General features: G+C 63.9%; 47 protein-coding genes (2 of these 47 running past the window's edge). 21 read left to right on the top strand and 26 right to left on the bottom strand.

The genetic code is table 11. The features are described from left to right. Positions 1-1,130, top strand: partial view of a DUF262 domain-containing protein gene (locus ACIPZ8_RS22875; RefSeq protein WP_400727913.1) — the 3' portion only. The gene continues 829 nt to the left of window position 1, outside the view; only the last 1,130 of its 1,959 coding nucleotides appear in the window; the start codon falls outside the window, past its left edge; the stop codon is at positions 1,128-1,130. A gap of 215 nt (positions 1,131-1,345) precedes the next feature. Continuing rightward, positions 1,346-2,602, top strand: a complete 1,257-nt coding sequence (locus ACIPZ8_RS22880) for a hypothetical protein (protein WP_400727916.1) — start codon at positions 1,346-1,348, stop codon at positions 2,600-2,602. 498 nt (positions 2,603-3,100) lie between these two features. Here ACIPZ8_RS22880 and ACIPZ8_RS22885 read toward each other — a convergent pair whose 3' ends face one another. Then, positions 3,101-4,015, bottom strand: a complete 915-nt coding sequence (locus ACIPZ8_RS22885; RefSeq protein ID WP_110634855.1) for a LysR family transcriptional regulator — start codon at positions 4,013-4,015, stop codon at positions 3,101-3,103. Positions 4,016-4,221: 206 nt separating this feature from the next. On the opposite strand from ACIPZ8_RS22885, the gene ACIPZ8_RS22890 reads away from it, so the two are divergent. The 6 genes from ACIPZ8_RS22890 to pgm all read left to right on the top strand — a co-directional run bounded on the left by ACIPZ8_RS22890 (position 4,222) and on the right by pgm (position 14,076). Beyond that, positions 4,222-5,244 carry a zinc-dependent alcohol dehydrogenase family protein gene (locus ACIPZ8_RS22890; protein ID WP_400727919.1) on the top strand — a complete coding sequence of 341 codons (1,023 nt, stop codon included), beginning with the start codon at positions 4,222-4,224 and terminating at the stop codon, positions 5,242-5,244. Between the two features lie 431 nt (positions 5,245-5,675). Then, on the top strand, positions 5,676-7,049 hold the full coding sequence (locus tag ACIPZ8_RS22895) for a hypothetical protein (protein WP_400727922.1): 1,374 nt from the start codon (positions 5,676-5,678) through the stop codon (positions 7,047-7,049). Then, positions 7,049-8,359: a GntR family transcriptional regulator gene (locus tag ACIPZ8_RS22900; protein WP_400728118.1), complete on the top strand. Its 1,311-nt coding sequence runs from the start codon at positions 7,049-7,051 to the stop codon at positions 8,357-8,359. Before ACIPZ8_RS22895 ends, ACIPZ8_RS22900 begins: the two co-directional genes overlap by 1 nt. An 85-nt stretch (positions 8,360-8,444) precedes the next feature. Beyond that, positions 8,445-10,094, top strand: a complete 1,650-nt coding sequence (locus ACIPZ8_RS22905) for a VRR-NUC domain-containing protein (protein WP_400727924.1) — start codon at positions 8,445-8,447, stop codon at positions 10,092-10,094. Further along, positions 10,091-12,352, top strand: a complete 2,262-nt coding sequence (locus tag ACIPZ8_RS22910; protein ID WP_400727926.1) for an ATP-dependent DNA helicase — start codon at positions 10,091-10,093, stop codon at positions 12,350-12,352. The genes ACIPZ8_RS22905 and ACIPZ8_RS22910 overlap by 4 nt, the downstream gene beginning before the upstream one ends. 86 nt (positions 12,353-12,438) lie before the next feature. Continuing rightward, positions 12,439-14,076 (top strand): phosphoglucomutase (alpha-D-glucose-1,6-bisphosphate-dependent), encoded by a 1,638-nt coding sequence (pgm, locus tag ACIPZ8_RS22915; RefSeq protein WP_400727927.1) that lies wholly within the window; start codon positions 12,439-12,441, stop codon positions 14,074-14,076. A gap of 37 nt (positions 14,077-14,113) precedes the next feature. Here the strand turns inward: pgm and ACIPZ8_RS22920 are convergent, their stop codons facing one another. Next, entirely contained in the window at positions 14,114-14,812 is a 699-nt protein-coding gene (locus ACIPZ8_RS22920) for a pirin family protein (RefSeq protein ID WP_294332330.1), read from the bottom strand. 175 nt (positions 14,813-14,987) lie between these two features. On the opposite strand from ACIPZ8_RS22920, the gene ACIPZ8_RS22925 reads away from it, so the two are divergent. After that, positions 14,988-17,432, top strand: a complete 2,445-nt coding sequence (locus tag ACIPZ8_RS22925; protein WP_400727930.1) for a UvrD-helicase domain-containing protein — start codon at positions 14,988-14,990, stop codon at positions 17,430-17,432. A 7-nt stretch (positions 17,433-17,439) separates the two neighbouring features. On the opposite strand, the gene ACIPZ8_RS22930 is transcribed toward ACIPZ8_RS22925, so the two are convergent. Next, a complete protein-coding gene (locus ACIPZ8_RS22930) occupies positions 17,440-22,167 on the bottom strand; it encodes a dermonecrotic toxin domain-containing protein (RefSeq protein ID WP_400727933.1) in 4,728 nt (1,575 codons plus the stop codon). 195 nt (positions 22,168-22,362) lie between these two features. Here ACIPZ8_RS22930 and ACIPZ8_RS22935 point away from each other — a divergent pair, with 195 nt between their 5' ends. The 4 genes from ACIPZ8_RS22935 to ACIPZ8_RS22950 all read left to right on the top strand — a co-directional run bounded on the left by ACIPZ8_RS22935 (position 22,363) and on the right by ACIPZ8_RS22950 (position 26,422). Beyond that, positions 22,363-23,289, top strand: a complete 927-nt coding sequence (locus ACIPZ8_RS22935; RefSeq protein WP_400727936.1) for an alpha/beta fold hydrolase — start codon at positions 22,363-22,365, stop codon at positions 23,287-23,289. 74 nt (positions 23,290-23,363) lie between these two features. Beyond that, a complete protein-coding gene (locus ACIPZ8_RS22940; protein WP_400727939.1) occupies positions 23,364-23,783 on the top strand; it encodes a VOC family protein in 420 nt (139 codons plus the stop codon). After that, entirely contained in the window at positions 23,780-24,559 is a 780-nt protein-coding gene (locus ACIPZ8_RS22945) for an alpha/beta fold hydrolase (RefSeq protein WP_400727942.1), read from the top strand. Before ACIPZ8_RS22940 ends, ACIPZ8_RS22945 begins: the two co-directional genes overlap by 4 nt. 189 nt (positions 24,560-24,748) lie before the next feature. After that, positions 24,749-26,422, top strand: a complete 1,674-nt coding sequence (locus ACIPZ8_RS22950; RefSeq protein WP_400727944.1) for an MFS transporter — start codon at positions 24,749-24,751, stop codon at positions 26,420-26,422. A 55-nt stretch (positions 26,423-26,477) separates the two neighbouring features. Here the strand turns inward: ACIPZ8_RS22950 and ACIPZ8_RS22955 are convergent, their stop codons facing one another. Further along, positions 26,478-27,047, bottom strand: coding sequence for a hypothetical protein (locus tag ACIPZ8_RS22955; RefSeq protein WP_110634891.1), 570 nt, complete (start codon positions 27,045-27,047; stop codon positions 26,478-26,480). A 75-nt stretch (positions 27,048-27,122) separates the two neighbouring features. Next, positions 27,123-27,509, bottom strand: coding sequence for a VOC family protein (locus ACIPZ8_RS22960; protein ID WP_400727947.1), 387 nt, complete (start codon positions 27,507-27,509; stop codon positions 27,123-27,125). 225 nt (positions 27,510-27,734) lie between these two features. Here ACIPZ8_RS22960 and ACIPZ8_RS22965 point away from each other — a divergent pair, with 225 nt between their 5' ends. After that, a complete protein-coding gene (locus ACIPZ8_RS22965) occupies positions 27,735-28,640 on the top strand; it encodes a LysR family transcriptional regulator (protein WP_085677657.1) in 906 nt (301 codons plus the stop codon). 127 nt (positions 28,641-28,767) lie between these two features. Here ACIPZ8_RS22965 and ACIPZ8_RS22970 read toward each other — a convergent pair whose 3' ends face one another. Together ACIPZ8_RS22970 and ACIPZ8_RS22975 are read right to left on the bottom strand one after the other, a co-directional pair. Then, the gene (locus ACIPZ8_RS22970) at positions 28,768-29,184 is read right to left on the bottom strand and encodes a RidA family protein (protein ID WP_014590706.1); all 417 of its coding nucleotides are present in this window, start codon (positions 29,182-29,184) and stop codon (positions 28,768-28,770) included. Then, the gene (locus ACIPZ8_RS22975) at positions 29,184-30,500 is read right to left on the bottom strand and encodes a flavin-containing monooxygenase (RefSeq protein ID WP_400727951.1); all 1,317 of its coding nucleotides are present in this window, start codon (positions 30,498-30,500) and stop codon (positions 29,184-29,186) included. The genes ACIPZ8_RS22970 and ACIPZ8_RS22975 overlap by 1 nt, the downstream gene beginning before the upstream one ends. A 293-nt stretch (positions 30,501-30,793) precedes the next feature. Here ACIPZ8_RS22975 and ACIPZ8_RS22980 point away from each other — a divergent pair, with 293 nt between their 5' ends. Both ACIPZ8_RS22980 and argE read left to right on the top strand, forming a co-directional pair. Then, positions 30,794-31,471, top strand: a complete 678-nt coding sequence (locus ACIPZ8_RS22980; RefSeq protein WP_103447616.1) for a DUF1028 domain-containing protein — start codon at positions 30,794-30,796, stop codon at positions 31,469-31,471. Beyond that, positions 31,464-32,624 carry an acetylornithine deacetylase gene (gene argE, locus ACIPZ8_RS22985; RefSeq protein ID WP_400727954.1) on the top strand — a complete coding sequence of 387 codons (1,161 nt, stop codon included), beginning with the start codon at positions 31,464-31,466 and terminating at the stop codon, positions 32,622-32,624. The genes ACIPZ8_RS22980 and argE overlap by 8 nt, the downstream gene beginning before the upstream one ends. Before the next feature lie 103 nt (positions 32,625-32,727). On the opposite strand, the gene ACIPZ8_RS22990 is transcribed toward argE, so the two are convergent. The 3 genes from ACIPZ8_RS22990 to ACIPZ8_RS23000 all read right to left on the bottom strand — a co-directional run bounded on the left by ACIPZ8_RS22990 (position 32,728) and on the right by ACIPZ8_RS23000 (position 37,114). Then, complete coding sequence (locus ACIPZ8_RS22990; protein ID WP_400727957.1) at positions 32,728-33,996, bottom strand: carbohydrate porin; 1,269 nt, start codon at positions 33,994-33,996, stop codon at positions 32,728-32,730. Between the two features lie 128 nt (positions 33,997-34,124). After that, entirely contained in the window at positions 34,125-36,542 is a 2,418-nt protein-coding gene (locus tag ACIPZ8_RS22995; RefSeq protein ID WP_400727960.1) for a glucose/quinate/shikimate family membrane-bound PQQ-dependent dehydrogenase, read from the bottom strand. Positions 36,543-36,760: 218 nt separating this feature from the next. After that, positions 36,761-37,114: a cupin gene (locus ACIPZ8_RS23000; protein ID WP_400727963.1), complete on the bottom strand. Its 354-nt coding sequence runs from the start codon at positions 37,112-37,114 to the stop codon at positions 36,761-36,763. A gap of 118 nt (positions 37,115-37,232) precedes the next feature. On the opposite strand from ACIPZ8_RS23000, the gene ACIPZ8_RS23005 reads away from it, so the two are divergent. Together ACIPZ8_RS23005 and ACIPZ8_RS23010 are read left to right on the top strand one after the other, a co-directional pair. Beyond that, on the top strand, positions 37,233-38,132 hold the full coding sequence (locus ACIPZ8_RS23005; protein ID WP_400727966.1) for a LysR family transcriptional regulator: 900 nt from the start codon (positions 37,233-37,235) through the stop codon (positions 38,130-38,132). A gap of 113 nt (positions 38,133-38,245) precedes the next feature. Then, positions 38,246-39,445 carry an MFS transporter gene (locus ACIPZ8_RS23010; protein ID WP_400727969.1) on the top strand — a complete coding sequence of 400 codons (1,200 nt, stop codon included), beginning with the start codon at positions 38,246-38,248 and terminating at the stop codon, positions 39,443-39,445. Positions 39,446-39,449: 4 nt separating this feature from the next. On the opposite strand, the gene ACIPZ8_RS23015 is transcribed toward ACIPZ8_RS23010, so the two are convergent. Then, positions 39,450-40,061: a LysE family translocator gene (locus tag ACIPZ8_RS23015; RefSeq protein ID WP_400727972.1), complete on the bottom strand. Its 612-nt coding sequence runs from the start codon at positions 40,059-40,061 to the stop codon at positions 39,450-39,452. 102 nt (positions 40,062-40,163) lie between these two features. Between ACIPZ8_RS23015 and ACIPZ8_RS23020 the strand changes: the two genes are divergently transcribed. Then, positions 40,164-41,174, top strand: a complete 1,011-nt coding sequence (locus tag ACIPZ8_RS23020) for a GlxA family transcriptional regulator (RefSeq protein WP_400727974.1) — start codon at positions 40,164-40,166, stop codon at positions 41,172-41,174. Here ACIPZ8_RS23020 and ACIPZ8_RS23025 read toward each other — a convergent pair. The 4 genes from ACIPZ8_RS23025 to ACIPZ8_RS23040 all read right to left on the bottom strand — a co-directional run bounded on the left by ACIPZ8_RS23025 (position 41,141) and on the right by ACIPZ8_RS23040 (position 44,698). Continuing rightward, entirely contained in the window at positions 41,141-41,992 is an 852-nt protein-coding gene (locus ACIPZ8_RS23025) for a CAP domain-containing protein (protein WP_400727977.1), read from the bottom strand. The genes ACIPZ8_RS23020 and ACIPZ8_RS23025 overlap by 34 nt on opposite strands. A 166-nt stretch (positions 41,993-42,158) precedes the next feature. Then, the gene (locus tag ACIPZ8_RS23030; protein WP_400727980.1) at positions 42,159-42,770 is read right to left on the bottom strand and encodes a cell wall hydrolase; all 612 of its coding nucleotides are present in this window, start codon (positions 42,768-42,770) and stop codon (positions 42,159-42,161) included. Positions 42,771-42,818: 48 nt separating this feature from the next. Beyond that, complete coding sequence (locus tag ACIPZ8_RS23035; protein ID WP_400727983.1) at positions 42,819-43,736, bottom strand: AEC family transporter; 918 nt, start codon at positions 43,734-43,736, stop codon at positions 42,819-42,821. A gap of 98 nt (positions 43,737-43,834) precedes the next feature. After that, a complete protein-coding gene (locus ACIPZ8_RS23040) occupies positions 43,835-44,698 on the bottom strand; it encodes a LysR family transcriptional regulator (protein ID WP_400727985.1) in 864 nt (287 codons plus the stop codon). Between the two features lie 127 nt (positions 44,699-44,825). On the opposite strand from ACIPZ8_RS23040, the gene sodC reads away from it, so the two are divergent. Then, on the top strand, positions 44,826-45,341 hold the full coding sequence (gene sodC / locus ACIPZ8_RS23045) for a superoxide dismutase [Cu-Zn] SodC (RefSeq protein WP_400727987.1): 516 nt from the start codon (positions 44,826-44,828) through the stop codon (positions 45,339-45,341). Between the two features lie 77 nt (positions 45,342-45,418). On the opposite strand, the gene ACIPZ8_RS23050 is transcribed toward sodC, so the two are convergent. From ACIPZ8_RS23050 to ACIPZ8_RS23070, 5 genes are all read right to left on the bottom strand, one after another. Next, positions 45,419-46,339 (bottom strand): LysR substrate-binding domain-containing protein, encoded by a 921-nt coding sequence (locus ACIPZ8_RS23050; RefSeq protein ID WP_400727990.1) that lies wholly within the window; start codon positions 46,337-46,339, stop codon positions 45,419-45,421. A gap of 82 nt (positions 46,340-46,421) precedes the next feature. Then, positions 46,422-47,021 carry an START domain-containing protein gene (locus ACIPZ8_RS23055; RefSeq protein WP_400727992.1) on the bottom strand — a complete coding sequence of 200 codons (600 nt, stop codon included), beginning with the start codon at positions 47,019-47,021 and terminating at the stop codon, positions 46,422-46,424. 89 nt (positions 47,022-47,110) lie between these two features. Beyond that, the gene (locus ACIPZ8_RS23060) at positions 47,111-47,947 is read right to left on the bottom strand and encodes a bifunctional allantoicase/(S)-ureidoglycine aminohydrolase (RefSeq protein ID WP_027918838.1); all 837 of its coding nucleotides are present in this window, start codon (positions 47,945-47,947) and stop codon (positions 47,111-47,113) included. Between the two features lie 132 nt (positions 47,948-48,079). Then, a complete protein-coding gene (locus ACIPZ8_RS23065; protein ID WP_400727995.1) occupies positions 48,080-49,444 on the bottom strand; it encodes an LLM class flavin-dependent oxidoreductase in 1,365 nt (454 codons plus the stop codon). Between the two features lie 16 nt (positions 49,445-49,460). Further along, entirely contained in the window at positions 49,461-50,432 is a 972-nt protein-coding gene (locus ACIPZ8_RS23070) for an aliphatic sulfonate ABC transporter substrate-binding protein (RefSeq protein ID WP_400727998.1), read from the bottom strand. A gap of 192 nt (positions 50,433-50,624) precedes the next feature. Here ACIPZ8_RS23070 and ACIPZ8_RS23075 point away from each other — a divergent pair, with 192 nt between their 5' ends. Continuing rightward, entirely contained in the window at positions 50,625-51,503 is an 879-nt protein-coding gene (locus ACIPZ8_RS23075) for a hypothetical protein (protein ID WP_400728000.1), read from the top strand. Here ACIPZ8_RS23075 and ACIPZ8_RS23080 read toward each other — a convergent pair. From ACIPZ8_RS23080 to ACIPZ8_RS23105, 6 genes are all read right to left on the bottom strand, one after another. After that, complete coding sequence (locus ACIPZ8_RS23080; RefSeq protein WP_400728003.1) at positions 51,500-52,384, bottom strand: DMT family transporter; 885 nt, start codon at positions 52,382-52,384, stop codon at positions 51,500-51,502. The genes ACIPZ8_RS23075 and ACIPZ8_RS23080 overlap by 4 nt on opposite strands. A gap of 119 nt (positions 52,385-52,503) precedes the next feature. Further along, the gene (locus tag ACIPZ8_RS23085; RefSeq protein ID WP_400728006.1) at positions 52,504-53,166 is read right to left on the bottom strand and encodes a class I SAM-dependent methyltransferase; all 663 of its coding nucleotides are present in this window, start codon (positions 53,164-53,166) and stop codon (positions 52,504-52,506) included. 27 nt (positions 53,167-53,193) lie between these two features. Then, entirely contained in the window at positions 53,194-54,015 is an 822-nt protein-coding gene (locus ACIPZ8_RS23090; protein WP_400728009.1) for a phosphatase PAP2 family protein, read from the bottom strand. 2 nt (positions 54,016-54,017) lie between these two features. Further along, a complete protein-coding gene (locus ACIPZ8_RS23095) occupies positions 54,018-54,695 on the bottom strand; it encodes a histidine phosphatase family protein (RefSeq protein ID WP_400728012.1) in 678 nt (225 codons plus the stop codon). Positions 54,696-54,852: 157 nt separating this feature from the next. Next, positions 54,853-56,058, bottom strand: a complete 1,206-nt coding sequence (locus ACIPZ8_RS23100) for an MFS transporter (RefSeq protein ID WP_400728015.1) — start codon at positions 56,056-56,058, stop codon at positions 54,853-54,855. A gap of 73 nt (positions 56,059-56,131) precedes the next feature. Continuing rightward, positions 56,132-56,530 carry the end of a heme-dependent oxidative N-demethylase family protein gene (locus ACIPZ8_RS23105; protein WP_400728018.1) on the bottom strand. It continues 648 nt past the right edge of the window, so 399 of the gene's 1,047 nt are visible here — the last part of the coding sequence; its start codon lies off the right edge, out of view; the stop codon is at positions 56,132-56,134.

The raw sequence follows: 56,530 nt of genomic DNA on the forward strand, positions 1-56,530 counted from the left end.
ACCTGCTGAACCACGCCTTCGATATCTTCTCCCTGAATCGTCCTGCTGCCGGTTACACCAGAGGCCGGTCTATCGACGAAATCTCGTCGATGAGAACCCTGGCCGAGCAGGTGGACGAAACCGAGGACAAGGATGAGGCGCGCTATCAATCAATCGTCAGTTTTGGCCTGTTGCTGATGCACGCCTACCGGATCTACCGCCACGCACAGGGGTATAGAGACATCGGTTCTCGTGTAAACGACGGTAATCTTAACGCCTGCTTCTCGCGTTTTGCTGAAACTGCCAGCGCAGCGCAAGCCAAGGCATTCATGGAGTGTCTGTGGAGCGTGCGCTTCCAGTTCGACCGTTGGGTGGTCAAGTGGGTGCGCCTGGGCGAGGACGATGAGCGAACCTTGCGCCTGAGTTCGCTCAACCCACGCAGGCGCGCCATTTCGGAATGGCGCACGCATCTCGAGACGTCCGACTTGAGTCAGTTGCAAAGCGTGCGCTACCTCACCGGCGAGCGCAGCGCTCAGTATTGGTTGACCCCGTTCTTGGGCAAGCTGATCGAAACGCCCGGCATGGGCGAACAGCAGGTATTGAAGCTGTTGGAAAGCATCGATAACCAGCTTTCTCTTACGGAAATGACTCAGAAGGAGGCGAGTTATCAACTACTCTCCAGCGACACCGCCGAACCCTTGCCAATTAAGGACAAGATCGCCTATCTGAAGGAGCACCACGGCACGAGCTTCGAGCACTACTGGTTCCAGAAGTTGGAATACATTCTTTGGCGGGAGCGGCGCTCGTTCGATTGGTTGCATACGGGACGACTGCACGCTTACCGGATCACATCGAAGAACTCGATCGAGCATGTGCACCCTCAAAATGAAGAGTTCGGCAGTACACTGGACGACCATCTACTGCACGGCTTTGGCAATCTGGTACTGCTCAGCCCGGGAGAGAACTCGTCGTATAGCAACCTGGCGGTGATCAAGAAGCAGGCGGCCTTCCGCGCCAAACCGAAGTACGAGTCCTTGAAACTAGCCCACATGTTCCATGTACTGGGCAATGGAGACGACTGGGGTCACACTCAGATCAATGACCATGTTGACGCGATGCTGGCACTGATAGAAGCGCACTACCGCGGCTGAGCCCGAAGTAGCGGATGCTGCTAACGATGATGTTCTTGAGGGTTGCAGACGGATGCAGCGCAACGACCCATGAGTGGAGTTCAGCGACAGACTCTCAGGGGGCGCCAAAAAATATTTTGACTAGGCACACCAGGCGATTTTCCATGGAGGGGGAGTGATTTTAATACGCCTTTATCGCGATGGTCCAAATGGGAACTCTAGGGAGGAGTGGGTTGATGGTGAAGGAATACACTGAGTATGAAGTCCAGCGGGCATTGCATTACGTGTGTTCTGCAAATAACCCAGAGGATGCGTTGGCGCGCTTTCGGGAGGAAATCGAACTGCTCGGCGACTGGCGCATCATGTATGCGGCAGCTGAGTCGGGTGGGCCGTTTAGCTTGGTGCGGAAGCAGTTCTCCAAGAAAGGGTTTGTTTCGACCATGTTGCGCGGCAACTCCGTCTGGATTCTGGACAAAGCCTTTGTCTTGTCCAAGACACAAGTGAAATACACATTGGGCGGCTCGCTTTATTTGGATTCGAATGCGGCCAGTTACATTCGAAAACTGTCATATGCAGAGCGCATTTCTCCTGAACTCGATGCAGTGCGTGCTGATCTGCATCGGACGTTTTCCGTAGATGACCTTGTAAGATTGAATTCTTACATCTATCTGTGTGAGGCGCAGAAAAAATGGTCGCCTGAAACCCGCCAGTTCTGCAAAGAAACGATTGCCGCAGTGCACGCACTGTCGCTTGATAATGCCCCACTGAGTGATGGTTGGGGAGAGCGATATCGCAGCCTTTACCAAGAACAAGCCGAGGCATTCGCCGAGGATTGGATTGAAGGATTTTCGCGTAGCTTGGAGGGCGGTTTGGGCGTCGCCTTGGCTCAGCAAGCCGCTGCTGCGGAGTGCATGATTTTGCGGGCCAAGATTTTAGAAAGCAGCGTCAAGGCATCACCGGAAGCGAAGATGGAGGCGTTGCTTAACTTCATGCACGATGAGTTGCAAATCTTCATGCTACGCGAACTGATTGTTTGCGCCGATATCCTCTTTCACACAAAAAAAACGACGCTTTCGAAGAAATTGAATTCGGTCTTGGACAAGGAAGATCCTCTTCGGATCATCAATAACTGCGCCTGGGATTTGTACATGCTCAGAATCATGGAGTCGCTGTCAAATCCTAAAGACTTAAAGGGTGTAGATTTCTGCCTGGATCGATTGATCACCTTTGATCAGGATCTCGCGGATGTCATTTGTCTGACTGAGTTGCGCGCAGTGGCGGTTCATCTCGGTTCACATCGTGCATACCCATTCTTTAATAATGAGTTGACCGGCTGGCTGGCGGGGTTGATCGGGCACAAGCGGATGGTGGCTTTTTCTGAAAGCTTGCAGGAAGAAGCCTTTAAGAAACGAGCGGATCAAAGAAGCTTGGATAATGTACAGAGAATTCTAGCGGAAGATCGGCGTCGCTTACTGCAACTGGCAAAACGATAAGTGATGGTTTGACTGGCGCTGGCTTAACTATCGTGTGATTCCTGGCGCAGGTAAATAGGCCCAGGATTAAGTGTGGCGGAGCCAGTGGTGATCACTTATTACCAGCCTGGCGGCGAAGCATCACAGTGTTTTTTGTCGTTGCACCGGTTCAATATAGCGAAGTTTTTCCCGCTTATTTTTCTACAGAATGACTCTGTACAAAACAAATTGCGGTCTTTCAGCGATATGGTAGCAAATGACATCATCAGCAAGGGGCGGATTCCACGGCACTTGGACACCCAGCTCACGATCATCTGGACACGCATTCCACGCCCACTTGGATAGGCAGTCGGAGCGCAGCGGTTCAGGCTTGAATTGTTAGGCTGGGGTATCTTTTTCAAACCATCCAAAGCATGCCCTCAGATATGACCCCAATGTAGCAATCCATTGGACGTGGATCGGTTCCCATGGCCTATGAAACGCCAGAATTGATCAGCTAAACAGCCAGTCCGACAAAACCTAAAGACTATCGGGGTCGCCGAAGAACATTTGTATCCTTGACCGCAACCAGCGCTCCGCCGGGTCATTGTCCTGCGCCCCGCGCCAGGCCATGTGCAGCTCGAACGTGCGCACTTCCATTGGCAGGTCTTCAGCGCGCAGCCCTCCGGCTGCCGTCAAGGCATCGGCCGTGTAGTCCGGCACCGTCGCGACGATATCGGTGCCTGCCAGCAAGCTCCCCAAACCATTGAACTGCGGCACGGCCAGCACCACATGGCGCTTGCGGCCAATCTCTTCCAGCGCTTCATCGATGAAGCCGGAAAGGTCACCGGCAAACGACACCAGCGCATGCGGCCGCGCGCAGAAGTCGTCGAGGGTGATGCTGCCCGGCACGCTGTCGGCGCGCAGCAGCTTGGGCTTGCTGCGCCGCAGTATCTTGCGCTTGGCGTTGGCCGGCAGTTCGCTGGTGTAGCTGACGCCCACGGAAATCTCACCCGAGGCCAGCAGGGTCGGCATCAGCAGGTAGTTGACCCGGCGCACCACCAGAACGATGCCGGGGGCTTCGGCGCGGATGCGCTTGAGCAGCTGCGGCAGCAGGGCGAACTCGGCGTCGTCCGACAGGCCGATGCGAAACACCGCGTTGCTGGTCGCCGGGTCGAATTCGGCGGCGCGGCTGACGGCGGTGGAGATCGAATCCAGTGCCGGCGACAGCAAGGCAAAGATTTCATGTGCGCGTGCCGACGGCTCCATGCTGCGGCCGGTACGCACGAACAGCGGGTCGTCGAACAGGTTGCGCAGGCGTGACAGGGCCGCGCTGATCGCCGGCTGGCCGAGGAACAGCTTCTCGGCGGCACGGGTCACGCTACGCTCATGCATGAGGGTTTCGAACACGATCAACAGGTTGAGGTCTACGCGACGCAGGTCGTTTCGATTCATCGGTGCGCTTCGCCTGAAGTGGAGCAGGGGTGAATCTTAAGGCCAAAGGCTGTTACCCTGCACGGATTTCCGGGGGCCAATGCACAGGAAAGTCAGGTGCCCAATCGATGACAGGCATGTCGACTATTAATAGCCACTGATGGTCTAACGGCATAAGCCCGGATAAAGTCCGTGGTAATACGAGATTCACACAGGCGAGGTATGCGATGTCCCGCATGATCCGTTTCCACAAGTTCGGCGCTGCCGATGTGCTCCAATGCGAGGAGCAGGCCGAACCGTCACCTGCCGTTGGCGAGGTGCAGATCCGCGTCGAGGCGATCGGCGTGAGCTGGTATGACGTGCTCTGGCGGCAGAACCTGGCGCCATCCCAGGCCCGTCTGCCCGCAGGGATCGGCCACGAGATGGCCGGTGTGGTGACGGCGGTCGGCGAGGGCGTCGATGACATCGCGGTGGGCGACCGGGTCGCCAGTTTCCCGGCCACCAGTGCCAACGATCACCCGGTGTATGGCGACGTAATCGTCCTGCCGCGCACCGCCATCACCCGCTACCCGGACCTGCTCACGCCGATCGAGGCCAGCGTGCACTACACGCCGCTGCTGATCGCCTATTTCGCCTACGTCGACCTGGCACGCGCCAAGGCCGGGCAGACCGCCCTGGTCACCGATGCCAGCCATTGTGCCGGGCCTGCCTTCGTGCAACTGGGCAAGGCGCTCGGCCTCAAGGTGTTCGCCGCCACCAAGGAGCCCGAGCAGCGTGAATACCTGCTGGGCCTGGGTGCCGACAAGGTGATCGTCACCGAAGAGCAGGACCTGCTCATGCAGGTTGGCAAGTACACCGATGGCCGTGGCGTGGACATGGTCCTCGATGGCATGGGCGGGCCGCAGATGTCGCTGCTCGGCGATGTGCTGGCGCCGCGGGGCAGCCTGGTACTGTACGGGCTGCAGGGGGGCAACCAGACGCCATTCCCGGCTTGTGCGGCGTTCCAGAAGAACATCCAGTTCTACGTGCACTGCATCGGCAACTTCACCGGCAAGCCGGAACTGGGCATCAGCCAGGACCAGGTGGCGCTGCAAAGGGCCTTGCGTGATATCAACCAGTTCACCGCCGATCAGTTGCTGACGCCGCAGATCATCAAGGTGTATCCGTTCTCTGAAGTGGTCGAGGCCCATCGCTACATGGACGAATGCCCCTGTGGTGGGCGGGTGGTGCTGGACATGGCATCGAGCTGACAGCATGTTTGGCAACGAAAAACCGGGCTGATGCCCGGTTTTTTGCATTCTGGCTGGCTATCTTGGATAGGCTGAAGTTGTGGGCTTTGTAATTGGATGTTGCCAGTAAATCTTGGCACATATCATTAGGCGTTATTTTTCTCTATGGCTTTTCCTGTTGTCCGAACATTGTGTGGATCTCGATTTCTGAATGGTTTTTTAGTCGGGATCTGTATCTTTTAATCCATTTTCAAGGCTCGATAATGGCGCAATGATACTTGGCGCAAGGAGCGTGCGGTGGAGAAGAGCCCATATTTTTCAATGGCATGGCGACAGATTCTCGCAACTTAAAAGTTTCCTGTTTTTTTGTAGGAAAGTTCTTAAATTTAAATTCGTTGCACTCATTCACAGGTGGTCCGTTTGTGCGGCGAATGAAGTTGTGAGGTGACGCCGTGAGTAATGTTCACGACCAGGCTATGCACTTTATCTACCAACAGGTGCTGGAGCGCCTGTTGAGCCATATGACCAAGGCGCAACGTGTTTCGCTGCAACTGTTGATCCAGCGTTTGCTGGTGGCCGCCGGTGGGCCGGAATATATCGGTACTTTCAGGTTGCTGGTGGTGCAGGGCGCCGATCGCCGCAGTGCCCGGCTGTTGGCGGTCTTGCGTGCAGCCCAGCTGAGCATCGCCTTGCGGGCCCCGGTAACGTTCAAGCTCCGGGTATTGGTGAGTTGTTTGCCGGCAGCCGGCGGCGCGCAACTGGAGCAGCACGAACGCCACTTCAACACCTTGTTCATGCATGACGACCCGCGTGTGCAACTGGAAATGGTCGACGGGGCCGCTGTGGTGCCTTTCTGCAGTCGGGCCGACGCCACGGCTCGGGGTTGGCCGTTGGCACGTGAAGCCTTGCTCCTGTTCGGCCACCTCGTCGATGCACGCCCGGATGCACTGCTGGGCAGTCGCACGCACCTGGAGCTGGCCGATGCCATTCGCCTGGCGCTGGCCGCCTACCCGAGCGCCGATGCGCTGGTCACCGCCGTGCCTGCCGGCCAGCGCCGGCGCTTTGCGGCCTGGGCCCGGCGCAGCCTGCGCCAGGCAGGTTTGGCAGGCCCGGACGCGCTGCATCAATGTGTTGAAAACATGGCCAACTGCCTGGGCCAGCTGCATGTCGCCGTCGGCTTTCCGGGCGGGGCGCTTGCCACGCCATGCAGTGCACAGTCGAGGGCATTGCCGCTGCGGGTCATCGTGATCGACGATCTGCTTGCGCAACTGCTCGGTGAGGGCGAACTGGACCAGGTGCTGGGAGGGCGTTCCGAGCCGGCGCGACACGCCACGCCGCTGTCGGCGTTTGTCGACCCACTGGCGCTGGCGCAGTTGCATGAACTGGCCGCTCGCTGCAAGGCGCCTGTAGCAGTCAGGCAGGCATTGCGCCTGGTCAGCCCGAACGCTGAAATGCAGCCACAGCAGGCTCGCCTGGCCAAGGCATACGGCCTCGAACAGACGCAGCTTGCCTGCATGCTGTACCGGCCGTTTGCCGACCAGGGGGCGGGGCTCGAGCATTTTCTGCAATCCCGGCATGCCGACATGCTGGTCGCATTGCCTTACCTGCATCGCGCCCTGCAAGGCAAGAGCTGCCCTGACGCGGTCAAGGACTGGATCGTGAACACCAGCGGCCTGACGCTTGCGCAACTGCGCATGGTCTACAAGGGGCGGCTGGGGCCTGGCATGCGTCACTTGCTGGCCAATTTGGCGCGACGGGATGTGCAACTGCGCTTGCTGGAGCGCAAGGCTGCCCCGTGCACGTCGGCGCGCAAGGCGTCACCCTGATGGGGCGTGAGTTCGCCTATCAGGTGGTGTACCGCTACCTGGTTGCGTTGATCGACGAGGCGGAGCGGGGCGGGCAGCCACGCTTGCCCTCGTTGAGAGCCTTGTCCAGACGCCTGCGTGTTTCGTTGGCCACGGTGCAGGCCGCCTACAACCTGCTCGAACACGAAGGGCGTGTGCGCTCGGTGCCCAAGTCCGGCTACTTCGCCCAGGCCGGTATCCAGGCAGGCCGGGCCGATGCGGCCCATGCGCTGCCGTCGCAAGCCGTGCTGGAGCGCGCACTGTGCGCCCATGAGCGGCGCCTGGGGCGGCTGCGTGGGCGGCCATCGCGCGCGCTGGGCGGGCCACGTTTGTGTGATGCCCTGGCAGAGCGCTACACGCGGTCCTCCCGTCAGTTCTGGCGGCCGGAAGATGTGCACCTGGGCCCGGATGTGCAGGCCGTGCTGGAAACACTGCTGCTGGCGCTGGCGCTGCGCGGCGCTACCGTGCTGGTCGCTTCGCCGTGCTGCTGGCGTATCTTGCGCGTGCTGCAACGCTGCGACATGCGGGTCATCGAAGTGCCGCTGGATAGCTGCGGCAGCCTGGACATCGGCAGTCTGTCGAGGTTGCTGGGATGTGAGCCGGTGCGCATGGTGATCATGCCGTCGTGCCTGGGTATGCCTGTGGGGCGCCTGATGCCCCAGCAGGTTCAGCAGCAACTCGGTGATCTGCTGGCACTGCATCCGGTCTGGTTGCTGGAGAACGATCTGGACAGCGAGTTGTGTTTCGCCATGCCAACCAGGCGGTTGCGCGATTGCGTTGACCCGCGCTGGCTGCTGGTACTGGGCTCGCTGGAGTCCACAGTGGGGGGCGAAGCACCTTATGCCTACGTGCTGGGGAGCCACCCGGCCTTGCCGGAAGCGTTTGCCCAGCGCGCCTTCCAGTTGGCGCCGATGCGCCAGCAGGCGCTGGCGCAGATGATCGCGACCGGCGAAATCGATGAGGAGCTAGGCCGGATACGCCCAGCGCTGCAAGGGCGCATGGAGCAACTTGGCCAGCACGTGCGTTCGGCCCTGGGCCGGCAGGTGGACTTCGACATGCCCGATGGCGGGTGCGCCTTGTGGGTGCGTCTGTCACTGTCGCTGGCGGGCACACACGCCATGGTGGCGACAGCGGGTTCGGCTTTGCAGGTGCTGGGGGGTGAGCAATTCAGTTTGCACGGGCATTACCGGCAGCATCTGGCGCTGATGTGGCTGGGCGAGCAGCCCAAGGCACTGGTCGAGGCGCTGGACAGCTTGGCAGAGGCGCTGGCGTTCGGCACCATTCGTCGGTAGGTCGGCGGATTGAACCCTGATGCTTGCCTGGGTACAGGGTCTGTATGTATAAACAGTGCTCACTCTTGCTGCCCGACCCCGTCTTGTGATCGCCCACTCCGTCGATGACCCGCTGTATTACCTGCACAACTTCCGCCAGGTGCTGCTGTGGGTCGAGTCTCGTTACGCCGACCTGCTCGACGAGCAGGAGCTGGCCTTTCTCCGTGCCTTTGCCGAGTTGGCGCAGCCGGCCCAGGCGCTGATGGTGCGCATGGTGATGCGCAAGGGTGAGCTGTTTCGCCGTGACCGCCTGGACTATGCCGAAATCGGTGACAGCATGGCTGCCCTGCAGCCGCTGTTGGCATTGGGGTGGGTGCGCGAGCCCGAGGCCCTGAGCCTTGAGCAGCTGTTCGCGCTGCTGCGCAAGGATGAACTCGCTCTCGGGTTTGCTGGGCAGTTGAGCCGTCCGCGCGCGGCCAAGGGCGATTTGATGGAGCAACTGCGGCCGCTGGCGCTGGCGCCCAGGCCCTTGCGTGAGTGGTTCGCCCAGGCCCCGGTAGGTATTGTGCAATGGTGCCTGCAGCCGCTGTGCGACCGCATGCGCCTGTTGTTTTTCGGCAACCTGTACCAGGACTGGTCGGACTTCGTGCTGGCTGACCTGGGCCTGCTGCGTTTCGAGCAGGTTCCGTTCAGCTCCGACTCACGTGCCCTGCAGCAACGCAGCGAGGTCGACCAGGCCATGGCGCTGCACGAGTGTGCCGAGCGTCTGGAACTGGGTGAGGCCCCTGCATCGATCCTGGCGACACTGGCCGGCCTGAGTATCGATAACCCCTGGCTGGCGCGGCGCCATGGGCGGCTGCTGTTCGCCGTGGGGCAGCAGTGCGAGCGCCTGGGTGACTGGGACCAGGCCTTGGCGGTGTATGCCCGTAGCAGCCATGCGCAAGCGCGTATTCGTCAGGTTCGCGTGTTCGAGCGCAGCGAGCGTTGGCCGCAGGCCCACGCATTGGCCCGGGCGCTGGCGGCCGCACCGGCCAACGCCCTGGAAGTCCAGGCCCTGGAGCGCATGTTGCCGCGCTTGGCACGCAAGCTCGGCGGGCCCGCACAGCCCCGCCGACGCGCGGCGCCCCTGGAGCTGATCGAACTGGAGTTGCCGCGCGAGCAGGCTGCGCTGGGGGTCGAGGAGGCCGTGCGTCAATACCTGGCGCAAGCGGGAGGTGAGGCGCATTACGTGGAAAACACCCTCTTCAACAGCCTGTTCGGGCTGCTGTGCTGGGAAGCGATCTTCGCACCGGTTCCAGGTGCCTTTTTCAACCCGTTCCAGGCCGCGCCCCAGGACTTGCATGACAGCGATTTCCAGCAACGGCGCGGGGCTCAGTTCGCGGCCTGCCTGGGCCGCCTGGACGATGGCTCCCATCGCCAGGCCATCCTCGACTGCTACGCGGCCAAGCAAGGCCTGCAATCGCCGTTCGTGTTCTGGCCCATGATCAGCGAAGCGTTGCTCGATCAGGCGCTGGCGTGCCTGCCCGCCGCGCACTTGAAACAGTGCTTCCTGCGCCTGCTGCAGGACATCCGCAACAACCGTGCCGGCATGCCGGACCTGATCCAGTTCTGGCCGGAGCAGCAGCGCTATCGGATGGTCGAGGTCAAGGGGCCGGGTGACCGCCTGCAGGACAATCAGCTGCGCTGGCTGGAATTCTGCGCCGAGCATGGCTTGCCGGTGGCGGTCTGCCATGTGCGCTGGAGTGCGTCAGCGTGAGCTATCGCGTGGCGGTACGGGCGTTGTGCGAATTCAGTGCCAAGGTCGGTGACCTGGACCTGCGCTTTACCCCGTCACCCACGGCGCAGGAAGGTATCGAAGGGCACCGTCGCGTGGTTGCCCGGCGCGCCGCAGGCTATGAGGCGGAAGTCGCCCTCGAGGGCGAGTACCAGGGCTTGCAGGTGCGTGGGCGCGCTGATGGTTATGACCCGGCCGCCAACCGCCTGGAAGAAATCAAGACCTACCGCGGCGACCTGGCGCGGCAGCCGGCCAATCACCGCCAGCTGCATTGGGCCCAGGCCAAGGTCTATGCCTGGCTGCTGTGCCAGGCGCGGCAGTTGCCGGCCATCGAGGTGACGTTGGTCTACCTGGATGTCGACAACGACAGCCAGACCCTGATCAGCGAGCACTACCGCGCCGATGCCTTGCAGGGCTTCTTCGAAACCCAGTGCCAACGCTTTCTCGCCTGGGCCCAGGCCCAGCAACAGCGCCTTGCCGAGCGCGACCAGGGCTTGCAGGCCCTGGGCTTTCCCTACCCGCAGTTTCGCCAGGGCCAGCGGCAACTGGCCGAAACCTTGTACAAGGCGGTCAGCACCGGGCGCTGCCTGATGGCCCAGGCCAGCACCGGCATTGGCAAGACCCTCGGCACCTTGTTCCCGCTGCTCAAGGCCATGGTCCCGCAGCAACTGGACAAGGTGTTTTTCCTCACGGCCAAGACGCCGGGCCGGGCGCTGGCACTGGACGCGTTGGGCCAGATCAGCACGGGCACGCCGCAGCCGGCCTTGCGCACGCTTGAGCTGATCGCCCGGGACAAGGCCTGCGAATACCCGGACAAAGCCTGCCATGGCGAGTCCTGCCCGCTGGCCCAAGGCTTCTACGACCGCCTGCCCGCCGCGCGCGAGGCGGCGGCCCTGCGGCCCGTGCTTGATCGCGCCGGGCTGCGCGAGGTGGCCTTGGCGCATCAGGTGTGCCCGTACTACCTCGGCCAGGAAATGGCCCGCTGGGTGGACGTGCTGGTGGCCGATTACAACTACTACTTCGACGCCCACGCCATGCTGTTCAGCCTGACCCAGCTCAACCAGTGGCGGGTTGCGGTGCTGGTGGACGAGGCGCATAACCTGGTCGAGCGCGGCCGCGGCATGTACAGCGCCAGCCTCGACCAGGGTCAGTTGCTGGCCTTGCGCCAGAGCAAGCCGCAAGGGCTCGGCAGTGCCCTGGACCGGCTGAATCGGCAGTGGAACGCGCTGTACAAGGAGCAGCACGCGCCGTATCAGGCCAGCGAGCAGCTGCCGGAGGCCTTCCTGCGTGCTCTGCAGCAGTGCATCGGGCTGATCCAGGAGCGCATGAACGAAACGCCCGCCGAGGTCGATGCCCAGGTGCTGCAGTTCTTCTACCAGGCGCTGCAATTCAGCCGCGTGGCCGAACTGTTCGACGAGCATTTCCTGTTCGACGTCAGCCTGCGCGAAGGCCCGCGCAGAAGGCGCCTGGCCAGCTTGTGCCTGCGCAATGTCACCCCGGCCCGGCTGCTTGCCCCGCGCATGCAGGCAGCGCGCAGTGTGACGCTGTTTTCCGCCACCCTGAGCCCACGGCATTTCTATACCGACCTGCTCGGCATGCCGGCCGATACCGCCTGGCTGGAGGTGGCGGCACCGTTCCAGGCCGAGCAGCTCGAGGTGCGCATCGCCAGCCAGGTCTCGACCCGCTATCACCAACGCCAGGCTTCACTGGCGCCGATCACCGAGCTGATTGCCGACCAGTACCAGCGTCAGCCAGGCAACTACCTGGCGTTCTTCAGCAGTTTCGAGTACCTGCAGCAGGTGGCCAGCCGGCTCGCCGAGCGTCATCCTGGCATCCCGCTCTGGGCCCAGGCGCCGGGCATGGACGAAGGCGCACGCCAGGCCTTTCTCGACCGCTTCGTGGCGGACGGGCAGGGGGTGGGCTTTGCCGTGCTCGGCGGGGCGTTCGGCGAAGGGGTCGACTTACCTGGGACACGGCTGATCGGCGCATTTGTCGCTACCCTCGGCCTGCCCCAGGTCAACCCGGTCAACGAACAGTTCAAGCAGCGCCTGGGCCGGCAGTTTGGCGCCGGTTTCGACTACGCCTACCTGTACCCCGGCGTGCGCAAGGTCATCCAGGCCGCCGGGCGGGTCATTCGTGGCGACCAGGACCGCGGCGTGCTGGTGCTGATCGACGAACGTTTCGCCGAATCACGGGTGCAGCAGATGTTTCCCGCGTGGTGGCAGGTGGCCGTTAAATAATCCTTGGCGGCCCCATCGCACGGTCATGCAACTCCCAGTACACTGCGTGTTCCAACACCAACATCCGTTGAACTCGAGGTTTTTGCATGACGCTCAGTCCTTTGGCAGGCAAGCCGGCTCCGGCCAGCGTGCTGGTCGATATTCCCCGCCTGCTCACCGTCTACTACACCGGCCGCCCCGACGCCGCCGTGGCGGCTCAGCGCGTGGCCTTCGGCACCTCGGGGCACCGGGGCAGCTCGTTTGACCTGAGCTTCAACGAGCACCATGTGCTGGCGATCACCCAGGCCATCTGCCTGTACCGCCAGGAAAAAGGCATCGACGGCCCGCTGTTCATCGGCGCCGACACCCACGCGCTGTCCGCGCCGGCCGCAGCCAGCGCGCTGGAGGTGCTGGCCGCCAATGGCGTGCAGGTGATGCTGTCCAAGGACGACGAATATACCCCGACGCCTGCGGTGTCCCATGCCATCCTCTGCTACAACCGTGGCCGCAGCCAGGGCCTGGCCGATGGCATCGTCATCACCCCGTCGCACAACCCGCCACAGAGCGGTGGTTTCAAATACAACCCGCCCAACGGCGGCCCGGCCGACAGCGATGTGACCAAGTGGATCGAGGCCAAGGCCAACGAACTGCTGACCGCGGGCCTTGCCGGGGTCAAGCGCATGGCGCATGCCCAGGCGTTGCAAGCTGCCACCACCCAGCGCCATGACTATGTGGCCAATTACGTGGCCGACCTGGAAAACGTCATCGACTTCGACGTCATTCGTGGCGCCAACCTGCGCCTGGGCGTCGATCCGCTGGGCGGGGCAGGGGTGCGCTACTGGTCGGCGATCGCCGAGCGCTACCAGCTGAATCTGGAAGTGGTGAACACCGAGGTCGACCCGACCTTCCGCTTCATGTGCGTGGACTGGGACGGGCAGATCCGCATGGACCCATCCTCGCCTTACGCCATGCAAGGCCTGATCGGCCTGCGCGATCGCTTCGACGTGGCCTTCGCCTGTGACCCGGACCATGACCGCCATGGCATCGTCACCGCCGATGGCCTGCTGCAGCCGAACAACTACCTGGCCGTGGCCATCGACTACCTGTACCGCCACCGTCCGCAATGGCGCAGCGACGCCGCAGTGGGCAAGACCGTGGTATCCAGCGGCCTGATCGACCGCGTCACCGAGCGCCTGGGCCGTGAGCTGTACGAAGTGCCGGTGGGCTTCAAGTTCTTTGCCCAGGGCCTGTTCGACGGATCGCTCGGTTTCGGCGGTGAAGAGAGTGCCGGTGCCTCGTTCCTGCGCAAGGACGGCACGGTCTGGGCCACCGACAAGGATGGCCTGATCCCGGCGCTGCTGGCGGCCGAGATGACCGCCCGCACCGGGCGCAACCCGAGTCAGGCCTATAACGACCTGACTGCGGCGCTGGGCAAGCCGTTTGCCACCCGCGTCGAGGCCAAGGCCGATGCCCGGCAGAAAGCAGCCCTGAGCAAGCTGGCACCGGAGCAGGTGAAGTCCACCGAGCTGGCCGGTGAGCCGATCGTGCAGATCCTCAGCAAGGCGCCGGGCAATGACCAGGCGATTGGTGGCTTGAAGGTGATGACGGCCAATGGCTGGTTTGCCGCGCGGCCTTCGGGGACGGAAGACATCTACAAGATCTACGCCGAGAGCTTTGTCGACGAGGCGCACCTCAAGCGCCTGGTGGAAGAGGCGCAGGTGCTGGTGGATGCGGCGATTGCCTGATTGAACTGAGTGGGGCTGCGCTGCAGCCCCCTTTCACTTATGCAACATCGACCAGAACAATCTCGCTGTCTTCGATCGCAGTCACCCGCAGCACTTCTTCTTCCTCGATCGCCACGCCATCCCGGCCCTTGGCACGCAATCCATTGACCTCCACCAGCCCCTTGGCTGGCACCAGGTAACCCCGGCGCCCGGCATCGAAGCGGTATTCGGCGGTTTCGCCTGCCCGCAGCGTCGCAGCCACCAGCCGTGCATCGGTGCGGATTTGCAGGCTGTCCTCATCACCGGCACGGCCACTGGCGAGGGTCACGAAGCCTTCGCCGCGCTCACCCTTAGGGAACGGGCGGGTTCCCCACGACGGTGCATCGCCAACCTTCTCCGGCACGATCCAGATCTGGAAGATGCGGGTATCGACCTCTTCCAGGTTGTACTCGCTGTGCACGATGCCGCTACCGGCACTCATCACCTGCACGTCACCAGCTTCGGTGCGGCCCTTGTTGCCCAGGCTGTCCTGGTGGGTAATGGCGCCTTCACGCACATAGGTGATGATTTCCATGTCGCGGTGCGGGTGCGGCGGGAAACCGCTGCCTGCGGCAATCAGGTCGTCGTTCCAGACCCGCAGGTTGCCCCAGTGCATGCGCGCCGGGTCGTAGTATTCGGCAAACGAGAAGTGGTGGTGGGCGTCGAGCCAGCCGTGGTTGGCGTGGCCGAGGCCTTCGAACGGTCGCAGTTGCAGCATGGTCGTGCTCCTTGATTCAGTGGAATGGAGCCATGATGCGCGAAAAATAGATCGAAAATAAGCGTAAATATCGGCTAATTATCATCATGTAATTAGATCGATAGTGGCGATGTGGATTATGCGATTCATCGCCTAATCCACTGATCTGCAAGCATTCGCTGGCGATTTTCGGCGGATGCGGCGAACATGGCCTGCTGATCTGATTTTCAACGGAGTGACCGTGGCCCACGAGCAACCCCAGGCCCCCGCCGAACTGACCCCGCCCGCCCAGTTACCTTGGTTGCGCCGCCTGGCCGCCCGCCTGCTAGGCCGTGGCTTGAACCGCCTGCAGGCGCAACACCGCGACTCCTGGTCTCTTGGTTACGAGGCCGGGCTCCAGGTGCTGGTGATCCGCGATGCACGCCCTGACACGGCCGCCGTGCCCAGGCAGGACGACAACCTGTTCGACGAATGGCGCCTGCCGTTGAGCGCCGAACTGAAAAAGCGCTTCAAGGCCGACGTTGCCCTGCGCCTGCCCGCCGAGGCCCAGCCCAGCGCAGCACAGTGGAAGCTGATCTTCAGCGACACACCGTCCACCTGCGTGGTGGCCGGCGCCGGGGCGGGCAAGTCGACCTCGCTGGTGCTGCGTATTTTGCTGCTGCGTCACTACCTGGGCTACGAGCTGGACGCGATGACCGTGGTCACCTTCACCCGCGAGTCGCGCAAGGACTTCATCAAGCGCCTGGTGCAGGTGTTCGCCCTGTGGCAGCTCGACCTGCAACCGGCCAAGGCCCGCGAGCTGGTACGCACCTTCCATTCGCGGATCCTGCCGCTGGTGCGCAGCCTGCCGGGCTTCAGCCAGGTGCGGGCGTTCGAGACCCTGGGCAACGAGATGCCGGCGGGCCGTGAGGCAGAAGCCGAGAGCAACCCGTTCGACCTGCGCCTGAACGATGCCCAGCGTCAACAGCTCAACCAGTGCTACAGCCAGTTGCTCGGCGACAGCCCACGCTTCGCCGAGATCGTCGCCACCTTGCGCCGTGAGGCTCTGCAACTCAAACCACTGGACCCGGATCACCCGGATGTGCAGAAGCGGGTGCAGGTCACCCAGCTGGCCGCCCAGCGTGACGAAGAATTGTGCGACGTGATCGAGGACCTGTGGTTTGCCGCTGGCGCCTGGCCGATCAAGGGCATCGAGCCCTGCCGCGAAACGGTCCAGATCCGTGGCAGCCGCTTCCATGTGCACGGGCGCCTGGAAGGCCTCGATGCCTGGGTGGTGCTGGGCTTCGATCCGGCGGAAAGCGCCCAGTACCAACGCCCCGGCGCCAAGCTGGCGGTGCGTGCCGAATGGGCAGTCAAGCGCACCCTGTTGCAGGCCTTCTGCGACAAGCCGCTGATCTGGCTCGACAATTACGCCATGGCCCGGCGCTTGGCGGCGTCGCTGGCCGGCGATGCCGTGGCCGGGCCCGGTTTCGAATACAAGGTCAAGGGCGAGCTGGCCCCGGCGCCGCTGCTCGACGCTTTCGTCGGCGCCGCCAACTTCATCGAGAACCTCGGCCTTGAGGTGAACCCGGCCGTGGCAGCCATGAGCTTCCCGTCCGGTGACACTGACGCGCTGTTCTTCGAGGCGTTGGCCCTGTACTGGAAAGCCCTGGAAGCGCACCTGCTCGATCAGTCGCCACCGGTGATGAGCTACAACCGCATGTTCGCCCTGTTCGGCGAGAACAACCCGGAGAACCTGCAGCTGCTGCCAGACCCGCTGCTGCGGCCACTGGCGCACCTGATGATCGACGAGTTCCAGGACGTCTCGCCGCAGATCGTCAGCTGGCTGCGCGCCAGCCTCGCGGAAATCCGCCGCCGCGGCCCGGCCATGCACACCGGGCGCAATGCCCAGCATTCATCGCTCATGTGCGTCGGCGATGACTGGCAGTCGATCTACGGCTGGCGCGGCAGTTCGCCGAAGTACTTCATGGAGTTCACCAAGGCCTTCCCGTCGCCGGCCAATACCCGGGTCATGCTGGTCGACAACTACCGCTGCCAGCAGCAGGTCATCGACGCTGCCGAGCACCTGGTCAAAGGGACGCCGGCCATTACCGGCAAGAAGGCCCGCGCCAGTGGGCCGGCTGCCGAGCTGCCAGCATCCCCGGTGCGGGTCTTCGACCGTGACGAGGCGGCGCTGGGCGAGACTCTGATCGAGCATTACCAGCGTGGTGAATCGGTGATGATGCTGTACCGCAAGGGCAGCGACAAAGCCCTGATGAACGAGCACCTGCAAGGCGTTCTGCACGCCGAAGCGCAGTTGCCCGCCGAGCAACGGCGCCTGCGCCAGCTGACCTACCACAGCGCCAAAGGGCTGCAGGCCGATGCGGTGTTCATGCTCGGCGATTGCCAGTACCTGACCAGCTCGCCCTACAAGAACCAGGTGTATCGCCAGGCCGGGCTGGGCAAGGCCGGTGATGCGCAGCCGTTCGACACGGCACAGAAGGAAGAAGTGCAGCGACTGGCCTATGTGGCGGTGACACGGGCCGTCAGGCACTGTTACTGGCATGTCGAGAGCGCCAACGGCGAGGTGGCGGGCGCACCTCGCGCATCGGCGCAGGTCGATGGGCGTCAGGCCTTTTTCGACGACCTGCGCGGGCAGTAGGCTGGGGTCAGTTCGGGTCGGCCTCGGCGGTCAGCTGTTCGTTCAAGGCCGCTTGCTCCTGCTGCAACCTGGCGGGGATCAGGTTGCTGGCCTCCAGGTACTGGCCCTCGTTTAGCGTCACAGGCAGCAACTGCCCGTTGGCGTCCACGGGGGGGGTGGCTAGCACCTGGCCAAGCAGGTCGATTACCCCGGCGAGCACTTCGCCGGGCAGTCCGTGGTCTGCGCTTGCCGCTGCGTGTTGCAGGCCTTCCAGATAGGTAATGACTTCCACCCAGCGCTCGTTCAGGGCCTCGAAGCGTTCGGCAAAGTGGGTGCGCAAATAAATTTGCCAGTCGGGGTGCTGGGCGATCCAGGTGCGCCGCGCAATGGCATCCGCTTCCAGGCTGAAGACCCGCTGCTCGACGTTGTAGATCGTGGCTCCTGACATTGGGGCCTCTGTGTAGAACCATTGTAAAGGACCAGGCTCGGGGAAACCGAGAAGACCGGCCAGCTCTTCACGAAGCCTCAGGCGTATTTCTTCAAGGTCGGAATCGTCACCGAGAACCTGGTCGGGTGGCAAGTCGTCCAGTGGGTCGAGCCACGGCAACTGCAGTTGCGCAACGTTCAGGCTTGGATCCTGATCCAGGGCCTGCCGCAGTTGTGCCCGGCTGGTTACCCGTCCCTGATGGATGACGCGGGCACATCCGTTCACGCTTTCGCGGGCATACAAGCCGCGCATGGTATTGAACATCCTTCCCGGATGAGGCGGTGTCGTAACTACCTCCGAGAGGATGCTCACCTCCACCTGCAGAGTACTCAAGGCATCGGCCAGGGCGTTGCTTTCAGCGTTAACGAATTCGAGGGCGACCCGTTCCAGGCGTTGGGTGAGGTGGGGAAGCAGATCAGGGTGCTGCAAGGCGACCGCTTTCTGGCGGATGTCGCTGATCTGTTCGAGCATCGGCCATACGTCAATTTCGATGTCCATGGCGCGCACTTCGGCCAAGCTTTCGACGATGTCCAGCAGTTCAGGATGGGCACCGCCAGTGAACAGTTGCTCCCAGATATTGCGGCGTGCGTCGCTGGCACCGAGCAACCACTGATTGAATTCGACCTGCACCTGCCGGCTGGCGAGTTGCGCACTGGGATCAGGTGTCAGCGGGTTTCGCAGGAAACGCCAGCGGGTCGGGTTGTCGGCGCGGTTTAGCGCCTGTACGAAGGGGCTTGCGAGCACGCGGGGAAGCTCTGGCACTTCGGTGATAGCGTTGCCGCTCAAGTCCAGGTTACTCAGTGCGGCGTGGGGGTTTTCCATCAGCGCCGTCAGCCCGTCTGGCCAGGCGTGCAGCTGGCAGTCACTCAGGTTGAGGCTCTCCAGCCGAGTGAAACGGTCCAGGCCGGGCAGCCGCTGTAACGGGTTGTCATACAAGTCAAGGGCTCGCAGCGCCGGGAGCGAGGCAAGTGTTTCGCGTTCGTTGAACGTCAGCTCCGTAATCCCGCAATCGATGAGGCTCAGGCCGCGCAGCTCACGGGCGTCAGGCAGTGCCCTGAACAGCGAGCTGGCCCGCAGTAACCCATTGTGGCGAATGCTGAGCTGTTGCAGCATAGGGAAACTGCGCAGGAAGTCCTCGGGTATTTCCTCCAGGCCAATCGCACCGATGTCCAGGCGAATGATGTGGTCCATGCGCACAGGAAGAGAAGGCAGGGCCGGGATGTGCATGTGCTCCAGGGTAAAACGGTCGACATAGTCACGGCACCACACACGATTGAGCACTTTGCGCAGCTGGTTGCGCGACGGCTGCTCTTCAGGCGTTGCTTGCGCCACCCATGCCTGCAAGCGGTCAGCCAGAATCTGCTGCTGCATTTCCAGCGCAGTGATCTGCTCGCCGACATTGCCATGCGTGCGCAGGTCATCCAGCATGTTGCGTCGCTGAATGGGGTCAAGGGCTGGATACAGGCGTTGTAGCCGCTCCTCCTCGATGCCCATGCCCCTGCCACTCAGGGGGTAACCCAGACCACCATCTGCCAGATGCGACGGGGGCACGAAGCGAGGCTTGATCGGTCGCTGGCCTAGCAGCATGGCGGCGCGGGCACGGTCACTGACAGCAATATCGAACAGCTGCGCACGGCTTGCGCCCGGGTGCTCGGCCCGTAACGCGGCCTCCAGCGTCAGGCTGTCGGCGGTGCTCAGGCTGTTGCGATAGAGCCCCAGCAAGGCACGATCCAGGCGCGCCCGTGCCTGCTCTATTCGCGCCTGCTCGCCGATACGCAGGGGCACACGTTTCATCGCCAGGTGTTGTTGCTCCTGCGGGTTGGTCGCTGCCAGAAGATCCTGCAACACTGCGTCCGGCAACCCTGGGAATTGCCGACTCAGCGTTTGCGTTTGAACGGATTGAGGTGCGCGCCTGCTTGCGTGAAGGCTGCCAGAAATAGCCTGGTGCTTGCCTTGCAGCTGGTCGCCGAGCAGGTTGGCCAGTTTCGAGGATTGTTCGGGTACGGGAGTATCACCCATCAAGGCGCGCACGACGCCACTGTCCAGCTGATCGACGATGACTTGGCAAAGCTCACCGTTTTCCAGATCGCTCAGGGTGATCTCGATCTCCACCTGGCCGGGCCTCCAGTCGCCACCCAGGCGCGTGTGCGCGCCGAATGGCTCTGCGCCCTCGTACACCTTGAGCACGTGATCTTCGGGCCAACCCTTGAGCTGCAGGAGCTCAGGCAAGGCAAAGTTCTTGTAGGCCGCCAGAGGCTCATGTTGACGAACCCGGCGGATGATATCGAGCGTTTCGCCGTCGATTGCCAGTCGCTGTATCAAGTCCACCAACCGGGCAGGAGGACGTTCATTACCCAGGTGCACCTGGCGCAGAATGCGCGCGTCGATGCCACTGCTGCGCCTGGCGGCATCCAGTTCGGCATCGTCCAGGCTGTCGTTGAGGGCGAGTCGCCGCATCAGTTGGCTATCGTCCCAGTGCAGGGGTTGTTCATGAGCCAGTCGCCAGCCACCTCGGCCATTGTGGTGCAACCGTGGCGAGTAGGCGTTCACTGCCCCAGGGTGGCGGACTCGCCATTGGCCTTGGCTGTCTTCGAACACTTCGTGAAGGCGGCCCTCCAGGCGCAGGTAGGTGCCGCTCGGAGTACGGTAGAGCCCTTGAGGGTCGGGTTGTAGTTGCTCGGGCAGCTTCTTGGTACTGGCGTAGTCGCGCATGTCGGCATGCCAGAGTACCTGCCTGTCACCATGCCAGACGCTCTCCAGGGCATCGACGAACCCGGAGGCCTTCAACGCCTTGGCTCCGACGGCGAATCCGGCAAGCACGGCGACATTGATCGCCAGTGATTGCAGTTGGCCCAAGGCTTCGTGGGTATCTCCGTCCTCCCAGGCGGCGAAACCGGTGAAAACGGAATCCATGATGTCGTAGGCAAATACCGCCAGCATCACTGCATCCAGCCCCGGTATGAAGAATGCGGCCACATTGAGCGCGTTCATGCCTGCATCGAGCCAATGCTGTAGTTGCTCGGCGCGGGCCTTTGCATCGGCATCGGCAGTGGGGACGGCAATCGTTCGGGCGTCCTGCTTGAGGCGCTCGGTGTGGCTTTGGTACAGCACTGGCCAGGGATCTGACGCCAGTAGCGTTCTGGCCCAGTGAATGTTGCTGTCTTCGCGTGGTTTGCGGGTACCCGTGTCTGTAACCGTGAACAGCGCGCTTTCCAGCCTGCGGCTGAGTTCTGGCTGCTGGCGCTTGTAAGCGAAGCCGATCAATTGTTGACGGAAACTGCTTTGCAGCAACCGTTGTCGAAAGTGTGCCCCCGCTGCTTGCAAGGAGGCATATTCCCTGACCGGGTGCTCGGTATCGTTGGGAATATAGAGGATGCAAGGGTTGTTCTCGTCGGCCTGGTCAGGCCCGATCAGAAGCACGTCATGAATCGGGATGCCGAACAGGCTGAAGCGCCAGCAGCGCAGTGGCGCTTCACCGTAGAGAGGAAAGCTCACGTTGTTGCACAACTGGGCCAGTGCATTGCGACCAGGGCGCGACAAGAGCCCCTTGAGTGATGCGATCAAGACCTGCACCTTCAGTGCCTGCCTGCTGGCTTGAATCCATAGCCTTGCGATCTCGGCCTGGTTCGAGCCTTGGTAAACAGCGTGAAGGTGGTCCTGATATCGCTGGCCGAGATCCAGCTTACGGCACAGGCGCACGAAGCCTTCAGGCTCAAGGTCCTGGAGGGCCTCGTCGGTATGCGTGCTCTGCGTCAAGGCATCATAGGGGCCGACTTCGTCGAGGCCTTCGAAGTTGTGCAGTGCAGCCTCCAGCAGCGTGCGCTTCTGCGCCGCGCCAACCGGGCGAGTCGTGGTGGGCTCGGGCTCCTGTACAGGCGGCTGGGAGAACTCGAACCCGGGTGGGTTGATCCAGGGGCTGATGACCTCGAAGGGCTGATGAACGTATTGGGCTTTCTCCACGTCAGTTGCCGGGTTCAGCCGAGCCTCGAGCAAAGGCTTGCAGAATTCGCTGATTCCCTTGAAGTTGCCGAGCGCGGCATGCAGTGCCTTCACCTGGGTATCGCGATAGGCCATGAATTGCTTCAGAAGCTGTTGCTGCTCGGGCGCTGCTGCGGCGTACCAGCTGTAGGGCGAACCGTTTTCGTCCAGGTAGTCTTTTCGCACCGTTTGCACGATGCGCCGGGTATGGTCGGGATGCAGGGTTCTGACCCAGGCGGGCAGGCTGCGGGTGATCTGGACCTGATGGTAGGGCGTGGGGGGGTGGTTCATGCTGCTGGCACTCCGTTGTATGGAGGCAAGAGTCGAAGCTATTCATGCGCCTGCCAGGCGGTACATATGGCTGCGCGGGTCGGTTCTATGCATGCAAGGGTCGGTAGCAGGCCAACAGCTGTCGGGCGAGTGCGGGAAGGTGAGGCATGACGCGAAGGTGGCGCTGGCTCAGGCACTCTGAAAGGGAGAACTCGGATGCATTCGCTGTGCAGTCCCAAGGATCACCTGCTGGACCTCGATGGCATCGAAATAGCAGTACGCACCTGGGGGGCCGAAGATGGCATTCCGGTGTTGGCGTTACACGGCTGGCTGGACAATGCGGCCTCGTTCGAGCGCTTGGGGCCATTGCTGGAAGGCTGTTTTGTGGTGGCACCCGACCTGGTGGGGCATGGCCGCTCGGACCATCGCCGCCACGACAGTGGCTACTACCTCTGGGAGCATGCCGAGGACATGCTGGCAGTCACCGACAGCCTTGGTCTGTCTCAGTTTCATGTGCTTGCCCATGGCATGGGCACTGGCATCGCCTCGCTGCTCGCGGCCATGAGCAGTGGTATCGCCAGCATGATCTTCCTCGATGGCATCGGGGCACCCTTTACCGTGGCCGAGGACGATCGCGTGCAGCACCTGGCGCGCGCCTACCGGCTCAAGAAAATGGTCAAGCGCAGCCAGTTGCAAGGCTTTGCCGAGCCTGAAGGCAGCCGTTTCGACAACCTGGAAACCGCCCTCGAGCAACGGCGCAAGCGCCTGGATGGCGAGTTGACGGAAGACGCCGCGCGGCTGCTGGCCCTGCGCGATCTGCTGCAGCTGGCCGAGGGTTATTGCTGGCGCCACGACCCGCGGTTGGTGCTCCCCGAGCCCATGCCGCTGACCGAGCGCGAGGCGTGTGACCTGCTGCGGGAGATTCGCTGCCCGTTGTACCTGATGTTTGGCCGGCAGGGCGCGTTCAGCGGCAACGGATTCGAACAGCGCCAGGCGGCATTGCCAGGCCATGCCAAGGTGTCCTGGCACCCGGGTGGGCATCATTTTCACCTGGAGGCGCCTGACCGGGCGCTGGTCGACCAGATCCTGCGCATCCTCGCCCGGCATGAGGGTGGCCAGTTGCAACGTCTGGTGAATGAGTAGGGGTGATGGTCAGGGGGCCAGGTCCTGGGCTATGGTGGCGAACCTGCTCGGGCAATCGCCACAAGGAGTCTGGCATGCGACCGTTCGTTATCAAGCACATCGACCACCTGGTGCTGCGGGTCACCGACCTGCCGCGCAGCGTGGCCTTTTACCGTGACCTGCTGGGTTGCACGGTCAGCCGTGAGCGCCCGGACCTGGGCATGGTCCACCTGGCGACCGGTACGGCAATGATCGACCTGGTAACCCTCGACGGTCCGCTGGGCCGGCCCGGTGGCGCGGCGCCAGGGGCCGAAGGGCGAAATCTGCATCACTTCTGCCTGCGCATCGAACCGTTCGACGAACAGGCCCTGACGGCTTACCTGCAGGCGGCAGGGGTGGCGGTCGAAGCGGCCGAGAAGCGCTATGGCGCCGAAGGCGAGGGGTTGTCGCTGTACTGTTTCGACCCCGATGGCAACCAGGTCGAACTCAAGGGCCCGGTCGAGGGGGCGGCATGATGCAGGTCGACGTGTTCGAGCACTGGGTCGATACGCCTGACGGCAAGCTGTTCGCCCAGGACTGGCGCCCGCTGAACGCCCAAGGCGTACCGATCATCCTGTTGCACGACTCGCTGGGCTGCGTTGCCTTGTGGCGTGACTTTCCCCAACAGCTGGCTGCGGCGACCCGGCAGCGGGTGATTGCCTATGACCGGCTGGGCTTCGGTCGCTCCGATGCGCATCCTGGCCGTTTGCGCCGGGGCTTTGTCGAGGCCGAGGCGGAGCAGGGCTTTGCAGCGTTGCGGCGGCAGCTGGGCATCGGTGACTTCATCGTCTTTGGCCACAGCGTCGGCGGCGGCATGGCCGTCGGCTGCGCAGTGACCCATGGCAAGCATTGCCGGGGCCTCATCATCGAATCGGCCCAGGCCTTTGTCGAGGACTTGACCTTGCAGGGTATCCGCGAAGCCGATCAGCAGTTCGCCGCACCAGGGCAGCTGGAGCGCTTGGCGCGTTATCACGGCGACAAGGCCGAATGGGTGCTGCGCGCCTGGGTGGACACCTGGCTGGACGATGCCTTCGCCGACTGGAACCTGGATGCGCTGCTGGCGCAGGTACATTGCCCGCTGCTCAGCCTGCATGGCGACCAGGACGAATTCGGTTCGCCAGCGCATCCCCGGCGCTTTACCAAGCTGGCCGCCGGGCCGAGTGCGATGTGCCTGTTGCCGGGCTGTGGGCATGTTCCGCACCGGGAACGGGCCGAGGTGGTCCTGGCCGAGGTGCAGCGGTTTCTGGGGTGATGACATCTGGCGATGCTGGCAAGTGGATATTGCGGCAAAGCCGATTATGCTTCAGTTACCTTGCTGCGATCCGAGGCAGCTGACCTCGTCGTGCTTCGCGCAACCAATGCTAGCCCTAGGGCCCGGGTGCGACGGTGAAATGGGTGTGAGGTACTCCGGCCTGCGATAACGACAAGACGGAGGCACCCCATGGCGGTTCTCGACAGCGCTTCCACGGGCAGTAGCGCGCCCCAACGGGGCATTACCAGGGAGGAGCGCAAGGTCATCTTCGCCTCCTCGCTGGGCACCGTGTTCGAATGGTACGACTTCTACCTGTACGGCTCGCTGGCAGCGATCATTGCCAAGCACTTCTTCGCTGGCGTCAATGAAACCACCTCGTTCATCTTCGCCTTGCTGGCCTTTGCTGCCGGCTTTGCCGTGCGTCCGTTCGGTGCCATTGTGTTCGGCCGTCTGGGCGACCTGATCGGGCGCAAGCACACCTTCCTCATCACCATCGTCATCATGGGCCTGTCCACCGCGGTGGTGGGGCTGTTGCCCAGTTACGCGGCGATTGGCGTGGCGGCACCGATCATCCTGATCACCCTGCGCCTGCTCCAGGGCCTGGCGCTGGGTGGCGAGTATGGCGGAGCGGCCACCTATGTGGCCGAGCACGCACCCAAGGGGCGGCGTGGCTTCTTCACGGCGTGGATCCAGACCACCGCCACGCTTGGCCTGTTCCTCTCGCTGCTGGTGATCCTGGCCTGCCGCACCGCCATGGGTACCGAGGTGTTCGAGGCCTGGGGCTGGCGGGTGCCGTTCCTGCTGTCGATCCTGCTGCTGGCAATTTCGGTATACATCCGCATGCAGCTCAACGAGTCGCCGGTGTTCCTGAAGATGAAGGCCGAGGGCAAGGCGTGCAAGGCACCGCTGACCGAGTCGTTCGCCCGCTGGGACAACCTCAAGGTGGTGATCATGTCGTTGCTCGGCGGCACGGCCGGGCAGGCGGTGGTGTGGTACACCGGGCAGTTCTACGCGCTGTTCTTCCTGCTGCAGATGCTCAAGATCGACCCGCAGACCGCCAACCTGCTGATCGCCGGTTCCTTGCTGATCGGCACGCCGTTCTTCATCTTCTTCGGCAGCCTGTCGGACCGCATCGGCCGCAAGAAGATCATCATGGCCGGCTGTATCATCGCCGCGCTGACCTACTTCCCGATCTTCAAGGCGTTGACAGAGTACGGCAATCCGGACGTGTTCGTCGCCCAGGAGCAGAACCCGGTGGTGGTGGTCGCCGACCCTGGGCAGTGCGCGTTCCAGTTCGACCCGGTGGGCAAGGCCCGATTCACCAGCTCTTGCGACATTGCCAAGAGCTTGCTGGCCAAGCGCGCGATTCCCTACACCAACCAGGCGGCCGAGCCTGGCAGCGTGGCACAGGTTCGCATCGGTGAACGGGTGATTCCCAGCTTCGACGGCAGCAGCCTGGCGGCGGCTGACCTGAAGACCCAGAGTGACGCTTTCACCGCGACCATGAGCAACGCCTTGAAGGAAGCGGGTTATCCGGAAAAGGCCGATCCGGCGAAGATCCACTATCCCATGGTGCTGTTGCTGCTGACCATTCTGGTGATCTACGTGACCATGGTCTACGGGCCGATCGCCGCGTGGCTGGTGGAGTTGTTCCCGGCGCGTATCCGCTACACCTCGATGTCGCTGCCATACCACATCGGCAACGGCTGGTTCGGTGGTTTCCTGCCGACCGTAGCGTTCGCGATGGTGGCGGCCACCGGGGATATCTACTACGGGTTGTGGTACCCGATCGTGATTGCGGTGATGACGGCGGTGCTGGGGATCTTCTTCCTGCCGGAGACCAAGGATCGGGATATCAGTTAGGCAGGACCGGCCTCTTCGCGGGCTTGTCCCGCGAAGAGGCCGGCACAGGCAAAAGTCAGTCGAAATACCCCCGCAAGGTAAAGGCATACCCGGTATCCACCCCCTTGGCCTCACCCCGGTTCCAGCGCTTCTTCAGCACGAACTCGAACGCCGGCTCGTACAAGCCGTCCCGGATCAGCGCCCCCGCCAGCACCTCGACGTCATACCAGCCATTGTCCAGCTCGATGATCGGCCGCCCCGGCACCTGATAGCGCGCTATCAGGTCACCCAGCGTCTTGTTGGTGAAATGCTGCAGGATGCGCCAGGTGTAAAGCATCACCGTACGGTTCTCGACCTGCAGCACATAGCCATTGCGCCGGTGCTTGAGGCGGCTGCCGGGCTCTAACAGGGCCGGTGTGTAGCCATCGAGGGTGAACAGGATGTGGTAGGGCAGGTTGTCGACCCCCGCCAGCGGCACCACCACGCCTTCGGCCACGGCCTTGTCGCCGCTGTCATTGCTGGTGAACTCGCGGGCCAGGTCGTCGGACAGGTGGTTTTCGTGTTTGAAACGGTCGAGCAGCTGGATATCGCCCAGCAGGAAATAGTCGACCAGGTCGTTGAGCACTTCGCTGAATTCGTGGCGCATCTGTTTTCCTTGTTGTGGCGCACGGGGTACAGCTGCAATGTAGCCAATGGCAGCATCGGCTGCCATGGGCGCTGCTCAGTGTTTCTGGGCGATCTGGATCAGGTTGCCGCAGGTGTCGTCGAACACCGCGACCGTGACCGGGCCAAGGTCGGTGGGTTCCTTGGTGAACTTCACGCCGGCCTTGCACAGCCGGGTGTACTCGGCCTGGATATCGCGCACGCCGAAGGAGGTGGCCGGAATGCCGTCCTGCTTAAGCGCTTGCTTGTAGACCTTCGCCGCCGGGTGGGCATCGGGCTCCAGGAGCAGCTCGACGCCATTCGGGGCATTGGGTGAGGTCAGCGTCAGCCAGCGATGCTGGCCCATGGGGATGTCATGCTTGGGCTCGAAGCCCAGTACATAGTGGTAGAAAGCCAGGGCCTTGGCCTGGTCGTCGACGAGGATGCTGGTGACAACGATCTTCATAGGCGCACACCGTACCTGCGGGTCGTTACCTACCAGTAAAGACGTTCTGGCCTGTTTCACCAGCGAGGCGCAGCCCCGAGGGCAATGCAGCGCCTCCTGGCAACACAAAAGTATGTTCAAGCCATAGGCAAATCCTTCATCACCCAGCAGCCCGCTGAATCAAGGCACAAGGTAAAGTGGCAGGAAAATTCCAAGGTGCCCGCGAACGGCGCCAACGAGGTGCCTGTGGCTTCCTACACCCTGCGACAACTCAAATACTTCGTCACCACCGTAGAGGCCGGCAGCGTCGCCGAGGCCTCGCGGCAGCTGTACATCGCCCAGCCGTCGATCTCCACGGCGATCAAGAGCTTGGAGGAAAGCTTTGGTGTGCAGCTGTTCATCCGCCACCACGCCCAGGGCGTCTCGCTGACGCCAAGTGGCAAGCGTTTCTACGCCAAGACCAAGTCGTTGTTGCAGATGGCCCACGAGTTCGAGCAGAACGCCCTGGCCGACAACGACACAGTGGCCGGTCAGATCGACATTGGCTGCTTCGAAACCGTGGCGCCGCTGTATCTGCCGCGGCTGATCGCCGGTTTTCGCGAGCGTTATCCGGGCGTGGACATCCGCCTGCGCGACGGCGAGCAGCAGGACCTGATCCAGGGCCTGACCGCAGGTACCTTCGACCTGGCGTTTCTCTATGACCACGACCTGGACGGCACCATTGAAGCCGAGCCCTTGATGCCGCCGCAGAAGCCATACGTGCTGTTGCCCGAAAAGCATCGCTTCGCCGGCCAGGCGCAGGTGTCGCTGCGCGACCTGTGCCCGGAGCCGATGATCCTGCTGGACGTGGCGCCGAGCCGCACCTACTTCGTCAGCCTGTTCAATGAAATGGGCCTGACGCCGAACATCGTCTTCAGTTCGCCGTCGATCGAGATGGTGCGCGGGATGGTAGGGCAGGGCTTCGGGTTTTCGCTGCTGGTGACCCGGCCGCATTCGGAATGCACTTATGACGGGCAGAAACTGGTGACGATCGACATCGCCGAGCCGGTTGCGCTGTCGGGGTTGGCGGCGGCGCACCTGAAGCGGGTGCAGTTGACTAAACCCGCGCAGTTGTTTGTCGAGTTTTGTCGGGAAGAGCTGGCTAAATTCTGAGGACGTTGGGGCCGCTTCGCGGCCCTTTCGCGACACAAGGCCGCTCCTACAGGGATCACACATTTCCTGTAGGAGCGGCCTTGTGTCGCGAAAGGGGCGCAGGGCGCCCCCAGCTATCTCAACTGGATCACTGCTGATCCGGCACCACCGCAATCACGTCGATTTCCATCAGCCACTCGGCCTGGGCCAAGCCGGCCACCACCAGCCCGGTGGAGATCGGGAACACGCCCTTGAGCCACTTGCCGACTTCCTTGTACACCGGCTCGCGGAAGCGTGGGTCGGTGATGTAGGTGGTGGTCTTGACGATGTGCGACAAGTCGGAGCCTGCCTCTTCGAGCAGCTGCTTGACGTTTTTCATCGCCTGCTCGGTCTGCGCCCGAGGGTCACCCAGGCCCACCAGCTTGCCTTCGAAATCGGTACCGACCTGGCCGCGCACGTAGATGGTATTGCCGGCCCGCACGGCCTGGCACAGGTCGTTGTCCAGGGTCTGGTTGGGGTAGGTTTCCTTGGTGTTGAACATGCGGATGCGAGTATGGGTAGGCATCAGTGGGCTCCAAAGGTGCTGACGTTGCTGATCGGGTTTTCTTGCTCATCCGCTTCGCGTTGTTCGCGGTCGCGGTAGGCCAGGTAGGTGCGTTGCGTGGCGATATGGCCGGCGACGTGCTTGGCGTCGTGCCACACGCCCCAGATGAACGACGAGCCGCGGCGCGACAGCCAGGGCAGGCCGAGGAAGTACACGCCCGGCTCGCGGGCGACGCCACGCTGGTGCTGGGGCTTGCCGTTGGCGTCGAAGGTGTCGACCTGCAGCCAGCTGAAGTCCACGCCGTAGCCGGTGGCCCAGATGATGCTGGTGACGCCGGCCTGGGCCAGGTCCAGTTGCTGCAGTGGGTTGACCATGCATTCCGGATCAGCCAGGCGTTTGCGCGCTTCCGGCTCTTCCGGGAGGTCCAGGCCGTTGCGCTCGATGTAGGCATCGGCGGCATCCAGCAGGGCCAGGTAGTTTTCGTCGCCGCGGTTGATGTTCTCCACCAGGTTGTCCTGGAAGCGAGCCACGCCATTTTCGAACGACTGGGTCAGGCCGACCAGGGTCATGCCCTGGTGGGCGAGGGCGCGGAAGTCCACGGTGTGGCCGCCACGGGCACCACTGACGGCGATGGTCACGTGCTCGCGGCCCGGCTTGGCGATTTCCGCGTCCCACTCACCCAATACGCCCAGCCACCAGCAGAAGTCGCGGTTGCGGTAGGCCCGTGGCGGGCGGTCGTGGGCGCCGACCGACAGGTACACCTGGCGCCCGGCACGCATCAGCTCTTCGGCGATCTGCACACCGGAGGAACCGGCGCCTACCACCAGCACGGTGCCTTCAGGCAGCTGCTCGGGGTTGTAGTAGGCGGCGGAGTGGATCTGGTGCAGGTTGGCATCTTTCGGCGCGATGGCCGGGATGACCGGTTTCTGGAACGGGCCGGTGGCAGCCACCACACGGTTGGCACGGATCACGCCTTCGTTGGTCTCGATGGTGAAGCCGGGGCGGTCGGCATTGCGTACTACCTTCTTCACTTCGATGCCGGTGCGTACCGGCAGGTTGTACTTGCGTACGTACTGCTCGAAGTAGTCGGCGACCTGGTCTTTGCCGGCGAAGGCGTCGGCGTCGAGGTTGAATTCCAGCCCCGGGAAGCGGTCGTGCCAGACCGGCCCGTTGGCCACCAGCGAATCCCAGCGGCCGGTGCGCCAGGCCTCGGCGATGCGCTTGCGCTCCAGCACCAGGTGCGGCACGCCAAGCTTGCTCAGGTGTTCGCTCATGGCCACGCCGGCCTGGCCGGCGCCAACCACGAGGGTGTCGATTTCGATGTTGTTCAGTGTCATGTCCGAGCCCTTGTTCAGGCGGTTTTTGTCAGGTCGGTTTGGAGGACCGCCGTTGCCTGGGGCCAGACTAGGGACGCCTGGGAAATCGCGAAAATAGTATTTAGCTGGGGCTTGCCGATAAAACGGCGAAGGCCTTGATTTGCCTGGGCTTGGCCGGGTTTTTCAGGGCTATTCGAGTGGTATCGGCCGGCCTTAGTTTTTTCCTGTTCAAGGCACAGGAAAATGTTGGTTTCGTGGCCCTGAAGCTTGCGCCCAGAATGCTGGGCATCGCACAGAACAACAGGAGTTCCACCATGACCTTCTCCATCATCGGTCGCTGCCAGGAAACCGGCCAGGTCGGTATTGCCATCAGCTCGTCGAGCATCGCCGTGGGCGCCCGTTGCCCGTGGGTCCGTGCTGGCGTCGGCGCCGTGTCCACCCAGAACATCACCTTGCCGGCACTCGGCCCGCAAATCCTCGATGCCCTGGAGCAGGGCCAGTTGCCGCCTGCCGCCGCGCTGGACCGGGTGCTCAGCGCCAATGGCTGGAGCGAGTATCGCCAGGTCACGGTGATCGACAGCCAGGGCCAGGTGGCGCTGTTCACCGGCAAGGAGGCGCTGGGCGTGCATAACGCCGTGGCGGGCGAGCAGTGCGCGGCCGCTGGCAACCTGTTGTCTTCGCTCCAGGTGATCGAAGCCATGGTGCAGGCCTTCGAACAGGCCGGTGGGCATCTGGCTGACCGTCTGCTGGCGGCCATGCACGCGGCGATGGCGGCGGGTGGTGAGGCCGGCCCGGTGCATTCCGCGGCACTGAAGATCGCCGGTGAACTGACCTGGCCGCTGGTGGACTTGCGTGTGGACTGGGCTGATGAAGACCCGATCGGCGTGCTCGATGGCCTGTGGCAGGCGTACCGCCCGCAGATGCAGGACTACGTTACCCGCGCCCTCGACCCGACTGCCGCACCCAGCTACGGGGTGCCGGGCGATGAGTGAATTCAGCAGCCGCGCCTTGCTGGAGCGGCTGATCGGCTTTGCCACGGTCAGCCGCGACTCCAACCTTGAGCTGATCGGTTTCATCCACGGCTACCTGGCCGAGCTTGGGGTGGCGTGCGAGCTGTTCCACAACCCGGAAGGCAGCAAGGCCAACCTGTTCGCCACCATCGGTCCCAAGGATGTCGGCGGTGTGGTGCTGTCCGGGCACACCGACGTGGTGCCAGTGGACGGCCAGGCCTGGACGCTGCCGGCCTTCGCCCTGACCGAGCGCGACGGGCGCCTGTATGGCCGTGGCACGGCTGACATGAAGGGGTTCATCGCCTCGGTATTGGCTGCCGTGCCGGCATTCCTGGCGCAACCGCTGCGCATGCCGGTGCACCTGGCGTTCTCCTATGACGAGGAAGTTGGCTGCCTGGGCGTGCGCTCGATGCTGGCCGCCCTGGAAAAACGCCCGAACAAGCCGCGCCTGTGCTTGATCGGTGAGCCTACCGAGCTCAAGCCGGTGCTTGGCCACAAGGGCAAGCTGGCGATGCGTTGCGAGGTGCATGGCGCGGCGTGTCACTCGGCGTACGCACCTTACGGGGTAAATGCCATCGAGTACGCTGCGAAGTTGATTGGCAAGCTGGGCGAGATCGGTGATGCCCTGGCGTTGCCGGCCCATCACGACGAGCGCTTCGACCCGCCGTTCTCCACGGTGCAGACCGGGGTCATCAAAGGGGGCAGGGCGCTGAACATCGTGCCGGAGGAATGTGCGTTCGATTTCGAGGTGCGCGCGCTGCCGGGGTTCGAAGCGCAGGCGGTGGCCGACCAGCTGCAGGCCTACGCCGAGACCGAGTTGCTGCCGCGCATGCGCAAGGTCAACGATGGCAGTGCAATTCGCCTGCAACCGTTGAGTGCGTATCCGGGGCTGGCCACGCCAGCCGACAGCGAGGCCGCACATTTGGTGGCATTGCTCAGTGGATCGGATGATTTTGGCACCGTGGCGTTCGGCACCGAAGGCGGCCTGTTCGACCAGGCCGGTATTCCGACCGTGGTGTGCGGGCCGGGCAGCATGGACCAAGGGCACAAGCCGGACGAGTTCGTCAGCGTCGAACAGATGCAGGGTTGTGATGCGATGTTGCTGAGGTTGGTGGATTACCTCAGGCAGGAATGACGGTGTTGGCTTACTCGCGGGTAAATCCGCTCCCACAGGGATAACGCATGCCTTGCAGGCAGCGCTGTACCTGTGGGAGCCGGCTTGCCGGCGATTGGGCGGCTTAAAAGGTCGCCTTGACCTGCAGACCAACCACCAGCGCGTTATCGATGTCCTTCCCGGAGAACGCTCCTGGCTCGATGATGTACTGCACATCCGGGCGCAGGTTCAGCCACGGCGTGGCCTGGTAGCCGTAGCTCAGTTCGATCAACTGCTCGGCGTTGTCGATGTTGGGGAACTGCTGCCCGGCATTGAAGGCGGCGTCTTCCAGCACATCACGGCTACGCGGGTTCGGTACGGCGCGGCCATAGCCCAGGGCCACGGTATCGCGCGGGCGGCCTGCGAACGGCTTGTACAGCACCACGCCGGCGCCATACCACTTGGTGAACGGCGAGGCGGCCTCGCTCGCTGCCGAGTACTGGCCGAAGGCGTGCAGGCTGCGGCCCGGCGAGCCGGCGTCGTTCCACACGGCCTGGTCGACCAGCAGGTAGTGGCCACCGCGACCGGACACTTCCTTGCTGCTGTCGACGCGCTTCACGTCGGAGCTGTCGTAGTAGTAACCCAGCTTGTACTCGCCCGGCAGTTCGCCCTGCAGTTTGTACACCAGTTCCACAGGCACGACGGTACCGGTGGTGTGCTTGGGCCCCAGGTGCCAGGCGCGACTGGAGTTGCCGTTGCTTTCCGGGTCGACGTTGAACGCCGCCACACGCAACTGCCAGGACGGCGACAGGTCGTACTTCACGCGCACGCCGAGGTGGGCGTTGGGGTAGTTGGTCCAGCCGCTGCCGCCGGACATGTTCAGCGGGTGACCGCAGAAGCCGGCGTTCATGAAGTTGCACAGGATGCCGCTGTCGAGGCCGCCGAGGTCGTTGCCCATGGCCATGTAGCCGAGCTTGACGTTGAGCGCCGGGGTGAACAATGTGCGTTCGTAACTCAGTTCGGTCAGGCGGGTGTACAGGCCACCGTAGTTTTCCTGGATCGGCAGGCGGTTACCGACCAGGTCTTCCGAGGCGCTGTTGCCGCGGCGATCGTTGATGGTCAGCTGGACCTTGCCGCCGTTTTCCAGGCCGTACAGTTTCGACAGGTCGAATTGTGCGCCGAGCTTGATGTTCTGCGAGTAGCGCGCCGAGCGGTGCAGGCCGCCGTGGGCGTTGTAGGCGGTTTCACCGCTGTAGTCGCCGGTGATCTTGACGCCGCCTTCTTCGAGCTGGTGACGCAAGCCGCCCCAGTCACCGGTCATGGTGCTGCGGTTGAGCAGGTCGCCGTCGGCCAGGGCAGCGGTGCTGGCCAGGGCCAGAAGCAGGGTTGGAGTGATGCGGATTGCGGATGGCATTGCTGTGTCTCGTGTTGTTTTTGGGGGTCTATTCGCGGGTGAACCCGCTCCCACAAGGACTGCGCCATCAGCATGGGCAGTGTAGATCCTGTAGGAGCGGGTTCACCCGCGAACAGAGCGATGCGGTCTTACGGCAGGGCGTAAGAAATCACATAGTCGCCACGATCAGTCGACTGGCGCGCACCGCCAGCGGTGATCACCACATACTGCTTGCCAGTCTTTGGCGAAACGTAGGTCATCGGGCCACCCTGGCTGCCTACCGGCAGGCGGGCTTTCCAGATTTCGTTACCATTGCTGCTGTCGTAGGCGCGCAGGTAGAAGTCCTGGGTGCCGGCAATGAACACCAGGCCGCCTTGGGTCGACAGGGTGCCGCCGAGGGTCGGCAGGCCGATCTTGATCGGCAGGTGCATGCGGATGCCCAGGGGGCCGGTGTCTTCCACGGTGCCGACCGGTACCTGCCAGGCGATCTGGCGCGACTTCATGTCGATGGCGGTCAGGGTGCCGAATGGCGGGGCCTGGCACGGGATGCCGGCAACCGACAGGAAGCGGTTCTTGTTCACCGCGTACGGGGTGCCCTTGAGCGGTACGGCGCCCATGCCGGTATTCAATGCTTCGCCGCCGGAGGCCGCGCCGCCCTTGTTCTGCGACGGGATCATCTGGATCCACAGGCCCAGGCGCATGTCGTTGACGAAGATGAAACCATGGACCGGGTCGGTGGAGATGCTGCCCCAGTTCATGCCACCCAGCGAACCCGGGAAACTCAGCGACAGGTCGGTACCCGGCGCGGTGTACAGGCCGTCGTAGCGCATCTTCTTGAAGTCGATACGGCACAGCAGCTGGTCATACGGAGTGGCACCCCACATGTCCGATTCGCTCAGGGTCTGCGCGCCGATCTGCGGCATGCCTACCGATTTGGGCTGGGTCGGAGAGTACGGCTCGTTGGGGATGTTGCTTGGCTTGACCGGCACCTCGTCGACCTGGGTCAGCGGTTTGCCGGTGGCGCGGTCGAGCACGTAGATCTGCCCGGCCTTGGTGCCGATCACCACTGCAGGCACGGACTTGCCGTCGTCCTTGGTGAAGTCGATCAGGCTCGGTTGCATCGGCAGGTCGAAGTCCCAGAGGTCGTTGTGCACAGTCTGGAATACCCACTTCTGGTTACCGGTGGTGGCGTCCAGGGCCAGCACGGAGGCGCCGTAGGTGTGGTCCAGCTTGCTGCGTTCAACGCCATAGATATCGGTGGACGACGAGCCCATTGGCAGGAACACGGTGTTCATCGCCGGGTCGTAGGACATCGGTGCCCAGCTGTTCGGCGTGCTGCGCACGTAGGTGCTGTCGCCTTCCGGCGCTTTGCGATCTTCCGGGTTGCCCGGGTCGAAGGCCCAGCGCATTTCACCGGTGATCACATCGAAACCACGGATCACGCCGCCGGGCATGTCGGTCTGGACGTTGTCGGCAACGCGGCCGCCAACCACCACGGTGGTACCGGCCATCAGCGGTGCGGAGGACAGCTGGTAGTAGGAGTCCGGCACATCACCCAGGCCGGCCTTGAGGTTGACCTGGCCATTGTTGCCGAAGCCCTGGCAGAACTCGCCGTTGTCGGCGTCGACAGCAATCAGGCGGCCGTCGATGGTGTTGGTCAGCAGGCGGCGCTGGCAGTTGGCGCCGGCCGCGACGCTGCCACCGGTGATCGGCGAGCTGTTCGGCTGGGTCGGCTGGGCGATCGCAGCGGTGGCGTCGAAGTAGGCCATGCCACGGCAACGCTGCCAGACCTTGGACTGGGCGTTGATGGCGTTCTTCCACAGCTCTTTGCCGGTGTCGGCGTCGAGGGCGATCAGGTTGTTGTGCGGGGTGCAGATGAACACCTTGTTGCCGACCTGCAGCGGGGTCAGCTGGTCTTCGGCACCGTTGCCGTCACTGATGGCGACGTCACCGGTGTGGTAGGTCCAGGCCACCTTGAGCTTGTTGACGTTGTCGCGGTTGATCTGGTCCAGCGCGGCGAAGCGGCTGCCACCTTCGGTGTTGCCGTAGTGGGCCCAGTCCTTCTGCTCCTTGCCGGTTTCGACCGGGGTCATGCCCGGGCCTTTGCCGGTGGGGGCAACGCTTGGGTGGGCGACGAACATGTTGCCAGCGGCGATCACCAGCACCACGGCCAGCACGCCGGCGATGCCGTAGGCACCACGGCCCGCGCTGGCACCATTGGCACGGGCGAGCATCGGGTAGACCAGCGCCACCACCATGCCGATCGCGGCGAACATGAACAGGCGCGAGAACAGGGGCCAGAACACCAGGCCGGCGTCACTCAGTGCCCAGATCGCGGTACCGACCAGGAACGCCGCATACAGCCAGGCGCCGGCCTGCTTGCGGCGAGCGATGAGAATACCGGCGATGGCCATGGCCAGGCCGCCGATCAGGAAGTACCAGGAACCGCCCAGGCCGGCAAGCTTGAAGCCGCCAGCAGCCAGGAGCAGGCCGAGCAGGGCGACGATCACGCCCAAGCCGACCAGGATGATGTTTGTGGCGCCAGAGGCGCGCGGTGTTTCGTTCATGCCAGGGATCTCAGCAGGTGGAATGTGCGCAGTTTAAGCCCTTAGCTTGCTAATTAACAAGTTAGTACATAATTTTCTGGGACTGATTGTCGCAGGGCTGAACTTGCGAAGATGTGGCTAAAAGTCTAGATCAGGTGCTGAAAATTTCAGTAAATTCGGTGTTTGGCCGGCATATAAATGTGATGGCTTAGACTTTTGTAGCATGAACGAAGGGTGTTTCAATGGCTCGGCCACGCCGTGTCGATGCCATGGAACACGGCAAGCCAGATGGTCGACTGCCCCTGTGCAGTCCATTCCACGCGATGCCGGCAATGGGCTGGAATGTCCAGGCAGTCGCCTGGTACCAACAGCCGGGTGAAGTCCTCGTGTTCGAGGCGCAGCCCGGCGGTGCCGGTCAACAGCATGATCCACTCGCCCTCGGCCTGGTCGTACCAGTAGCCGGGCGGGCTGGACTGGCCACAGGAGACGATGCGTTCGATGCGCAGGCCAGGGCGCTGCAGCAGTTCGTCGACCCGCTCGGCAGCGGCAGGGTCGCAATGGGGCAGGGCATTGAGCAGGTTGGTGATGGTCATGGGCAGTTCTCGCGCTGATGGAGGTGCTTCCACTATGGACCTGATCGCTCTGCTGTGCGCTTCTTGACCCGCCTTGCCGTTTGTAGGACTGTTCCGAGATTTGAGATTCGGGGGACCTATGGACAAGCTCCTGGCGATGAGGATGTTCACCACGACAGTCGATGCCCGGGGCTTTTCCGCGGCAGCGCGCCGGCTCGGTGTCGCTACCTCGTCGGTGACGCGCCTGGTCGATGCGCTGGAATCGGAACTCGGCACGACCTTGCTCAACCGCTCCACGCGCCAGGTCAGCCTGACCGAAGCAGGCGCGCGTTACTACGCACGGGCAAGGGAAATCTTCGACGCGCTGGAGGACGCCGACGCCAGCGTCGCCGACCGTGGCGATGAGCCGGTCGGCGTGCTGCGTCTGTGCCTGCCGGTGGAGTTCGGCCGGCGCGTGATTGCACCGCACCTGGGACCATTCCTGGCCCGCTACCCGTCGCTGGAGCTGGACATCGACATGAGCGACCGGCTCGATGACCTGCTCGACGGCCGCTACGATCTGTCCATTCGCCTGGGTGACCCATCACCGAACGACGAACTGGTGTGCCGGCCTCTCGGCCGCTTCCAGCGCTGGCTGGTGGCAAGCCCCGATTACCTGGCCAGGCGTGACACGCTGCTGCACCCCGAACAGTTGCTGCAGCAGGCCTGCCTGCGTTTTCGCTACGGGCAGAAGGCGCGGGCCTGGCGCCTGCAGCGGGCCGACGAGGCCCTGGAACTGGAAGTCAGCGGGCCACTGCGCAGCGCCAACGCCGACCTGTTGCGCGAAGCGGCACTGGCCGGTAGCGGTATCGCCTTGCTGGCCGACTGGCTGGTGCGCGAGGATGTCGCGGCCGGGCGCCTGCAGCGGCTGTTTGCCGACTGGCAGGTGAGCCCCGGCACGGCCAACGACAGCATCAATGCCTTGTACTTGCCTAACCATCGAGGCTCGCGCCGGGTCAATGCGTTCATCGGCTTTTGCGAGGGCCTGCTCAAGCCCTGAGCCCTGCCGTTGCGCCTGGCGCAAAGCCCCGTTGCGCCGGGGGCGGATTCTCTCACCGGCAAGCGCCCGGTAAGGTGCCTGGCATATTCCGACCCGATGCCGAGGTACCTCGCATGAATGTTTCCCTTGCTGCTGGCCAGCCAGCCCATGCCGGCCTGAGCCGTGCCCTGGTCGCGCTGCTGGCGTTCTGTTGTGGCGCGATCGTCGCCAATATCTATTACGCACAGCCCATTGTCGGGCTGATCGCCCCGGATCTGGGGCTGTCCACCGAGCGCGCCAGCCTGATCGTGTCGCTGACCCAGCTGGGTTACGCACTGGGCCTGCTGTTGCTGGTGCCACTGGCGGACCTGGTGGAAAACCGCCGGTTGATGATCGTCACCGCCGTGCTGGCCTGCGTCAGCCTGTTGCTGGCGGGGACCGCCAGCGGTGGCCAGGGGCAACTGTTCCTGGTCTATGCCCTGCTGATCGGTTTCAGTTCGGTGGCTGTACAGATGCTCATTCCGTTGGCCGCGCACCTTGCGCCTGAGCAAGAACGCGGGCGGGTGGTCGGCAACATCATGGGTGGCCTGCTGCTGGGCATTCTGCTGGCGCGGCCGCTGTCGAGCCTGATCGCCGACCACTTTGGCTGGCGCACGGTGTTCATTGGCGCTGCAGGCCTGATGTTGGCAATCATCCTGTTGCTGGGGCTGACGCTGCCGCGCCGGGTGCCTGAGCACAAGGCGAGCTATGCCGGGCTTATGCTGTCGTTGGTTGCCCTGCTGCGCCAATACCCGATGCTGCGTCAGCGTTCGCTGTACCAGGCCTTGATGTTCGCGGCGTTCAGTCTGTACTGGACCGCGGTGCCGCTGGCCCTGGCCAGTGAGCACGGTCTGTCGCAAAGCCAGATCGCCTTGTTCGCCCTGGTCGGCGCGGTCGGCGCCATCGCCGCACCCATGGCCGGCCGCCTGGCCGACGCCGGCCATGCCCGTGCCGGCTCGTTGCTGGCGCTGGTGTTGGCACCGCTGGCGCTGCTGCTGGGGCTGACGGCGCCCGGCTACAGCGTGATCGGCCTGGGGCTGACCGGGGTGCTGCTGGATTTTGCGGTGCAGATGAACATGGTCATCGGCCAGCGCGAAGTCTATGCACTGGACCCGGCCAGCCGTGGGCGGCTGAATGCGCTGTACATGACCAGCATCTTCCTGGGCGGGGCAATGGGTTCGGCGGTGGCCAGTGCGGTGTTTGTCCAGCAGGGGTGGCACGGTGTGGCGCTGGTGGGGGCTGCGCTGCCGGGCTTGGCCCTGGTGGTCTTCCTGCTGGTTTCGCGGCGAGGTTAAGAAGCTACCGGCCCAGCGGCAAGGCCACACCAATCAACGCGAACAGGCTCCCACAGCAGCGATTGAACCCCTTGCCGCCCTTGGCCAGCCAGGGCCGGATACGAAACGCCAGACGCGCCAGCACGTATTCGACCCCGCATTCGACGCTGGCAAAGGTTGCCGCCATGATCGCGAACTGCAGCAACAGCCCACGCTGTGGGTCGATGAACTGCGGCAGGAAGGCACCGTAGAACAGCAGTACCTTGGGGTTGGCGATAGCAGACAGCAGGCCTTGGCGGAACATCCCCAGATTGCTCAGGCGGGCAGCGCGCTCGGTCACCTCCAGATGCAGGGCAGGGCTGCGCCAGAGCTGAATGCCCAGCCACACCAGATAGGCTCCACCGACCCACTTGAGCACGGTCAGGACCGAGGCCGACGTCTGCAGCAGCGCCGTCAGCCCGAACATCGCCAGCGCAATCAGTGCACTGAAGCCGAACACCCCGCCGACGATGGTGAACAGCGTGCGGCGTGCGCCATACAGTGCACCGTGGGTCAGGGCGAGCAGGCTGTTCGGGCCAGGGGTCAGCGACAGGCCGATGCTCGCCAGCAGGTAGATGAACCAGGTATCCAGAGCCATGATGGGCGCCTCAGGTATTCACGAGCAGCCAGTCTATGGGACGGCACTGCAAGTGCAGGGTATGATCTGGACATTCAATGGTGTTTTCTGGACCTGTTTTCCATGACCCCTGATATCCGCCTGCTGATCCTGCCGTTGCCGGACTTCGCCTTGCTGCCGTTCGGTGCGTTTCTCGACAAGCTGCGCTTCAGCGCCGACGACGAGGATTACAGCCGGCAGCACTACTGCAGCTGGACCCTGGCCAGCCTCACCGGCGAGCCCGTGCCGTCGAGCAGTGGTGCGGTGATGCAGACGCAGGCCATTACCGAGCAGCTGCAGTGGAATGACTACGACTACCTGGTGCTGTTCGGCAGCCGCAATGCCGACGCCACGGCTGCGTTGGCGCCGCGCTACAAGCCTGTGCTCAAGCGTGCGGCCAGGGCGGGGGTGAAACTGGTCGCCATCGACAACGCTGCTTTCCTGCTGGCCGCCTGCGGCCTGCTGGACGGGCACAAGGTCGTGGTGCACTGGCGCCACGAAGCGGAGTTCCGGGCATCCTTCCCGCATCTGCAGGTGCTGCGCGAGCAGTTGTACTGCATTGATGGCGCGCGCATCACCTGTGCCGGGGGCACGGCAGCCATCGACCTGGCGGTGGAACTGCTGGCGGGCGCCTGCGGGCGTGCCCGGGCGCTCAAGGGCCTGGCCGACATGCTGGTGGACGAAACGCGTGATAGCCGCCATGCCCTGCGGTCACTGGAGGCCGGTGCGGGGCAGGGGCGCCAGGTGCAGCGTGCGCTGGCGCTGATGCGCCATCACCTGGGGGCACAGGGGTCGATCGAACGGCTGGCGGGCGAGCTGGGCATCAGCCGTCGGCAATTGGATCGGCAGTTTCAGGCCAGCCACGGCATGAGCGCCAAGGCCTGGTGGCTGGAAATGCGCTTGCAGCAGGCGCGCTGGCGATTGCTCAACTCCAGCCACAGCCTGGCACAGATCGCCGATGAGGTCGGCCTGGGCGATGCCAGCTACCTGGGCAAGTGCGTGCGGCGGCGGTTTGGCTGCACAGCGTTGGCGCTGCGCGCAAATGCTGCGCTCCTACAGGGTCATTGCGGCGTGCCGAACAGGCCGGTCCAGTAGATGCCCGCATCGCTCTTCGGGTCTACCGCATAGGCTGCGCCCATTTCGCGGAAGTCCGGGTTCATCAGGGTGGCGCAGTGGCCGGGGCTGTCCAGCCAGCCATCCACCACCTTCTGCGCGGTGTCGCGCCCGGCGGCGATGTCTTCGCCGATCTGCCGGTACAGGTAGCCGGCCAGTTCTGCCCGGTCACCCGGCGTGCGCCCGTCCTTGTCGATATGGTCGAAGAAGTTCTGGTTGGCCATGGCCCGCGTATGGCCGGCTGCCACGCCCGCCAGCGCCGCGCTCCAGCTCAGCGCCGGCGCCGCGGCAAACGGCTGGCCGCCGCATTGGCGCGGCGCCTTGCGTGCGGCATTGATGGCCTGCAACACCTTCTGCCCCTCGGCCTGCCAGTCACCCAGGCGCCCGCTGAGCAACGGCCGGGCAAGCACGATGCGCCAGTCACGGCCTTCCTGGCTGACGCCGATGTCGACAAACTGCGGGTCGAGCACCACCTGGCAGAAACTCTCTTCGATGGCATGCATGGCCGCACGGGCATCACGCGGGCCGGACAAACTGATGGCCTGCACGTTGACCATCGGGTAGGCAGCGCGGCTCATGGCCTGCTGCAGGTCACGCGTGCCCTCCGGCGACAGTGCCAGGCGCGTGTCGCTGTTGAGCGGCGGCAGTTCCACCGACACCTCGTCACCGCAGCGCTGGGCCTGGCTGCGGTAGGTATTGATCGAATCGATCAGTTGCGCCTCTTCGCCAGTGACGGCCAGTGCCCCGGTCGACATGACCAGGCCCAGCGACAAGGCGGCAACGGATGACAGGACGCGCATGTGGATCTCCCTGTGGCTGGCAGCGTCTTGGTATGGCGCTGCTCATCCTACACAAGCGCGAGGCTTTTGGCCCAGTCTCGTGCAAAGCAAAGAAAACGCCAGCAATGACTTGCGGGCAGCAAAAGAGGGAGTAGACCAGCGAGCGCCAGAAAAGTGCGATGGCGAGTCACCGCGCCAGCGCCTGGTTCGGCTTGTAGAACAGGAAATGCCGGGTTTCGGCCGTCTTGCGATAGGCCTTGGCCCAGTCCGGGTGCACATTGCGGTCATGGAAATACAGCGCGCCGTTTGTGCTGTCCTTGAGCTGCTGGTTCAAGGCCTTGCGGGCGATTTCCTTGGCGATGTCGTAACGGTCCTTTTCCTCGCCCTGGTCGGGGCGGCCGTCACACCACCAGGAAAACTGGCAGGCCTTGCTTTCCACGCCTTGCTTGACCACCCCGCAGATGGTGTTCGGGAAGCCGTCCTTGCCCAGGCGGTTGATCACCACGCTGGCCACCGCGCTCATGTCCTGGGCGTCGGCGCCCTTGGCTTCCCAGTAGATGGTGCGGGCCAGGCAGGTGATGCTGTCATCCATCGGCGCCTGGCCTGCCGGGTCCACCGCTTGCACCTCGCCAGGGGTGATGGTTTCCGCTTTTTTCGGCGGAGGGGCATCTTCCACCACCTTTTTTTCCAGGTTTTGCGCCTTGTCCTCGGCCACGGCGGCCTTGGCACTGTCGGCGGCATGCAAAGGGCCTGCGAGCAGGGCCGTGGTCAAGCCGATCAGCATCCACGAGAGGCGCATGGTCGAGTTTCCGAAGTGTGGGCTGATACACAGTCTAGCCAAGCGGCTTCACTTCAGCGCAATCATCAGCACCAAAGGCAAGGTCACCGCCGCCAGCACGGTCTGCAGGGCGATGATGGTGGCCATCAGCGGCGCGTTGCCGCCCATCTGCCGCGCCATCACGTATGACGACGAGGCGGTCGGCAACGCCTGAAACAGCACCGCCACAACCGCTGCCTGGCCGCTCAAGCCAAGCAGGCGGCACAGGCCCCAGGTGGTCAGCGGCATGACCAGGAACTTGAAGGCCGATGCCGCCAGCAGTGGCCGCACTTGCTGGCCGAGACTGGCGCCGCCGAGCGCGGCGCCCACGCACAGCAGGCCCAGCGGCAGGGCGGCCTGGCCCAGCGCCTTGACTGTGGGTTCCAGGCCGGCCGGCAGGCCCAGGCCGCTGACCCGTAGCAGCAGGCCGCCGGCGCAGCCGACGATCAGCGGGTTGGCGAAAATGGCCCGCAACACGGTCGCCGGTGAACTGTGGCGTGCGCTGAAGCGGGCGAACACCAGCACGCAGAGCAGATTGACCAGGGGCACGATGGCGGCGTTGGCCACGGCGGCCAGGGCAATCCCGGCACTGCCGTAGATGCCGGCGGCGAGGGTCGCGCCGATGTAGTTGTTGAAGCGCACGCCGCCCTGGAACACCGAGGTGAAGTCGGCGCCGTCGTGGTTCACCGCACCCTGGTAAAGCACCAGCAGCACGGCGCCCAGCAAGGTAGAAAGCATCAGTACAGCAACCATGCCCAGCACCGGTACGCCATCGAGATTGGCCGTGGCCAGGCCATGCAGGAACAGCGACGGCAGCAGCACGTAATAGCTCAGGCGTTCGGCGCCCGGCCAGAACGACTCGGCGAGGAAGCCGCGGATGCGCAGGAAGGTGCCCAGGGCAATCAGCAGGATGATGGGCACGAGTGTAGTCAGCAGCAGGTGAAGCATAGGGGCGTTCCGTGGTCGGGTACCGGCACAGGTTAGCGTGGCTGACTGATTGGGAAAAACGTTGATTTCTGCACTGACTGATGAGAAAAACTGTACCGTCACGCGTCCATGGCGGTCTTCAGCACGGCAGTGAGGTGCCGCCGCTGGCTCTTTTCGTGTTCCAGCAATACCACCCGCCGCACCAGTTGTGGCTCGCCAAAGGGCAGACAGGTGGCCGGCGGCAAGCGTTGCAGGTCGTCATCGGCCATGGGAATGATCGCCACTCCAAGCCCCATCACCGCCATGCGCGCCAGCGCTTCCTGGCTGTCCAGCTCCATCTGTTCGCTGACCTGCAAATGCTGGCGGCGCAGTTCCTGCTCGATCTGCCGCCCGGCCCAGGCACGCTTGTCGAAGCGCAGGAACGGTTGGCTGGCCAGCAGCTGGGGCAGGCCCTGGCCTGCCAGTTCGGGGCTGGCGATGGCCCAGAAGCGGTCCTCGAACAGCGGCGTGAAAATCAGGTTCTGCGGGTAGGGGCTGACCGGCTCCGTGGTGATCGCAGCATCCAGCTCGCCATCCTCGACGCGCCGTGCAAGCTCGGCCGACATTCCTGAGTTGACGCTGATGTGCAGTTCCGGGTGATGCGCCTTGATCCACACCAGGGCCTTGGGCAGGCGCCGGGCCAGGACCGTGTGGATCGCCCCCAGGCGCAACCGGCCGCGCAGGCTCGGGCCGCTGGCCAGGGCATCGGCCAGTTCGTCATAGGCGCCGAGGATGTGCTCGGCCCGCGCCACTGCCAGCTGCCCGGCTTCGGTCAGCACTACCTGGCGACGGCTGCGGTCGAACAGCGGTACCTTGAGTTCGTCTTCGAGGGTCTTGATGTGCAGGCTCACGGCCGAAGGGGTGAGGCTGAGCAGGTCGGCGGCACGGGCGAAGGTGCCGTGGCGGGCGATGGTCACCAGGGTGCGCAGGGCTTTGAGGGACACGCGAACGGGCTCCGGGCGGCAAGGGAAGTGTTTCAGTCTGTGGCTGAATGGAATGCCTGGCAAGCTGCGCAGTCCCACGCATTACGTGGGTATGAAGCCCGCCTGTCCCAAGCCATGGAGAAACGATATGAAAGCACTAGTCTTCACCGCATTGCTGGCCTCGGCCGGTCTCGCCCAGGCCGCGCAGACGGTTGAACTGAAGCTGGCCGGGGCGGACGGCCCGGGTAAGTCGATCGGAACCATCAGTATCGAACAGAACAAGTACGGCACCGTGCTCACCCCTGACCTCAAGGGCCTGCCACCGGGCGTACATGGCTTCCACCTGCACCAGAAGGGTTCGTGCGCAGCGGCAGAAGAAAACGGCAAGCCGGTGCCAGCCGGCGCGGCGGGCGGGCACTGGGACCCTGACTCCACCAACGCACACAAAGGCCCCTATGACGACAGTGGCCACCGTGGCGACCTGCCGGCGCTGTATGTCGGCGCCGACGGCAACGCCACCTACCCGGTACTGGCGCCACGGCTGAAAGCCACGGATTTCAAAGGCCATGCACTGATGGTGCATGCCGGTGGCGACAATCACAGTGACCACCCAGAGAAGCTGGGCGGTGGTGGTGTCCGCGTGGCTTGTGGGGTCGTTCAGTAATCCATTTCTTGAAGTTGGCGCGATCCCTGTGGAAGCCGGCAAGCCCGGCTCCCACATGTACAACGTAGCCTGGGCGCTCAGCTGCGTAACCACTCCACCAGCCCCAGCACCGTTGCCGTGGTGTCGCGGCCATGGGGTACCACCAGGTAATACGCTTCGCGCGGTTTCACCACCAGGTCGGTCAGGCGCACCAGCTCGCCCGAGGCCAGCAGGTGATCGAGCATGCGCCCCCAGCCCAACGCCACGCCATGGCCGTGCAAGGCGGCCTGGATGGTGTCGGTATACAGGTGGCAGCGCAGCCCGTAATCGAGCTTCGGCGGGTTGCCGCCGAGGGCTCGGAACCAGGTCGGCCAGGTCATCCAGCCCTCGGTGGTGGCATCGGCGTCGAGCAGGTCGGCGGTGTACAGGGCTTCGAGCGAGTCCGGCCTGGCATGGCGTGCCAGCCAGGCCGGCGAACATACGGGAAAGACCTCTTCCTCGAACAACTGCAAGGCAGTGCCATCCTCCCAGCGGCCATTGCCGTAGCGCACCAGCAGGTCGATGTCATGATTGCGCAGGTCGCCGGTGAACATCTGTGTCGCCAGGCGCAGGCGCACGTGAGGCATGGCCGCGCGAAGGTTGCTAAGGCGCGGCATCACCCGCAGTTGGGAAAAGGTTGCGGTGGTGCTCAGCACCAGTTCCTGTTCGCCGCTGCCTTCACTGAGGCGGTCGAACATTGCCGCGATTTTCTGCAATGACTCGGACATCACCACGAACATCGCCTGGCCTTCGCTGGTCAGGCGGATGCCGCGGTGCAGGCGCTGGAACAGCTGTACCCCAAGGTTATCCTCGAGCTGCCGGATCTGCTTGCTCACCGCCGCTTGGGTCACGCCCAGCTCACGGGCCGCCAGGGTGACACTGCTGTGCCGGGCGACTGCTTCGAATTCGAGGAGCGCGGTCATCGAGGGAATGATGCGTCGGTAGCCTTTGTGCGTATTGCTGTTTTCTTGTGTTTTCATTCGACGTCCTGGCAAGGCGCGACGCGCTGGTCCGCGCCGCGCGCAGACAGTGGCAGAAAAAGCGGCAGGGCGATAGGGCTGCTCAGGGCTGGCGCTCGGCTACCGCACGCAATGTCCGCAGCGTCACCACCGGGGCATCGACGACGAAACGATTGGCCAGCCAGCCCGGCACGTCCCCGGCGGGGTCTGCCTGCAACTGGTAGGTCACCTCGGTTTCCCGCTCACCGAGCGGCTTCATGATCCACTCGCCGGCCAGGTGCTGTACGCGGATCAACCCCGGTTCTTCTGGCAGGCGGTTCGGTTCGGCGCTCAGGTGCCGCACCAGGGTACCGTCATCCCGGCGTTCGGTGCTGACCTTGACAATGATGTCGCGCGGCAGGGTCGGCCACGGCAGGTTGGTGGTCAGGTAGACCCAGGTCGTGTCGCCCTCTACATCCAGCAGGCGCATCTGGTCGCAGGCGTACAGCCATTTGCACGCTACCCGCAGGTTTTCCTGAAGGTCGGTGAGGGTGCGCACGCTGGCTTTCATGGTGCTGACACCGCGAAACTGCTGGTAGGGCGAATCAGGTGCCGCGGCCAGGTACACGCGGATACCTTCGCGGTCGTAGGCGATCTTCCAGTCATCAGCCGCCAGGCCGGCGCTGGTGACAAGCAGTACGGCAAGCAGCAGGCAGCGGTTCATGGCGAGTACCGCGCGAGGGCAGGGCTTGTCAGTATGAGCGGCAAACAGAAAGCCCGCCAGGTGGCGGGCTTTCGGGCATCAGCCTGAACTCAACGCTGTGGGTTGAGGGTCAGGTGCACGTGACGGTTCACGTCCTTGTACAGCAGGTAGCTGAACTTGCCTGGGCCGCCGGCGTAGCAGGCTTGCGGGCAGAAGGCGCGCAGCCACATGAAGTCGCCAGCTTCCACTTCGACCCAGTCCTGGTTCAGGCGGTACACCGCCTTGCCTTCCAGCACATACAGGCCGTGTTCCATGACGTGGGTTTCAGCGAACGGAATCACGCCGCCCGGCTGGAAGGTGACGATGTTGACGTGCATGTCGTGGCGCATGTCGGCCATGTCGACAAAGCGGGTGGTGACCCAGCGGCCTTCGGTGCCCGGCATCTCGATGACGGTGGCGTTGTCGCGGTGGGTGACGAACGACTCAGGCACGGCCAGGCCTTCGACTTTCTGGTAGTGCTTGCGCAGCCAGTGGAAGGTGACGTTGGCCTTGCTGTTGTTGCGCAGGCTCCACTCGGCGCCCGGGGCCAGGAAGGCATAGCCGCCTGGGGTCAGGGTGTGGTGCTTGCCTTCGACGGTGATGTCCAGCTCGCCTTCGACGATGAACACCACGGCTTCGGCGTTCGGGTCCAGCTCAGGGCGCTCGCTGCCGCCTTCCGGGGCCACTTCGACGATGTACTGCGAGAAGGTTTCGGCGAAACCGGTGAGCGGGCGGGCGATGACCCACATGCGCATCTTGTCCCAGAACGGCAGGTGGCTGGTGACGATGTCACGCATCACGCCTTTGGGGATGACGGCATAGGCTTCGGTGAACATGGCACGGTCAGTCAGCAGCTCGGTCTGAGCTGGGTGCCCACCGTGGGGGGCGAAGTAGGAGTGGTTCGACATGAGCGGTCTCGACTTGTTGTTCTCTCCCCGTGCCTTGGACCACACCGGCCGGTGCGTGCAGGGGATGTGCGGACAGCATAGGGGGCAGTCCGCATCATCCACAAATTAAATGTTGAAATACTCGACATTCAGTTACTGAATGTGAACCTGGCGCCCCGCGTGGGCTTCAGGCAGCCGGTCGCCCTGGCCGAACAGCTTGTGGCGCAAGGTGCCGTCGCTGTAGTTCAGCGGGTAGCGGCCACGGCGTTGCAGCTCCGGCACCAGCAGTTCGACGACGTTGGCCAGGTCGTCCGGTTGCACGGCGTAGGTGAGGTTGAAACCGTCGATACCGGTCTGGTCGAGCCAGTGCTCCAGCTGGTCGGCAATCTCGACGGGTGAACCCACCAATACCGGGCCACGCCCGCCCAGACCGACGAATTCGGCGGCTTCACGCACGGTCCAGCGGCGGTTCGGGTCGGCGGCAGTGAACGCTGCCAGGGCGGCACGACCGGCATCGTTCTCGACGTATTCGATAGGGGCATCCGGGTCGAGGCCGGCGAAGTCGATGCCGGTCCAGCCCGAAAGCAGGGCAAGGGCGGCGTCCAGGTCGACGTAGCGGCGGTATTCGGCAAAGCGTGCGTGGGCCTCGTGTGGGGTCGGCGCAACGATCAGCAGCGCCTGGGCATAGATCAGCACCTCGTCACGGCCTCGCCCGGCCACCTCGCTGGCCTGGCGGATGCCGTCGGCATAGCGGCGCAGCACGGTGGGTGTCGGGCCACTGATGAACACGCACTCGGCATGCCGGGCGGCGAATTGCTGGCCGCGCGCCGAGGCGCCAGCCTGGAACAGCACCGGGGTGCGCTGGGGCGAAGGCTGGCACAGGTGCATGCCGGGCACCTGGAAGTGCTCGCCGGTATGGTGGATGGCGTGCACTTTCGACGGTTCGATGTAGCGGCCGGTTTCGCGCTCCAGCTGCACCGCATCGTCTTCCCAGCTTTTTTCCCAGAGTTTGTACAGCACCTCCAGGTATTCCTCGGCCAGGTCATAGCGCTGGTCATGGCCGAGCTGACGCGCCAGGCCCAGGTTGCGCGCGGCGCTGTCGAGGTAGCCGGTGACGATGTTCCAGCCGACCCGGCCGTTGCTCAGGTGGTCGAGCGTGGACATGCGCCGGGCGAATGGATAGGGGTGTTCATAGGTCAGCGAAAAGGTGACGCCGAACCCCAGGTGCTCGGTCACCCCGGCCATGGCCGGCACCAGCAGCAGCGGGTCGTTGACCGGTACCTGCACGCCACCCCGCAGGGCGGCTTGCGGGCCACCCTGGTAGACGTCGTAGATACCCAGCACGTCGGCGATGAACAGCGCATCGAACAGCCCGCGCTCCAGCAGGCGCGCGAGGTCGGTCCAGTAGTCCAGGCGGTTGAACGCCACGCTGGTGTTGCGCGGGTGGCGCCACAGCCCTGGGGACTGGTGGCTGGCGGCGTTCATGCTGAAAGCGTTGAAACGGATATGGCGGGGCATTGCCTTCACTCCCGGGTCACGGCAATACAGAAGCCGGGTAGATGGCATCGGCCACCTGCAACTTGTGCGGGATCAGGCCCAGGCCCTGGAAGGTATCGGCCAGTTTCTGCTGCTCGGCGACGATCTGCGGGGTGATGGCCACGGCGTTATAGTTGCGTCGCTCGCTGGCCACCTCCAGCACATTGGCGCTGATGCCCAGTTGCGGAGCCAGCAGCGCCGCGACTTCGGCAGGCTTGGCGTTGGCCCACTGGCTGACCTTGCCCAGCTCGCTGAAGAAGGTCTTCAACAGGTCGCGGTGCTGATCGGCGAAGGCGGCGGTGGACAGGTAAAAGGTGCGGTTGTTGGTCAGGCCGCTGCCATCGCGCAAGTTCTTCAGGCCAGGCTGGCTTTCGGCCGCAGCGAGGAACGGGTCCCACAAGGTCACGGCCTGCACGCTGCCCGATTGCAGGGCGGCGACGGCATCGGCGGCGTTGTTGACATAGGCCGGGGTGATGTCCTGATAGCTCAGGCCGGCCTGCTCCAGGGCCACCGCCAGCAGGTACTGGGCGTTCCAGCCGCGGCCGGTGGCCACGCGCTTGCCTTTGAGGTCCTGCACCGCAGTGAGGTGATCCTGTTCGCGCACCACCAGGCCGATGCCGCGTGGGTAGGGTTGTTCGGCAGCCAGGTAGACCACCGGCTTGCCGGCGGCCTGGGCGAATACCGATGGCGCGTCGGCAGCGTGGCCCAGGTCGATGGCGCCGGTGCTCAGCGCTTCGAGCAGTTGCGGGCCGGCGGCGAACTCATGCCAGCTGACGTGCACGCCTTGGGGCGCCAGGGCCTTTTCCAGCGCGCCGCTGCCTTTGAGGATGTTGATGCTGTTGAACTTCTGATAACCGATACGCAGGGTCTTGGTGTCTTCGGCGAAGGCGCTGGACCAGGGCAGCAGGCTGCTGGCGACAGTCGCCAGGAGGCCGCCGACGAGCAGGCGGCGCAGGGGGGAGAAGGGCATGGGTGTCGCTCCTTGAACAGGCTGGGAAACGGTGTACCCAGCCTAAGGAGGTGGCGTTTGGCTTTCAATTTTTTAATTCCATTTGGTTAGAATGTTTTGTTCTTTTTATATCATTTTGTGTTTGAGTGGTCTGATGACGACATTTCCACGTCCTCTTGCTAGGATTCGGGCCAATTTCAAGGAGCCCCGTTCATGCCCATCTTGCGTCGGCGCAGCACCCGTATCGCCCTGGCGGCCACCACCGGACTGGTGGCCGCCACCTTGGGTTTTTTCGCCTGGCAATCGTTCTACCCGGTGCAGGCCGCCAGTGGCTGGCGTGTCGAGGTGCTGCACCGCGACGTGGCCAAGGCCGCTTCTTTGCTGCCCCAGGCCGACGGCAGCCTGCTGGTCAGCCGCGAGCTGGATGACGGCCAAGGCAGCATTCTCAAGATCACCGCCGGCGGCGACCGCGTGGTGCTGATCGACAACCTGTCCAAGCCCGATGGCATGGTCGCGGCACAAGGTGGCTGGGTGTTCAGCCAGGAAGGCGGCCAGGCACCGGTCAGCCTGGCCCGCGATGGCCAGGTCACCCACCTGTTCGATGGCAACAGTGTGCAGGGGCTGTGGAACGATGGCGATCACCTGTACGCCATCGAAGACCGCAAGGGCAACGGGCGCCTGATGCGTTATGACTGGGCCAGCGGTCAGCTCGAGGTGCTGCGTTCGGGGCTGACTGAAACCGAAGGCCTGACCCGCTGCGCCGACGGCCGCCTGCTGTACACCGAGAAAGGCACCGGCATCGTTCGTGCGTTGTCCGACGACGGTAAAGACCCGGTGGTGGTCGAGGGCCTGCGCCATCCCACCTTCCTGATGTGCGACCAGCGCGGCCTGTGGATCAGTGAAGACAATACCCACCGCGCGCGCCTGCTGCGGGTGGACGCCGAAGGTAGCCAGCACGTGGTGCTGACCTTCCTCAAGGCGCCGCAGTCGATCATCGCCGATGGCAAGGGTGGCTACCTGCTCGCTGAAGGCGGGCGCAATCGCGTGCTGCAATTGACCCCGCCTGCCGACGAGGCCTCTGCCCAGCGTTAACTGGGCAGGCGGCGCTTGCGCCCTGGCAGCAGGCCCAGCACCAGCAGGCAGCCGAGCAGGATCACCAGGCCGCCTGCGGCCTGCAGCAGGCTCAGGGCTTCGCCGAGGAACAGCGCGCCGACCAGCACGGCCACCAGGGTGACGACGAACTCGACGCTGATGGCGCGCGTCGCACCGATACGTGCCACCAGGCCGAAGTACAGCACGTAGGTGGTGGCGCTCATCACACTGCCGCTGAGCGCCAGGTACAGCCAGTCGCTGGCCTGCGGCAGGGTCGGCACCGGCACTACCAGCAGCAGTGGCAAGGTCAGCAGACCGCCGGCCAGGAACGCGCCGCCTGTCACGGTCCACGGGTCCTGGCCGCGCAGGTGCAGGCTGGCGTAGTTGCTGCCGAAGGCCGCGCACACGCAGCCGAACAGCGAAGCGAGGCAGCCGTGGATGAAGTCCTCGGTCACCGCCTGCGCCGGGAAACCCACCAGCATGACCATGCCCAGCAGGCCCAGCAACAAGCCGACCAGGCCTTGCGGGCTGATCTTCTCAAGGCCCCAGACCCGGCCGATGACCATCGAGAACAGCGGAATGGTGGCGACGAAGATCGCGGCCATGGCCGTGCCGATGCGCGGGGTGGCATAGGACAGGCCGATCAGCTGCCCGGCGACGGTAGTGGCGCCGACCACCAGCAACGGCTTGAGCAGCGGGCGCAGGCGCAAGGTCCGGCCCAGCAGGGCGGCGAGGATGGCCAGGGTGCCGCCGGCGATGAAGGCGCGCAGGCTCACCGCGCCGACCCAGCCAAAGGCGTGCACCACCTTGAGCACCACCAGGAATGAAAAGCCCCAGGCGATGGCCAGGAACAGGTAGGCGGCGATATCGCGCGGTTGCATGGGGCAGGGTCCATCCAGAAAGGAGGGCGCAGGCTAGCGGGTTGTTGCAAAGGTTTTCAAGATTGATGTCGCCTGATCCGGCCTCTTCGCGGGTAAACCCGCGAAAGGGCCAGAACAGATTAACCGGCAACCATCAGCAACGACTGCGGCACCGGGCTCTGCGGGTGCTGCGGCTCCTGCAGGCTCAGCAACCTGAACCCCGCCATGTCCAAGGCATTCAGCCAGCTGGCCAAGGTCCGGAAGTACCACGGCATTGGCCGCCATTCTCCGGCAAAGCCCGCAAACGACTCCTCGCGCCAGCCGTCCTGATAGTCGCCGCCTGCCACGCTCCACGGGTGCAGGGTCTGGATCACCAGCACGCCAGCGGGCGTCAGCAGTGCTTTCATGGCCGTCAGTAATGGGATGATGTCTTGGTGCAGCAGGGCGAAGTTGGCGCAGATCAGCTCATAGCCACTGCCGATATCCACTTCACCTTCGGCCAGCTGCGCATAGCTGGCCTGGTACACGTGTGCCGAGCCTGCGGCCCGCGAAGCCTCGACCAGCGCGGCGTCGCCATCCACGCCAGTCACCTCGATGCCGCGATCGGCCAGCGCCCGCAGCAACCAGCCCTCGCCGCAGCCCAGGTCCAGCACCCGCTCGGGCTGTCGCCCGAGGACCGCCAGCAGGATCGCCTGGTCGGTGACCTGCTGGCGGCTCTCGATGGCGCCGCCTCGTACCACGTCTATCCAGGCCCGGGCGTTGTGCCGCCAGCTGTGCAGCAGGGCGTCTTCGGGGGTGGTCATGTCGCAGTTCCTGAGCAGTGGGACTGCTCAAGCATAGGCGTTCGCCGACGTCTTGTCCGAGCGTGCCCGGGCAGGCGCCTGAAGCGCCTCGCGCCCGTAGAAGCCCAGCGCGGTGGCCCAGGTGGTCAACCACACGAAAATCCCGGCCCAGAAGGTATGCGACATGTAGTGCCAGCCTTGCAGCACGCGGGTGGTGCCATAGACGAAGCCGATCAGCAGAATGGCCACCAGCAGCTTGCGCGCATGCTGCCAGCGGTAACGCAGCGCCACGAAGTACAGCGCCAGCAGGGTGAAACCGCTGGAAGCGTGGCCGCCCGGCCAGCAACGACCCTCACCTGCCTTGCTGAACCAGCGGAAGTTCTCGTACCACTCCACGTGCGCCTCGGGGCCGCCGTAGAGGGTGGTTTCCACCGGGCAATACACGCTGGTGTGGCTTTTAAGGTAATGGATGACCGTGGTGCTCAGGGCAAATGCCACCACCACGAACAGGAAGTCGCGGCGATGACGGCTGGTAAAGCGCAGCACCGGGCTGATTCTGGCGGCGTTCAGGCCGCGGGTGATCAGCGCATCGGGGTGGTTGGCCAGGCGGGGCCAGATGAACGACAGCAACGAGCCGATGATCGCCGCCTCGCCGGTCCAGTTCGGCAGGATGCGCGGCCATTTGTGGGTCACTTTTTCGAACAGCTGGTCATGCAGCAGCGGGAACTGCCCGCTGACCGGGTCGAGCAGCAGGTTGCTGATCCAGCGGTCCAGCGTGGTGAGGTCGAACAGCAGGAACGTGATCGCTGCCAGCAACAGCGGCATTAGCAGGTTGTTGACGTAGAACGAGGTGCGTGAAGAAACGGGCATGCTTACTTCCCTGTCTTGCTGTTGAGTGTCTGCCATTGGTTGGCGTTGAGTTGCCCGAGCAAGTGTGCCTTGCCGTTGCTGTCTTTGCTGATGAACAGCGCACTGGCATAGCCGGCAACGCGTTCGCCACCCGCTACGCGCAGCTGCCGTTCGAGGTGGTCGATGCAGCCGCTGTGGGTGACCAGCACCAGGTTGTGGCCCTCGCGCTTGTGCGCCAGGGCTGCGTTGGCAAAGGTGCTGTCACAGCGCGCCAGCCAGTCCTGGGTTTCGGTGGCCTTGCCGAAGACGAACGACGCCGTCTGCTGGGTGCGGACTTCCGGGCTGCTGAGGATATCGGCATTGGCCAGGCCCAGGCGGCGGATGCCGTCGCCGACGGCGGCTGCGGCCTGGCTGCCGTCCACGGTGATGCCGGCAGGGTCGCCAAGGCAGGCATGGTTGGAGCGGTCGCAGCGTTCGGCATGGCGGATCAGGACAATCACCTGGCCGCTGTTCCAGGCGCTGTAGACGCCCTGTTCGCTCATCAACTGCGAGCTGCCCAGGTTGGTGACATGCGCACGCAACACGTGCCAGAGGCCGAACGCCGTGAAGGCCAGCAACAAGGCCAGCAGCCAGGCAACAGGCAGTTTCCGGCGTTTCAGGCGCAGAAGGCGCGGGTGCGTCGCAATTACATTTTCCAGCATGCTGCCACTCCGAGGACAAGGCTGGCAGCACCTTATCCTCGGCTTTGTGGCCCAATAGTGAAGCGAATGTGAAAATTGTCTTATCCCTGCCAGCCGCCGCCGAGTGACCTGCCGGTCCGCAGGTGAGTCGTGACCTGGCTTGCGAATAGCGACCGAATCAGGCTGTGGCGGCAACCGGCAACGATAGCTGCTCGCGGCGAATACTGGCCAGCGGCACTGCCACCAACAGCAAGGTCAGTACCACCGTCACGCCGATGCCCCAGGCCGCCAGGCTGAAACCACCCAGCGAAATCAACCCGCCGGAGATCGCCGGGCCCACCGCCAGCCCGAGGCTCAGGAAGCTGCCGGCGGCAGCCACCACACGGCCCTCGCGGTCCAGCGCTGCAGCCAGGCCAGTGAGGTAGCTGAGGGCGTAGAAATAGGTGATGCAGATGGTCATCACCCCTGCGGTGTACAGGGTCTTGGAGTGCTCGCCCAGTACATAGCTGAGGCTGGTTGCGCCCGTCAGCAGGATCGCCAGGATCACCGGTGTGCTCATGCCGAAGCGCTTGCCGACCATGGCTGCGATCAGCGGCCCGATCAGGCCGACGAACGACTGGAATGACAGCAGCACGCCCAGTTCATCGCCGCTGTAGCCGACCATGGTGCCGATCCGCTCGACAAACGCCCAACCCATGGTGTCGCGGGCCTGGAACACGAACATCGCCAGCATCATGCAGATCGCCGGCAGGCTCAGCAGGATATTGCCTGCCCCTGGCTTGCCGGTTGCTGCCTGAGGTGACGGTTCGGCAACCGCTGCGCGCTGCACCATCGCCGGGATGGCCAGCAGCATTACTGCCATGGTCGCCGCCATCGCGTAATACAAGCCGTGCAGGCCGTGGCTGGCCATGACCTTGGCATAGCCCAGCATCACCACGATCATCAGCACTACCGACAGCACGTTCATGTGCCCGGCGACCCGGTCCGGGTGCTTGGCGCTGGACACGGCGGCGTTGCCGCAGGCCAGTGCCAGGCCGGCGCCAATACCCGCCACGCAGCGTACTGCCGCAAGTGCGTAGAGGCTGTCGACATTGGCACTGAGCAGGTTGGCAGCAATCGCCAGCAGGGTGCCGGCCAGCGCCAGGGTGCGCCGCGGTGCGCGGCCCATGAACGGTGCGACCAGCAGCGAGGCGAGCATGGTGAAGCCGAATTCGGCCGACATCAACAGCCCGGCCTGGGCTTCGTTGAGTTGCAAATCGTGAATGATGGCGCTGATCAGGAACGGCAAGGCCCACAGCCCGAGCAGGCCGACGCCGTAGGCAGACGCGGCGGCGGAGAATACCAGGCTCCAGCTCTCGGGCAAGCAGTGTTTTATTGTTTTCATTGGGGTAACCCCTGAATGGCAGGCACAACGTTGGGTAGACGCGCGCCGGTGGTCGGCGCGCGCAGGGTATGGGTTACTGCTGGCTTTCGTCGACCGGGGTGCCGTCGTCATACTGCGACAGCCAGCTGACCATGGCATCGCGGTAGCGGGTGAAACCCTTGTAGTCGACCAGTTGCTGGTCCAGGTCGCGGATCACCCGGTGCATGCGCTTGGCCCACTGCGGCGCGAATTCGGCCAGTTCCTGCAGGCTGACCAGGTAGGTGCGTACCGGGAACAGCACGGCGTTGCTGCGCGGCAAGCGGTGCAGGGGTTGCAGCTCGATGCGCAGGTTGACCCGTTCACCGGCGTTTTCGGCGGTAATGGTGGTACGCTCCGGGGCCCAGTCGGGCAAGGTTTCAGCGGAGGTTTCCAGGCGCGGGTCAACGGTGATCGACCAGTTGGTGCGGCGCACCGGGTGACCCGGGCGCAAGCG

It is taken from the genome of Pseudomonas sp. NPDC089422, from assembly GCF_044749405.1.
GTDB lineage: Bacteria > Pseudomonadota > Gammaproteobacteria > Pseudomonadales > Pseudomonadaceae > Aquipseudomonas.

What these genes read in the sequence shown, in the direction of transcription:
- ACIPZ8_RS23085 (WP_400728006.1), bottom strand. Translation starts at nt 53,166, where the DNA reads ATGACCACCCCCGAAGACGCCCTGCTGCACAGCTGGCGGCACAACGCC.
- ACIPZ8_RS22990 (WP_400727957.1), bottom strand. Translation starts at nt 33,996, where the DNA reads ATGCCATCCGCAATCCGCATCACTCCAACCCTGCTTCTGGCCCTGGCC.
- ACIPZ8_RS22940 (WP_400727939.1), top strand. Translation starts at nt 23,364, where the DNA reads ATGCGACCGTTCGTTATCAAGCACATCGACCACCTGGTGCTGCGGGTC.
- pgm (WP_400727927.1), top strand. Translation starts at nt 12,439, where the DNA reads ATGACGCTCAGTCCTTTGGCAGGCAAGCCGGCTCCGGCCAGCGTGCTG.
- ACIPZ8_RS22885 (WP_110634855.1), bottom strand. Translation starts at nt 4,015, where the DNA reads ATGAATCGAAACGACCTGCGTCGCGTAGACCTCAACCTGTTGATCGTG.
- ACIPZ8_RS22925 (WP_400727930.1), top strand. Translation starts at nt 14,988, where the DNA reads ATGCGGCGAACATGGCCTGCTGATCTGATTTTCAACGGAGTGACCGTG.
- ACIPZ8_RS22980 (WP_103447616.1), top strand. Translation starts at nt 30,794, where the DNA reads ATGACCTTCTCCATCATCGGTCGCTGCCAGGAAACCGGCCAGGTCGGT.
- ACIPZ8_RS23000 (WP_400727963.1), bottom strand. Translation starts at nt 37,114, where the DNA reads ATGACCATCACCAACCTGCTCAATGCCCTGCCCCATTGCGACCCTGCC.
- ACIPZ8_RS23050 (WP_400727990.1), bottom strand. Translation starts at nt 46,339, where the DNA reads ATGAAAACACAAGAAAACAGCAATACGCACAAAGGCTACCGACGCATC.
- ACIPZ8_RS23010 (WP_400727969.1), top strand. Translation starts at nt 38,246, where the DNA reads ATGAATGTTTCCCTTGCTGCTGGCCAGCCAGCCCATGCCGGCCTGAGC.
- ACIPZ8_RS23005 (WP_400727966.1), top strand. Translation starts at nt 37,233, where the DNA reads ATGGACAAGCTCCTGGCGATGAGGATGTTCACCACGACAGTCGATGCC.
- ACIPZ8_RS22920 (WP_294332330.1), bottom strand. Translation starts at nt 14,812, where the DNA reads ATGCTGCAACTGCGACCGTTCGAAGGCCTCGGCCACGCCAACCACGGC.
- ACIPZ8_RS23030 (WP_400727980.1), bottom strand. Translation starts at nt 42,770, where the DNA reads ATGCGCCTCTCGTGGATGCTGATCGGCTTGACCACGGCCCTGCTCGCA.
- ACIPZ8_RS22900 (WP_400728118.1), top strand. Translation starts at nt 7,049, where the DNA reads ATGGGGCGTGAGTTCGCCTATCAGGTGGTGTACCGCTACCTGGTTGCG.
- ACIPZ8_RS22970 (WP_014590706.1), bottom strand. Translation starts at nt 29,184, where the DNA reads ATGCCTACCCATACTCGCATCCGCATGTTCAACACCAAGGAAACCTAC.
- ACIPZ8_RS23060 (WP_027918838.1), bottom strand. Translation starts at nt 47,947, where the DNA reads ATGTCGAACCACTCCTACTTCGCCCCCCACGGTGGGCACCCAGCTCAG.
- ACIPZ8_RS22935 (WP_400727936.1), top strand. Translation starts at nt 22,363, where the DNA reads ATGCATTCGCTGTGCAGTCCCAAGGATCACCTGCTGGACCTCGATGGC.
- ACIPZ8_RS23025 (WP_400727977.1), bottom strand. Translation starts at nt 41,992, where the DNA reads ATGCGCGTCCTGTCATCCGTTGCCGCCTTGTCGCTGGGCCTGGTCATG.
- ACIPZ8_RS22880 (WP_400727916.1), top strand. Translation starts at nt 1,346, where the DNA reads ATGGTGAAGGAATACACTGAGTATGAAGTCCAGCGGGCATTGCATTAC.
- sodC (WP_400727987.1), top strand. Translation starts at nt 44,826, where the DNA reads ATGAAAGCACTAGTCTTCACCGCATTGCTGGCCTCGGCCGGTCTCGCC.
- ACIPZ8_RS23055 (WP_400727992.1), bottom strand. Translation starts at nt 47,021, where the DNA reads ATGAACCGCTGCCTGCTGCTTGCCGTACTGCTTGTCACCAGCGCCGGC.
- ACIPZ8_RS22995 (WP_400727960.1), bottom strand. Translation starts at nt 36,542, where the DNA reads ATGAACGAAACACCGCGCGCCTCTGGCGCCACAAACATCATCCTGGTC.
- argE (WP_400727954.1), top strand. Translation starts at nt 31,464, where the DNA reads ATGAGTGAATTCAGCAGCCGCGCCTTGCTGGAGCGGCTGATCGGCTTT.
- ACIPZ8_RS22975 (WP_400727951.1), bottom strand. Translation starts at nt 30,500, where the DNA reads ATGACACTGAACAACATCGAAATCGACACCCTCGTGGTTGGCGCCGGC.
- ACIPZ8_RS23020 (WP_400727974.1), top strand. Translation starts at nt 40,164, where the DNA reads ATGACCCCTGATATCCGCCTGCTGATCCTGCCGTTGCCGGACTTCGCC.
- ACIPZ8_RS23100 (WP_400728015.1), bottom strand. Translation starts at nt 56,058, where the DNA reads ATGAAAACAATAAAACACTGCTTGCCCGAGAGCTGGAGCCTGGTATTC.
- ACIPZ8_RS22950 (WP_400727944.1), top strand. Translation starts at nt 24,749, where the DNA reads ATGGCGGTTCTCGACAGCGCTTCCACGGGCAGTAGCGCGCCCCAACGG.
- ACIPZ8_RS23015 (WP_400727972.1), bottom strand. Translation starts at nt 40,061, where the DNA reads ATGGCTCTGGATACCTGGTTCATCTACCTGCTGGCGAGCATCGGCCTG.
- ACIPZ8_RS23035 (WP_400727983.1), bottom strand. Translation starts at nt 43,736, where the DNA reads ATGCTTCACCTGCTGCTGACTACACTCGTGCCCATCATCCTGCTGATT.
- ACIPZ8_RS22930 (WP_400727933.1), bottom strand. Translation starts at nt 22,167, where the DNA reads ATGAACCACCCCCCCACGCCCTACCATCAGGTCCAGATCACCCGCAGC.
- ACIPZ8_RS23075 (WP_400728000.1), top strand. Translation starts at nt 50,625, where the DNA reads ATGCCCATCTTGCGTCGGCGCAGCACCCGTATCGCCCTGGCGGCCACC.
- ACIPZ8_RS23080 (WP_400728003.1), bottom strand. Translation starts at nt 52,384, where the DNA reads ATGCAACCGCGCGATATCGCCGCCTACCTGTTCCTGGCCATCGCCTGG.
- ACIPZ8_RS23090 (WP_400728009.1), bottom strand. Translation starts at nt 54,015, where the DNA reads ATGCCCGTTTCTTCACGCACCTCGTTCTACGTCAACAACCTGCTAATG.
- ACIPZ8_RS23095 (WP_400728012.1), bottom strand. Translation starts at nt 54,695, where the DNA reads ATGCTGGAAAATGTAATTGCGACGCACCCGCGCCTTCTGCGCCTGAAA.
- ACIPZ8_RS23070 (WP_400727998.1), bottom strand. Translation starts at nt 50,432, where the DNA reads ATGCCCTTCTCCCCCCTGCGCCGCCTGCTCGTCGGCGGCCTCCTGGCG.
- ACIPZ8_RS22960 (WP_400727947.1), bottom strand. Translation starts at nt 27,509, where the DNA reads ATGAAGATCGTTGTCACCAGCATCCTCGTCGACGACCAGGCCAAGGCC.
- ACIPZ8_RS22945 (WP_400727942.1), top strand. Translation starts at nt 23,780, where the DNA reads ATGATGCAGGTCGACGTGTTCGAGCACTGGGTCGATACGCCTGACGGC.
- ACIPZ8_RS23065 (WP_400727995.1), bottom strand. Translation starts at nt 49,444, where the DNA reads ATGCCCCGCCATATCCGTTTCAACGCTTTCAGCATGAACGCCGCCAGC.
- ACIPZ8_RS22955 (WP_110634891.1), bottom strand. Translation starts at nt 27,047, where the DNA reads ATGCGCCACGAATTCAGCGAAGTGCTCAACGACCTGGTCGACTATTTC.
- ACIPZ8_RS22890 (WP_400727919.1), top strand. Translation starts at nt 4,222, where the DNA reads ATGTCCCGCATGATCCGTTTCCACAAGTTCGGCGCTGCCGATGTGCTC.